General features: G+C 67.3%; 49 protein-coding genes. 31 read left to right on the plus strand and 18 right to left on the minus strand.

All coding sequences use genetic code 11. From position 1 onward, the window contains the following. The coding region (locus BUA29_RS05920; protein ID WP_143148826.1) for a transposase at window positions 1–273 on the minus strand (273 nt) is incomplete at its 3' end. Between the two features lie 413 nt (window positions 274–686). Between BUA29_RS05920 and BUA29_RS05925 the strand changes: the two genes are divergently transcribed. From BUA29_RS05925 to hslU, 9 genes are all read left to right on the plus strand, one after another. Continuing rightward, window positions 687–2,777: a prolyl oligopeptidase family serine peptidase gene (locus tag BUA29_RS05925; RefSeq protein ID WP_072755697.1), complete on the plus strand. Its 2,091-nt coding sequence runs from the start codon at window positions 687–689 to the stop codon at window positions 2,775–2,777. A gap of 71 nt (window positions 2,778–2,848) precedes the next feature. Beyond that, on the plus strand, window positions 2,849–4,969 hold the full coding sequence (locus BUA29_RS05930) for a S9 family peptidase (RefSeq protein WP_245770516.1): 2,121 nt from the start codon (window positions 2,849–2,851) through the stop codon (window positions 4,967–4,969). 35 nt (window positions 4,970–5,004) lie between these two features. Beyond that, on the plus strand, window positions 5,005–5,367 hold the full coding sequence (locus BUA29_RS05935) for a YbaN family protein (protein WP_072755698.1): 363 nt from the start codon (window positions 5,005–5,007) through the stop codon (window positions 5,365–5,367). Between the two features lie 25 nt (window positions 5,368–5,392). Next, window positions 5,393–5,521, plus strand: a complete 129-nt coding sequence (gene lptM / locus BUA29_RS11905; RefSeq protein WP_084602370.1) for an LPS translocon maturation chaperone LptM — start codon at window positions 5,393–5,395, stop codon at window positions 5,519–5,521. Between the two features lie 8 nt (window positions 5,522–5,529). Continuing rightward, window positions 5,530–6,369 carry a diaminopimelate epimerase gene (dapF, locus tag BUA29_RS05945; RefSeq protein WP_072755699.1) on the plus strand — a complete coding sequence of 280 codons (840 nt, stop codon included), beginning with the start codon at window positions 5,530–5,532 and terminating at the stop codon, window positions 6,367–6,369. Beyond that, window positions 6,366–7,049, plus strand: coding sequence for a DUF484 family protein (locus tag BUA29_RS05950; protein WP_245770517.1), 684 nt, complete (start codon window positions 6,366–6,368; stop codon window positions 7,047–7,049). Before dapF ends, BUA29_RS05950 begins: the two co-directional genes overlap by 4 nt. 13 nt (window positions 7,050–7,062) lie before the next feature. Next, complete coding sequence (xerC, locus tag BUA29_RS05955; RefSeq protein WP_072755701.1) at window positions 7,063–7,962, plus strand: tyrosine recombinase XerC; 900 nt, start codon at window positions 7,063–7,065, stop codon at window positions 7,960–7,962. Window positions 7,963–8,132: 170 nt separating this feature from the next. Continuing rightward, window positions 8,133–8,684: an ATP-dependent protease subunit HslV gene (gene hslV, locus BUA29_RS05960; RefSeq protein WP_072755702.1), complete on the plus strand. Its 552-nt coding sequence runs from the start codon at window positions 8,133–8,135 to the stop codon at window positions 8,682–8,684. 101 nt (window positions 8,685–8,785) lie between these two features. After that, on the plus strand, window positions 8,786–10,153 hold the full coding sequence (hslU, locus tag BUA29_RS05965; protein WP_072755703.1) for an ATP-dependent protease ATPase subunit HslU: 1,368 nt from the start codon (window positions 8,786–8,788) through the stop codon (window positions 10,151–10,153). Between the two features lie 38 nt (window positions 10,154–10,191). On the opposite strand, the gene BUA29_RS05970 is transcribed toward hslU, so the two are convergent. The 7 genes from BUA29_RS05970 to BUA29_RS06000 all read right to left on the minus strand — a co-directional run bounded on the left by BUA29_RS05970 (window position 10,192) and on the right by BUA29_RS06000 (window position 16,085). Beyond that, entirely contained in the window at window positions 10,192–10,794 is a 603-nt protein-coding gene (locus BUA29_RS05970; RefSeq protein WP_072755738.1) for a YbhB/YbcL family Raf kinase inhibitor-like protein, read from the minus strand. Then, a complete protein-coding gene (locus tag BUA29_RS05975) occupies window positions 10,781–11,824 on the minus strand; it encodes a YheT family hydrolase (RefSeq protein WP_143148827.1) in 1,044 nt (347 codons plus the stop codon). Before BUA29_RS05975 ends, BUA29_RS05970 begins: the two co-directional genes overlap by 14 nt. A gap of 11 nt (window positions 11,825–11,835) precedes the next feature. Next, window positions 11,836–12,633: a lysophospholipid acyltransferase family protein gene (locus BUA29_RS05980; protein WP_072755705.1), complete on the minus strand. Its 798-nt coding sequence runs from the start codon at window positions 12,631–12,633 to the stop codon at window positions 11,836–11,838. Beyond that, window positions 12,630–12,992 (minus strand): hypothetical protein, encoded by a 363-nt coding sequence (locus tag BUA29_RS05985; protein ID WP_072755706.1) that lies wholly within the window; start codon window positions 12,990–12,992, stop codon window positions 12,630–12,632. Before BUA29_RS05985 ends, BUA29_RS05980 begins: the two co-directional genes overlap by 4 nt. A 119-nt stretch (window positions 12,993–13,111) precedes the next feature. Further along, the gene (locus tag BUA29_RS05990; protein ID WP_072755707.1) at window positions 13,112–13,555 is read right to left on the minus strand and encodes a hotdog fold thioesterase; all 444 of its coding nucleotides are present in this window, start codon (window positions 13,553–13,555) and stop codon (window positions 13,112–13,114) included. Window positions 13,556–13,606: 51 nt separating this feature from the next. Continuing rightward, window positions 13,607–15,607, minus strand: a complete 2,001-nt coding sequence (locus BUA29_RS05995) for a phospholipase D family protein (protein WP_072755708.1) — start codon at window positions 15,605–15,607, stop codon at window positions 13,607–13,609. 4 nt (window positions 15,608–15,611) lie between these two features. Further along, on the minus strand, window positions 15,612–16,085 hold the full coding sequence (locus BUA29_RS06000) for a SixA phosphatase family protein (protein ID WP_072755709.1): 474 nt from the start codon (window positions 16,083–16,085) through the stop codon (window positions 15,612–15,614). Between the two features lie 118 nt (window positions 16,086–16,203). Between BUA29_RS06000 and nagA the strand changes: the two genes are divergently transcribed. Continuing rightward, window positions 16,204–17,364, plus strand: coding sequence for an N-acetylglucosamine-6-phosphate deacetylase (nagA, locus tag BUA29_RS06005; protein WP_072755710.1), 1,161 nt, complete (start codon window positions 16,204–16,206; stop codon window positions 17,362–17,364). 114 nt (window positions 17,365–17,478) lie between these two features. Beyond that, window positions 17,479–21,183, plus strand: a complete 3,705-nt coding sequence (locus tag BUA29_RS06010; RefSeq protein WP_425443769.1) for an indolepyruvate ferredoxin oxidoreductase family protein — start codon at window positions 17,479–17,481, stop codon at window positions 21,181–21,183. A 116-nt stretch (window positions 21,184–21,299) separates the two neighbouring features. On the opposite strand, the gene BUA29_RS06015 is transcribed toward BUA29_RS06010, so the two are convergent. The 5 genes from BUA29_RS06015 to BUA29_RS06035 form a co-directional block, all read right to left on the minus strand. After that, window positions 21,300–22,928 (minus strand): M4 family metallopeptidase, encoded by a 1,629-nt coding sequence (locus tag BUA29_RS06015; RefSeq protein ID WP_072755712.1) that lies wholly within the window; start codon window positions 22,926–22,928, stop codon window positions 21,300–21,302. Next, a complete protein-coding gene (locus BUA29_RS06020; RefSeq protein WP_072755713.1) occupies window positions 22,925–23,536 on the minus strand; it encodes a hypothetical protein in 612 nt (203 codons plus the stop codon). The genes BUA29_RS06015 and BUA29_RS06020 overlap by 4 nt, the downstream gene beginning before the upstream one ends. Beyond that, window positions 23,533–23,982 carry an EF-hand domain-containing protein gene (locus BUA29_RS06025; protein WP_072755714.1) on the minus strand — a complete coding sequence of 150 codons (450 nt, stop codon included), beginning with the start codon at window positions 23,980–23,982 and terminating at the stop codon, window positions 23,533–23,535. Before BUA29_RS06025 ends, BUA29_RS06020 begins: the two co-directional genes overlap by 4 nt. After that, window positions 23,979–25,208: a TIGR03032 family protein gene (locus tag BUA29_RS06030; RefSeq protein WP_240125671.1), complete on the minus strand. Its 1,230-nt coding sequence runs from the start codon at window positions 25,206–25,208 to the stop codon at window positions 23,979–23,981. The genes BUA29_RS06025 and BUA29_RS06030 overlap by 4 nt, the downstream gene beginning before the upstream one ends. Before the next feature lie 65 nt (window positions 25,209–25,273). After that, on the minus strand, window positions 25,274–32,602 hold the full coding sequence (locus BUA29_RS06035; protein ID WP_072755715.1) for a hypothetical protein: 7,329 nt from the start codon (window positions 32,600–32,602) through the stop codon (window positions 25,274–25,276). Between the two features lie 316 nt (window positions 32,603–32,918). Between BUA29_RS06035 and BUA29_RS06040 the strand changes: the two genes are divergently transcribed. From BUA29_RS06040 to BUA29_RS06070, 7 genes are all read left to right on the plus strand, one after another. Further along, complete coding sequence (locus BUA29_RS06040; protein WP_072755740.1) at window positions 32,919–33,443, plus strand: c-type cytochrome; 525 nt, start codon at window positions 32,919–32,921, stop codon at window positions 33,441–33,443. 100 nt (window positions 33,444–33,543) lie between these two features. Further along, complete coding sequence (locus BUA29_RS06045) at window positions 33,544–34,191, plus strand: alpha/beta hydrolase (protein ID WP_072755716.1); 648 nt, start codon at window positions 33,544–33,546, stop codon at window positions 34,189–34,191. Continuing rightward, entirely contained in the window at window positions 34,188–35,288 is a 1,101-nt protein-coding gene (gene zapE / locus BUA29_RS06050) for a cell division protein ZapE (protein ID WP_072755717.1), read from the plus strand. The genes BUA29_RS06045 and zapE overlap by 4 nt, the downstream gene beginning before the upstream one ends. Continuing rightward, the gene (queF, locus tag BUA29_RS06055; RefSeq protein ID WP_072755718.1) at window positions 35,285–36,106 is read left to right on the plus strand and encodes an NADPH-dependent 7-cyano-7-deazaguanine reductase QueF; all 822 of its coding nucleotides are present in this window, start codon (window positions 35,285–35,287) and stop codon (window positions 36,104–36,106) included. Before zapE ends, queF begins: the two co-directional genes overlap by 4 nt. Then, the gene (locus BUA29_RS06060; RefSeq protein ID WP_072755719.1) at window positions 36,103–36,600 is read left to right on the plus strand and encodes a hypothetical protein; all 498 of its coding nucleotides are present in this window, start codon (window positions 36,103–36,105) and stop codon (window positions 36,598–36,600) included. The genes queF and BUA29_RS06060 overlap by 4 nt, the downstream gene beginning before the upstream one ends. 26 nt (window positions 36,601–36,626) lie before the next feature. Next, the gene (locus BUA29_RS06065) at window positions 36,627–38,840 is read left to right on the plus strand and encodes an NADP-dependent isocitrate dehydrogenase (RefSeq protein WP_072755720.1); all 2,214 of its coding nucleotides are present in this window, start codon (window positions 36,627–36,629) and stop codon (window positions 38,838–38,840) included. A 25-nt stretch (window positions 38,841–38,865) separates the two neighbouring features. Beyond that, window positions 38,866–39,411 (plus strand): pseudouridine synthase, encoded by a 546-nt coding sequence (locus tag BUA29_RS06070; RefSeq protein WP_072755721.1) that lies wholly within the window; start codon window positions 38,866–38,868, stop codon window positions 39,409–39,411. A gap of 21 nt (window positions 39,412–39,432) precedes the next feature. Here BUA29_RS06070 and BUA29_RS06075 read toward each other — a convergent pair whose 3' ends face one another. Continuing rightward, window positions 39,433–39,759 carry a hypothetical protein gene (locus BUA29_RS06075; RefSeq protein ID WP_072755722.1) on the minus strand — a complete coding sequence of 109 codons (327 nt, stop codon included), beginning with the start codon at window positions 39,757–39,759 and terminating at the stop codon, window positions 39,433–39,435. A 136-nt stretch (window positions 39,760–39,895) separates the two neighbouring features. Here BUA29_RS06075 and BUA29_RS06080 point away from each other — a divergent pair, with 136 nt between their 5' ends. The 4 genes from BUA29_RS06080 to BUA29_RS06095 are packed head-to-tail and all read left to right on the plus strand — an operon-like array spanning window position 39,896 to window position 44,648. Then, window positions 39,896–40,441 (plus strand): MarR family winged helix-turn-helix transcriptional regulator, encoded by a 546-nt coding sequence (locus BUA29_RS06080; protein ID WP_072755723.1) that lies wholly within the window; start codon window positions 39,896–39,898, stop codon window positions 40,439–40,441. After that, window positions 40,438–41,895: an efflux transporter outer membrane subunit gene (locus tag BUA29_RS06085; RefSeq protein ID WP_072755724.1), complete on the plus strand. Its 1,458-nt coding sequence runs from the start codon at window positions 40,438–40,440 to the stop codon at window positions 41,893–41,895. The genes BUA29_RS06080 and BUA29_RS06085 overlap by 4 nt, the downstream gene beginning before the upstream one ends. Continuing rightward, entirely contained in the window at window positions 41,892–43,067 is a 1,176-nt protein-coding gene (locus BUA29_RS06090; RefSeq protein WP_072755725.1) for an HlyD/EmrA/EmrK family protein, read from the plus strand. The genes BUA29_RS06085 and BUA29_RS06090 overlap by 4 nt, the downstream gene beginning before the upstream one ends. A 9-nt stretch (window positions 43,068–43,076) precedes the next feature. After that, on the plus strand, window positions 43,077–44,648 hold the full coding sequence (locus BUA29_RS06095) for a DHA2 family efflux MFS transporter permease subunit (protein WP_072755726.1): 1,572 nt from the start codon (window positions 43,077–43,079) through the stop codon (window positions 44,646–44,648). 16 nt (window positions 44,649–44,664) lie between these two features. Here BUA29_RS06095 and hrpB read toward each other — a convergent pair whose 3' ends face one another. After that, a complete protein-coding gene (gene hrpB, locus BUA29_RS06100) occupies window positions 44,665–47,157 on the minus strand; it encodes an ATP-dependent helicase HrpB (RefSeq protein WP_072755741.1) in 2,493 nt (830 codons plus the stop codon). Window positions 47,158–47,287: 130 nt separating this feature from the next. Between hrpB and BUA29_RS06105 the strand changes: the two genes are divergently transcribed. Further along, a complete protein-coding gene (locus tag BUA29_RS06105) occupies window positions 47,288–48,079 on the plus strand; it encodes a TatD family hydrolase (protein WP_072755727.1) in 792 nt (263 codons plus the stop codon). On the opposite strand, the gene BUA29_RS06110 is transcribed toward BUA29_RS06105, so the two are convergent. Together BUA29_RS06110 and BUA29_RS06115 are read right to left on the minus strand one after the other, a co-directional pair. Then, window positions 48,080–48,862 (minus strand): ABC transporter permease, encoded by a 783-nt coding sequence (locus BUA29_RS06110; RefSeq protein ID WP_072755728.1) that lies wholly within the window; start codon window positions 48,860–48,862, stop codon window positions 48,080–48,082. Further along, window positions 48,859–49,800 (minus strand): ABC transporter ATP-binding protein, encoded by a 942-nt coding sequence (locus BUA29_RS06115; protein WP_072755729.1) that lies wholly within the window; start codon window positions 49,798–49,800, stop codon window positions 48,859–48,861. Before BUA29_RS06115 ends, BUA29_RS06110 begins: the two co-directional genes overlap by 4 nt. An 84-nt stretch (window positions 49,801–49,884) precedes the next feature. Here BUA29_RS06115 and BUA29_RS06120 point away from each other — a divergent pair, with 84 nt between their 5' ends. The 7 genes from BUA29_RS06120 to BUA29_RS06145 all read left to right on the plus strand — a co-directional run bounded on the left by BUA29_RS06120 (window position 49,885) and on the right by BUA29_RS06145 (window position 55,340). Further along, window positions 49,885–50,655, plus strand: coding sequence for an FAD-binding oxidoreductase (locus tag BUA29_RS06120; protein WP_072755730.1), 771 nt, complete (start codon window positions 49,885–49,887; stop codon window positions 50,653–50,655). 114 nt (window positions 50,656–50,769) lie between these two features. Further along, a complete protein-coding gene (locus tag BUA29_RS12220; protein WP_178137896.1) occupies window positions 50,770–50,940 on the plus strand; it encodes a hypothetical protein in 171 nt (56 codons plus the stop codon). 4 nt (window positions 50,941–50,944) lie between these two features. After that, the gene (locus BUA29_RS06125; protein WP_072755731.1) at window positions 50,945–51,541 is read left to right on the plus strand and encodes a hypothetical protein; all 597 of its coding nucleotides are present in this window, start codon (window positions 50,945–50,947) and stop codon (window positions 51,539–51,541) included. Between the two features lie 10 nt (window positions 51,542–51,551). Beyond that, the gene (locus BUA29_RS06130; protein ID WP_072755732.1) at window positions 51,552–51,749 is read left to right on the plus strand and encodes a helix-turn-helix transcriptional regulator; all 198 of its coding nucleotides are present in this window, start codon (window positions 51,552–51,554) and stop codon (window positions 51,747–51,749) included. A gap of 45 nt (window positions 51,750–51,794) precedes the next feature. Further along, window positions 51,795–53,345 (plus strand): alpha/beta hydrolase, encoded by a 1,551-nt coding sequence (locus tag BUA29_RS06135; protein WP_072755733.1) that lies wholly within the window; start codon window positions 51,795–51,797, stop codon window positions 53,343–53,345. Between the two features lie 49 nt (window positions 53,346–53,394). Beyond that, window positions 53,395–54,150, plus strand: coding sequence for an ABC transporter ATP-binding protein (locus BUA29_RS06140; protein WP_072755734.1), 756 nt, complete (start codon window positions 53,395–53,397; stop codon window positions 54,148–54,150). Continuing rightward, window positions 54,147–55,340 (plus strand): ABC transporter permease, encoded by a 1,194-nt coding sequence (locus tag BUA29_RS06145; RefSeq protein WP_072755735.1) that lies wholly within the window; start codon window positions 54,147–54,149, stop codon window positions 55,338–55,340. The genes BUA29_RS06140 and BUA29_RS06145 overlap by 4 nt, the downstream gene beginning before the upstream one ends. A gap of 108 nt (window positions 55,341–55,448) precedes the next feature. On the opposite strand, the gene BUA29_RS06150 is transcribed toward BUA29_RS06145, so the two are convergent. Beyond that, window positions 55,449–56,150: an energy transducer TonB gene (locus BUA29_RS06150; RefSeq protein WP_072755736.1), complete on the minus strand. Its 702-nt coding sequence runs from the start codon at window positions 56,148–56,150 to the stop codon at window positions 55,449–55,451. A 98-nt stretch (window positions 56,151–56,248) separates the two neighbouring features. Here BUA29_RS06150 and BUA29_RS06155 point away from each other — a divergent pair. Then, window positions 56,249–56,488 (plus strand): transposase family protein (locus BUA29_RS06155; RefSeq protein WP_143148759.1); only part of this gene is annotated, 240 nt, incomplete at its 3' end.

Genomic DNA, 56,488 nt, shown 5'->3' on the forward strand with positions numbered 1-56,488 from the left:
CAGCTGCGCGAATCGCCGCATCACCGGCGTGTCCACCAGCGCCTCTTCCATCGCCGGATCAGACAGCGCGTACCACTGCTGCAGGAAGTGGATGCGCAGCATCGTCGCCAAGGGGTAGGGCTGTCGGCCGGGACGGCCCATCTTCGGGTAGTGCGGCGCGATCAAGGCCAGCAGCGCCTGCCACGGCACCACCTGCTCCATCTCCGCCAGGAACACCTCACGCCGCGTGCGCTTGCGACCCATGCCTTCGGCATCACCGAACGATAGCTGCATCGAACTCACCCTTGAACCGATGACCCATTCTCGCTGAAAGTGGCGGAGTTGTTCAGACCTTCCCTAGCTCGACGACCCGTGCAGGGCAAACCGACGGAAGCGCCGAAGGCAGCAATGCCACCGGTGCCACGCACGACCACCACGACGCCAAGCCCGCTGCGGCTGGAGCCGACACGCCCAGCGCCTGAGCACGCTCTACATCTGCCGGAAATTTCCGCCGGCCACGGATGGCCGCACATTGCCACGGCTGACCTGCCGCGATGCATCGCGGCGGGTTGCTGTGCCCACATCCTCCGATGACCGCCCTCGCGGCATCACCCGCCACCGCCTTCATGGCCTAACCGGCACATGCCGGACGGGCGCTGGCCGTGCTAGCGTCGGCGCCCCATGTTCCACTGCCGTTGACTGCTGCCATGTCCCAGCTTACCCATGCCGCCCTTCTTGCCAGCCTGGCCCTTGCCGGCAATGCCAGCACTCCATCACCGGCCGGTGACGATCCCTATCTCTGGCTGGAAGAGGTGCAGGGCGAACGTGCCTTGACCTGGGTGAAAGCCCAGAACGCACGCACCGAAGCCGATATCGCGCAAAGCCCGGGGTTTGCGTCGCTGGAAGCCGATCTGCGTGCCATCCTCGATTCCACCGACAAGATTCCCGCGGTCGAGAAGATCGGCGAGTACTACTACAACTTCTGGAAGGACGCCCAGCATCCGCGCGGCGTCTGGCGGCGCACCACCCTGGCCGAATACCGCAAACCCAATCCCCAATGGGAAACCGTGCTCGACCTGGATGCCCTCAACGCCGCCGAAGGCACGCAGTGGGTGTGGCATGGCGCTGACTGCCTGCGTCCGAAATACCAGCGCTGCCTGATCGCGCTGTCCCCTGGCGGCTCCGATGCCGATGTGACGCGCGAGTTCGACCTGACCAGCAAGCAGTTCGTCAAGGACGGCTTCTACCGACCCGAGGCCAAGGGCGGTCTGGCCTGGATCGACGAAAACACGGTCTATGTGTACACCGATTTCGGTGCCGGCTCGCTGACCAGTTCCGGCTACCCGCGCATCGTCAAGGAATGGAAGCGCGGCACGCCGCTGTCGGACGCAAAGCTGGTCTATGAGGGCCGCCCGGACGATATGTATATCGCCGCCATGCGCGACCACACCCCAGGTTACGAGCGCGACTTCGTCAGCCGCACGCTGGCCTTCTACAACGACGAGCTTTACCTGCGCGACCGCGATGGCCGCCTGCACAAGATCGACGCGCCCAACTCGGCGCAGAAGAACGTGCACCGCAACTGGCTGCTGCTGGAACTGCGCGAGCCTTATTCCGCAGGCGGCAAGACCTATCCGGCCGGCGCGCTGATCGCCGCCGATTTCGACGCCTTCATGGCCGGCAAGCGCGATTTCAGCGTGCTGTTCATGCCGGATGAACACAGCTCGCTGGCGGGCTACACATGGACGCAGGATCACCTCGTCCTCAACGTGATGGAGGACGTCAAGAACCGGCTGATGGTGCTCACGCCCGGCAAGAACGGCTGGGCACGCGCCGACTTCACCGGCGCACCGGCCATGGGCACGCTGGCGGTCAGTGCGGTGGATCCGGATACCAGCAACGCGGTCTGGCTGACCGCCACCGACTTCCTCACCCCCACCACGCTGTCGTGGGCCGAGATCGGCAAGACGCCGGAAAAACTCAAGTCCAACCCGGTGTTTTTCGACGGCAGCCGGCATGTGATCGAGCAGCACTTCGCCACCAGCAAGGACGGCACCCGCGTGCCGTATTTCCTGGTGCGGCCCAAGAATCTTGCGTTCGATGGCCGCGCCCCGACCCTGCTGTACGGCTATGGCGGCTTCGAGATCGCACTCACGCCCAGCTATTCCGGCATCATCGGTAAAGCCTGGCTGGAAAAAGGCGGCGTCTATGTGCTGGCCAACATCCGCGGTGGCGGCGAGTACGGCCCGCGCTGGCATCAGGCGGCGCTGAAAGCCAACCGGCACAAGGCGTACGAAGACTTCGCCGCGATCGCCGATGATCTGGTGGCACGCAAGATCACCTCCCCGCGCCACCAGGGCGCGATGGGTGGCAGCAACGGTGGGCTGCTGATGGGCAACATGCTCACCCAGTACCCGGACAAGTTTGGTGCCATCGTGATCCAGGTGCCCTTGCTGGACATGAAGCGCTACAGCCACCTGCTGGCCGGTGCCTCGTGGATGGCCGAATACGGCGACCCCGACAGCGCCGACTGGGACTTCATCCGCACCTTCAGCCCCTATCACCTGTTTGACCCGGCCAAGACCTACCCGCCGGTGCTGCTGCTGACCTCCACCAAGGACGACCGCGTGCATCCAGGCCATGCCCGCAAGATGATGGCCAAGCTGGTCGCAGCAGGTAAGGACGCACACTATTACGAGAACATCGAGGGTGGCCACGGCGGCGCGGCGGACAATGCCCAGGCCGCGCATATGAGCGCACTCGCCTACACCTTCCTGTGGCAGCGGCTGGCCCAGTAAGCCTGATGACACTGCTTTCCGCCATGTTGCCCATGCAACGTTTTTTCTCTCTGTTTGCCTGTCTCGCCCTGATGAGTGCTCCCGCATATCCCCGCAACAACACCCCCACCCCTCCGGTCGCACCGCAGAAACCGCACGTGGTGAAGGCGCCGTTCGGCGCCGAACGCCAGGACGAGTACTACTGGCTGCGCGATGACAGCCGCAAAGATCCAGCCGTGCTGGGCGTGCTCAATGCCGAAAACGCCTATGCCGATGCCGTGTTGGCACCGCTGCGACCGCTGCAGGAACGGCTGTATCAGGAGATCGTTGCGCGCATCCAGCAGGACGACGCCAGCGTGCCTGCGCGTGAACGCGGTTGGTGGTACTACACCCGCTTCGTGACCGGCAAGGACTACCCCATCCATGCCCGCCGCCCGGATGCGCCCGGCCTGGATCCGCGCAGCATTCTGCAGGCCAATGCCGCCGGCGATTTCCGCGACGAGCAGGTGTTGCTGGATGTGAACCAGCTGGCCCAGGGCAAGGATTACTTCAGCGTCGATGCGTTCGATGTCAGCCCCGACAACACCCTGCTGGCCTGGGCGGAGGACAGCACCGGCCGCCGCCAGTACAGCATCCGGTTCCGCAACCTGGTCACCGGCGAGCTCTACCCCGAGACCATCTCAGGTGTGGCCCCCAATCTGGTCTGGGCGGATGACAACAAGACCCTGTTCTACATCGAAAATGACCCCGAAACCCTGCTGACCGTGCGGGTCAAGAAACACGTGCTGGGCACCGATCCCGCCCATGATCCGGTGGTCTATGAGGAGCCCGACGACAGTTTCTACCTGGGCATCGGCCGCAGCCGCGACGAGCGCTACATCCTGATCAACAGCCACAGCACGGTGTCCTCCGAGGTGCGCTACGCCCCAGCGGATGACCCGCGCAGCTTCAAGGTGCTCAGCCCGCGTGCGCGTGATCTCGAATACGACGCCGACCATTACGACGGCCGCTGGGTGATCCGCACCAATGCCGACGGCGCCCGCAACTTCAAGCTGGTCACCGCCGCTGACGACGCCACCACACGCGATCACTGGCAGGATCTGGTGCCACACCGGCAGGACGTATTGATCGAGGGTTTCGAACTGTTTGCCGGTTTCATCGCCATCAGCGAGCGCAGCGAGGGCCTGGAGCGTGTGCGCCTGCGCATGCACGATGGCCGCGAGCAGTATCTGCAGGCCGACGAGAGCGCCTATTCGATCAGTCTTGCCAACAACAGCGAGCCGAACACCGACTGGGTGCGCTACACCTACACCTCGCTGACCACGCCCGCCACCGTGTATGCACTGAACGTACACAGCGGGGAACGCATGCTGCTCAAGCGGCAGCCGGTGCCCGGCTATGACCCAGCCAACTACGTCACCGAACGGCTGTGGGCCACCGCCCGCGATGGCACCCGGATTCCGGTCTCGGTCGTTTACCGGAAGGGCTTTGTAAAGAATGGCAAGGCCGCACTGCTGCAATACGGCTATGGCAGTTACGGCCTTTCGATGGATCCGGCGTTCTCGCTGTCGGTGATCAGTCTGCTCGACCGCGGCATGGTCTATGCCATCGCTCACATCCGCGGCGGCCAGGAAATGGGCCGGGCCTGGTACGAGGATGGCAAGCTGCTGAAGAAGCAAAACACCTTCACTGATTTCATCGACGTCACCGACTTTCTGGTGCAGCAAGGCTATGCCGCGCCCGATCGCGTAGCCGCGTATGGCGGCAGCGCGGGCGGCCTGCTGATGGGTGCTATTGCCAACATGGCGCCCAGCAAATACCGGGTGATCCTCTCGCAGGTGCCGTTTGTCGATGTGGTCACCACCATGCTGGATCCTTCGATCCCGCTGACCACCAACGAATACGACGAATGGGGCAACCCCGAACAGCCCGAGTACTACCACTACATGCTTGGCTATTCGCCTTACGACAACCTGCGCGCGCAGGCGTATCCGGCCATGTTCGTCGGTACCGGGCTGTGGGATTCGCAGGTGCAGTACTGGGAACCGGCCAAATACGTGGCACGCCTGCGCAGGCTCAATACCGGCACCGCCCCCGTGGTATTCCGGATCAACATGGACGCCGGCCACGGCGGCAAATCCGGCCGCTTCCGCCGCTATCAGGAACAGGCCGAGATGTACGCCTTCCTGCTGTCGCAGCTGGGGGTTGAATGACCCCCGGCGCGCCACCGCATCGTGCCGGATGAGCCATGCAGCGTTGGCTGTGGGCGTTGCTGGCCTGGATCAGCCTGGGGCTGGGCATCCTGGGCGCACTGCTGCCGGTGATGCCGACCGTCCCGTTCATCCTGCTGTCGGCCTTTGCCGCCGCGCGCGGCTCCGAACGCCTGCGCGGCTGGCTGCTGCAGCACCCACAGTTTGGCCAGGCGATCCTGGACTGGGAACAGCACGGCACCGTGCACCGGCGCGCCAAATGGCTGGCCACGGTCATGATGGCGGCCTCCGGAACGGCGGTCTGGTTCACCGCGCCACGTCCATGGATGGCCGCCACGGTCGATCTGGTGATGGCGCTGACCCTGCTGTGGCTATGGCGACGGCCGGAGCCGCGACAGTGACCCGGTCGCTGGGTACACTGCCGGCATGACCAAACGCTTCCTCTTGCTGGCCCTGCTCATCACCCTGCTGTCTGCCTGCGGCAACAAGGGGCCGCTGGTGCTGCCGGACAAAACGCCGCCCGCGCCCGCCAGCCAGCCCTCGACCGACGGCTAAAGACCGGAATGGCGATGCATTTCACCAAGATGCATGGCGCCGGCAACGATTTCGTCGTGCTGGATCTGCGCGACGGGCGGCCGCCACCCTCCGCCGAGATGTGCGCACGCCTGGCCGATCGCCACTTTGGTGTTGGCTGCGACCAGCTGTTGACGATCGAACCGCCACGCACATCCGGTTCGGTTGCCGCCTATCGCATCTGGAACGCCGATGGCAGCAGCGCCGGTCAATGCGGCAACGGCGCCCGCTGCGTCGCCGCCTGGCTGGTGCGCGCCGGGGCGGCTCCGGCGGCGGGCGAGTTCGTCATCGACAGCCCCAGCGGCCGCCATCGGGTTCTGCGTGATGACGCAGGCCAGTTCATGATCGACATGGGCATCCCCCGGTTTGCGCCGGCCGACATCCCGCTGCATGGCTTCAGCGAACCGCAGGACCCCTACCTGGTGCCGCTGGGCGAAGGTCAGGTGGCGATCGGCGCGGTCTCGATGGGGAATCCACACGCGCTGCTCGAGGTGGAGGCACTGGATGACGCCGATCTCGCCGGCATCGCTGTGGCACTGCAACGGCATCCGGCCTTTCCCGAATCCGTCAATGTCGGCATGGCGCAGGTGCTGGCACCGGATCATCTGCGGCTGCGCGTGTACGAGCGCGGCGTCGGCGAAACCCTGGCCTGCGGCAGCGGTGCCTGCGCGGCGGTGGCGATCCTGGATCGGCGCGGCCGGGTGCAGGCCACCCATGGTGTCCGGGTGAGCCTGCCAGGCGGCATACTCACCGTGCGGCGGCATGCAGATGACGGGCATGTGTGGATGGCCGGCCCGGCCGTCTTCGTTTTCGAAGGAGCATGGTCGTGAACAAGGATCTCGACAGCGTGAAGGAATCCCTAGGCGCACATGAAGTGGCGGCCTGGCTGCGGCGCCACCCCACTTTCCTGCAGCAGTTCCCGGATCTGGCGCTGGCGCTGGTCGTTCCGCGTGAAAGCGGCCCGGCCGCCTCACTGGCCAGCTACCAGTTGGAGATCCTGCGCGACAAGAACCGCGAACTGAGCCGGCGCCTGCACGAGCTGCTGGCCAATGCCCAGGAAAACGAACGGCTGGCCGTGCGCACCCACCAGCTGACCCTGGCACTGATGCGCCAGCGTGATGCTGCTGGCACCTGGCGGGCGCTGGTGGCCAGCCTGCGCGAGGACTTCCAGAGCGATCTGGTGCGGGTGGTGGCCTTCCATCCAGTGCCAGAGCTGGACGGCGCCGACTGGTGGCAGGTGATGGCCGAAGACGACCCGCGTCTGGCCAGTTTCCAGATCCTGCTGGACGTCGGCGACCCGGTCTGCGGACGGCTGCATCCGGACAAGCAGGCCGTGCTGTACGGCCCCCGCGCCGACGAGGTGCAAAGCTCGGTCCTGCTGCCGTTGCGCGGCACCGGGCTGGTCGCAGTGGGCAGTTTCGACGCCCATCGCTTCTTCCCCGGGATGGGCACGCTGTTTTTGCGGATGATGGGCGAGTCGCTGGTCACCGCACTGCAGCGGTGCGCCTGAGCAAACCCCCGCCATGGACGCAACGGCCGCCCCGGTCGACGCCTTCCTGGAGCACCTACGGGTGGAAAAACAGGGCTCGGCGCATACCCTGGCCGCCTATCGCCGCGATCTCGACGCGCTGCTGCACTGGGCTGCAGGCCGTGATCTGTGCAGCCTGACGCCGGACGATCTACGCAGCTTCATCGCCGCCGAACATCGGCGCGGCCTGTCCCCCAAATCACTGCAACGCCGGCTGTCGGCCTGCCGCAGCCTGTACCGCTGGCTGCTGCGACAGGGCCGGATCGCCGCATCGCCCTGCGCCGGCGTGCGTGCGCCCAGAGCGCCGCGCAAACTGCCGCAGGTGCTGGACGTGGACGAGGCAGTGCACCTGGTGACACTGCCCGCGGACGGCCCGCTGGGCCTGCGCGACCGCGCCCTGCTGGAATTGTTGTATTCCTCCGGGCTGCGCCTGTCGGAAGTCTGCGCACTACGCTGGCGCGATCTGGACTTCGCCCAAGGGCTGGTCAGCGTTTTCGGTAAAGGCAGCAAGCAACGCATCGTGCCGGTCGGCTCACACGCCCGGCAGGCACTGTTGGCCTGGCGCCAGGCCAGCGCCGCCAGCGCAGACGGCTTTGTGTTTCCCGGCCGTGGCGGTGCACAGATCAGCGCCCGCGCCATCCAGTTGCGGCTCAAGCAGCTGGCGCAGCGGCAAGGCGTGTACAAGCGCATCCATCCGCACCTGCTGCGGCACAGCTTTGCCAGCCACCTGCTGGAATCCTCCGGCGACCTGCGCGCAGTGCAGGAACTGCTGGGCCATGCGGACATCAGCACCACCCAGATTTACACCCATCTGGACTTCCAGCATCTGGCGAAGGTGTACGACGCGGCGCATCCGCGCGCCAAGCGCAAGCGCCAAACCAGCCCGGAAGGTTGACGCCCACGCGGCTCGGCTGCGGTGACTGCCTTCAATACGACGCCTGCGCATTGCCGGATCGGGCAGCGAACGCTTTTCCCCGCAACCGCCCAACAACCAGCCGACGTCAGACCGGGGACTTGAACCACCACACCGCTGCCCCCACGTAGGCCGTTCTGACGGAGAAAACGATGGATCCCAGCCAGAACCCCTATGTGTTCCACGCCACCACCATCGTCTCGGTGCGCCGCAACGGGCAGGTGGTGATTGCCGGTGATGGTCAGGTCACACTCGGCCACACGGTGATGAAGGCCAACGCCCGCAAGGTGCGCCGGTTGGGCAAGGACGGCCGGGTGCTGGCCGGTTTTGCCGGCGCTGCGGCAGATGCGTTCACCCTGTTTGAGCTGTTCGAGGCCAAGCTGGAAAAGCATGGCCAGCTGACCCGTGCGGCGGTGGAAATGGCCAAGGACTGGCGCACCGAGCGCCGCTTCGGCAAGCTCGAAGCCCTGCTGGCGGTGGCCGATGCCGATACCTCGCTGGTGATTTCCGGCACCGGTGACGTGATCGAACCCGAAGACGGCCTGATCGCGATCGGCTCCGGCGGCATGTACGCGCTGGCCGCCGCCCGTGCGCTGCTGGCGCACACCCCGCTTGACGCCAAAGCCATCGCCACCGAGGCGCTGAACATCGCTGGCGACATCTGCATCTACACCAACCGCAATATCGTGGTCGAGCAGCTCTGACCCCGCCAGCGTCTTACCGAGGGCAGATCGATCAACCAAGCGAGTATCGGGGAGCGACTTGATCGGTCTGCCCTCGGTAAGACGCCTCCAGGACACCACACATGACTGATTCCTCCTCCATGACCCCGCGCGAGATCGTCGCCGAACTCGACCGCCACATCGTCGGCCAGCAGGCCGCCAAGCGGGCGGTGGCCATCGCCCTGCGTAACCGCTGGCGGCGTGCCCAGCTTCCACCTGAGCTGCGCAACGAGGTGATGCCAAAAAACATCCTGATGATCGGCCCCACCGGCGTCGGCAAGACCGAGATCGCGCGCCGGCTGGCGGCACTGGCCGATGCGCCGTTCGTGAAAGTGGAAGCCACCCGCTTCACCGAAGTCGGCTATGTCGGTAAGGATGTCGAGCAGATCATCCGTGATCTGGTCGATATCGCCGTCCAGCAGCAGCGCGCCCGGGCCAAGCAGCGGGTGCGGGCACAGGCCGAAGCGCGCGCCGAAGAACGCATCCTCGATGCCCTGCTGCCTCGGCGTGACCCCATGCCTGCGTTCGGGCTGGCGGCCAGTACCGAGGTGGATATCGGTGCAGAGCCGTCTGCGACCGAGTCGGCCACCCGCCAGAAACTGCGCCAGCAGCTGCGCGAAGGGGCGCTGGATCACCGCGAGATCGAGCTGGATTTGAGCAGCCAGATCGGTGTGGACATCCTCGCGCCGCCCGGCATGGAAGAAATGGGCCAACAGCTGCGTCAGTTGTTCGGCCAGCTGGCCGGCGGCAAGACCCAGCGCAAACGCATGACCATCCAGGCGGCGCGGCCACTGCTGATCGACGAAGAAGCCGCGCGGCTGATCAACGAGGACGAGGTGCGCGAGCGGGCAATCGAGGCCTGCGAGCAGCATGGCATCGTGTTCATCGACGAGATCGACAAGGTCGCCAAGCGCAGCGAAGGCTACGGCGCCGATGTCTCCCGCGAAGGCGTGCAGCGCGATCTGTTGCCGCTGGTGGAAGGCAGCACCGTCAGCACCAAGTACGGGCCGGTCAAAACCGATCACATCCTGTTCATCGCCTCCGGTGCCTTCCATCTGGCCAAACCGTCCGACCTGATCCCGGAACTGCAGGGGCGGTTTCCGATCCGGGTCGAGCTGACCGCACTCGGCAAGGAGGATTTCGTGCGCATCCTCACCGAGCCCAAAGCGGCACTGATCCGCCAGTACATCGCACTGATGGCGACCGAAGGTGTGCAGCTGTCATTCACCGATGCGGCCATTGACCGCATCGCCGAGATCGCCGCGCTGGTCAACGAACGGCAGGAAAACATCGGCGCACGGCGCCTGCACACCGTGCTGGAACGGCTGCTGGAAACACTCAGCTTCGAAGCACCCGACCGCAGCGGCACGGTCACCATCGACCGCAGCGACGTCGACAGCCAGCTGGGCACGCTGATTCAGGACCCAGACCTAAGCCGCTACATCCTGTGACGGTGGTGACGGGCCGCCCGGTGTGGCGGCCCGCATGGTCAGCGGTTGAGCGAGTAGGTGCCGTACAGAGCGGCTTCGGCCAGCACATGCCCCTGCATTGCCCGCAGCACGTCGGCTGCGGTGAACGGCGAGGGCAGCGCCAGCTGCGGCACGTCCAGCGCGAACAGGCGGAAGAAATAGCGGTGGATGCGCAGGTCGTGCGCGGGCGGGTAGGGGCCGTCGTAGCCGAAATACTGCCCGCCCATCTCGGCATCGCCATTGAACCAGCCGGTGTAGTCGTTCAGCCCGCGCACCCCGCCGGCGTCGTGACCGGCCGGCTTGCCACGGACGGTGACGCCATCGCTGCAGCTGCCAGCGGCAATCTCGCGCACCTCGGCCGGAATGTCGGCCACGACCCAGTGCACGAAGTCGCCGCGCGGATGTTCCACCGGGATCGGGGTGGCGGCATCCGCCACCAGCGCCGGGTCAGTGGGCGCGTCCGGGTCGATGCACAGCAGCGCAAACCCGCGCGTGCCGGCCGGCACGTCTTCCCACGCCAGATGCGGATTGCGGTTGCCACCAAAGCCGCCGCCGGGCGCGCCCATGGCGAACTCCGGCGCCAGCGGCTGGCCGTTCTGGAAACTGTCGCTACGCAAGCGCATGGTCATCCTCCTGCTCGGAATCCGCCCCGGATTCTACGGCGGAGGCCTCCAGCGCGGCGAGGCAACGCGCCGCCACCCAGCGTTCGGCATAGCCGTCCATGCTGGGGCGATCGATAAATCCGCAGTGGCCGCCGTGGCGGGCCAGTTCGAGATGGACATTGGCAAACCCGGCGATGTGCGGGAATGCCTCGGACGGCACCACCGGATCGTCAGCCGCCATCAGGATGTCGGCCGGCACCGTCAGTGCGCGCAGGCGATCCCCCGCCAGCGAATAGCCGTCGAAATAGGCGGCAAGATCCGGATAGTCGGTTGCATGCTGCACCATCCAGGCCGTCAGCGGCCGCATCGGCAGGCGCAGCACGGCGTCGTCGAAGGCATGGATCTGCGGAAACAGCGCCCGTTTGCGCGCCAGCGACTGCCGCCACTTGCGTTCGAAATAGCGCATGTACAGCGCCGGCCCCTGCTCCATGCAGTCCATGGTGTGGGCCGGATCCAGCAGCGGACAGACCGCCACCACCCGCCGCAGCGGCAGCCCCGCAGCCGGCGCCCGCAAGGCCAGACGCAGGGCGAAGTTGCCGCCAAGCGAAAATCCGGCCGCCAGCAGCGGCAGGCCAGGCCAGTGGGCGGCCACGGCCCGCGCCGCGTCCACCACTTCGTCCAACCGGTTGGAATGGAACAGCCCCTCGTTGAGGTGGTGGGTGCCGCCATGATCGCGGAAATTCAGGCGGAACACCGCAAACCCGCGCCGCAGCAGGCGGGCCGCGGTCAGACCCATGTAGCTGGAATGGATGCTGCCCTCCCAGCCGTGCAGCAACAGCACCGTCGCGCGCGGTGGCCGCGCACGCGGCGTGCTAGCCACGCCCTGCAGACGCACCCCGCCCGGCAGCGTCAGCAATGTCGGCGTGTGCTGCGCCGCCACCTGATGCAGCCGCTGACGGGCGCGGGCGGCACGCAGCGGGCTGGACGCCAGCACTGACTGCAGGTGCGGGTTCCGCAGCCAGTCCGGCGGACGAAACCGCGACGGACGGATACCGTGCGGCATCAGGCCTGCCCCATTGCCCGCAACACCTGCTGACGGGCGGTGTCGGCAATGGCGCGCCGGCCGTCGTACTGGCGCGGGTCGATCGGCGTGGTGAAGCACACCCGCACCGTTCGCGCCGGTTCACCCAACAGGCGTAAGAAGTTGCCCAGGAAGCTCTCGCCTGGTGCAAACGCGACCACGGTCTGCGCCTCGGCATGGGCGCCATAGCACAGCGCCACCGGCTGCACCGGTGCCTGGGCTTCGACGGCCGTGGCGAAAATGCGGGCATGAAACGGGCCAAGCGCACGCCCGTCGCGGGTCCCGCCTTCCGGAAAGGCCGCCACCGCACGACCGGCACGCAGCCGCCGCACCATTTCCTCCATCACCCGGCCCAGCGAATCGCCATTGCCGCGTTCCAGAAAAATGGTCTCGGCGTGGGTGGTGATCCAGCCCACCAGTGGCCAGCGACGAATCTCCGATTTGGCGATGAACCCCATCATGTGCTGGGAGTGCAGGGCCACAATATCGACCCAACTGACGTGGTTGGCCACGAACAGGGTGCCGCCCGGCAGCGGCTCGCCTTCCCGCTGCAGGCGCATGCCGAAAATGCGCAGCAGGCCCCCGGACCACCAGCGCACCATTGCATGCGACAGCGGCCCACCGCGGCCCAGCGCGATCAGCAGCAGGGTCAGCGGCAGGTCGATCAGCAAATGCCAAAGCAGCAGCGGGGTGCGGTAGAGATAGCGGAACGCGCGCATGGACACGGCAAGGGCCGTTGGACGACGGTCAACAGTGTACGGGCCGACGGCCTGGTTCATGGGGTTCCCTCCTCGTCATCATTGGCGCCTTCATGGATCGCCGCCAGGCAATCGTCGCAGATCAGCACCTCGCGCCGACCGCCGAGGACATCGTCGATGATCTGCGCGCTGACCAGATCATCGAGCGGCGCATTGCAGCCGCAATAGTGGCAAACCCAGTCCTCCTCTGGCGGGACCGGCTCGGGTGGTTCTGGCAGGACGATCAGATCGTCGCAGTACGGGCAGGGAGCACTGCACTCGAAAATGACCCCGCTGTCCACCCGCGCCAACACCCGCGCCGCGGCATTGCTGATGCCCTTGGTCTCACCGCAGCGTGTGCAGTAGCGGTCGGCCTGCGGCAGATAGATCACCTCGCCCACGACATCCTCCCTGTTCGGTCGTCCCCGGGCAGCTGACCACATTCGCACCGGGGCCACGTCCAGTATTGCGGGAGTTTGAGGTTTCACCAAATCCAATCGGCCCGACCGCAGGCCGATGTTCAGCTGCTGGCGGGCGGGGCCGGCAACACCGCCAGGGTGAGCCGGCTGATGCACACCAGCTGGCCGGTCTGGTCCTCGATGCGGATGTCCCACACCTGGGTGCTGCGGCCAAGGTGCAGTGGCCGCGCGGTGCCGGTCACCGTCCCCTGACGCATCGCACGCAGATGGTTGGCGTTGATCTCCAGCCCCACCACCGCGTTGCCACCCGCCAGCAGCGCACCGGCGCTGCTGCCCAATGTCTCCGCCAACGCCACCGAGGCGCCGCCGTGCAGCAGCCCGTAGGGCTGGCGGGTGCGCGCATCGACCGGCATGGTCGCGCGCAGGTAGCCCTCGCCCAGCTCGGTGAACTCGATTCCCAGCGCCTCCATCAAGGTGCCGCGGGAACGCGCATTGAGCGCCTCCAGGGTCACCTCAGAAGGCCAGGCAAAACGCAGTGCCTGCATCGCGATAGTCCGGTGGTTGATTGAACAGGCGCGATTGTAGCCACGGCGCCGTCACAGAATCGGCGCCAGCCCCGAACCGAACGCGGTGAACAGCCGCAGGCCCAGCCATTTCAGGCCAATATCGACTTCCGGAAAATCTCCCACCGGCTGATTGCAGCGGCGGAAATCGGGCGCGAACGGGGAGGGCGGCACGCGGGTGGGCGGGCAGTCCGGGCCGGGCACGTACTCGAAGCTGGTGGCATATTTGCGCGGCCAGAGATCGAAGATCGGCATTCGCTCGGACAGCTTGGTCAGGGTGTATTCGACACCGGGCAGGATGGGGGCCTCGTCACGGCGGCCGATGGTCCAGGCATTGGCCGGGGCCATATCCCCCAGGATGCTTTCGGCAAGCGCGCGGGCAAAGCCGGGGTCGGCAATCACCACCGCGCTTTCGGTATTGAGGGTGTCACCGCGCGGGTCGAAGTTGTGGGTTCCCACCACACCGACCTGCTCATCCACCACCAGCGACTTGGCATGCAGGCCGGTGCGCAGCCCCGCATGCTTGAGCCGCACCGGCAGGCCACCCGATGACGCCAGCGGTGATGGCCGCCTGGCCTCGCTGACCGGCACCTGGTCCAGCCCACGCGCCGCCAGCCGCCGCGCCCGCAGGTTGGTCTTGGCCGTATCTGGCACGGGAGTCGTCGCCGCGGCATCGGCCGATGGCACCTCACCTGCATCCTCGTCATCGTCCAGCCCCGCACCCGTCTGACCCAGCTCCAGCGGTGCCTCGGCGGGGAACGGTTTGAACTCGTGGATCTCGAACCCAAAGTCGCGCAGATAACGGCGTTTGTATTTGTACGAAATGGCATACGCCATGAACGCATCGGTGGCGGCCAGGCTGTTGGTGGAGACCAGCACCCGCGGCGGGGACGGGCGCGCATGCAGCTGGCGGAACACCGCCTGGGCCGCCGGCGACAGCACCAGATACGGGGTTTGCAGCAGCACCTGCTGGCGCGCCTCGGCCACCAGGTCGAGCAGGCGGCGGCTGGCCTCGCCCACGGTCGCGTTCTGGGCCACCTCTGCATCCGATTCGCGGCGATGCTTGCGTGGCAGGTCGGCAATGAAGGACACCGCGCCAACCGGCAGCGCCGGATCGACGAACCGCGCCTTCAGCAGCGCCGCATCGTCCACTTCCGCCAGCAGGGCGCGCACCCGCTGCGGCTGCCGGAACGGGTGATGCGGCGGCGGGGGCGGGCCATTGCGGCGCAGGTAATGGGCCACATCGCCCAGCCGTTCGGCCGGCACGCTGCGGGGGGAGGTCCAGAACGCCTCGAAGTTGGCCGCCATGTCGGCCACCACCGGGCCGGCCAAGAGCAGGTCGCGGTCGCGGAAGTTGTACCCCTGGCCCCAGTCGTAATAGACGTCCTGATAGTTGCGACCGCCGACGATGCCGACCAGACCATCCACGACCAGAAGCTTGTTGTGCATGCGCCGGTTGAGCTGACGCCAGCAGCACAGCGAGGCCACCGCATACATCGGCAGCGGCAGACGGGCGCGATCCAGTACCGGGTTGTACAGGCGCAGCTCCAGATTGGCATGCAGCGAGGCCAGCGCGGCCAGGGTTTCCACCTTGCGCAGCGCGGCCAGTTGGTCGATCAGGATGCGTACCTTGACGCCGCGATAGGCCGCCGCCTCCAGCTCGTCCATCACCAGCTGGGCCGAGTCGTCTTCATCGAAAATGTAGGTTTGCAGATCGATGCTGTGCCGGGCACTGCGGATCAGATGGATGCGCAGCAACAGGGCGTCCGGGGCATGATCGAGAATGAGTGCACGGTGGCGCGGTGCCTGCGGCGTGGATGCCGCCCAGGTCTCACGCGCCATTGCGAGCACCGGCGAAGGCGTGGCACAGGCGTCGTCGCGGCTGCAGTCCACCTGGGTGCTGCGTGCGGCGGCGGCGATGCGTGCCGCGGTCTCATGCCGGTGCGGGCCGACGCTGGCGCATCCCGCCAACAGCAGACCCAGCCACAGCACCAGCCCGCGGAATAGCACCGCCGTGTTCACCCGCCGCTGCATGACCTCATGGCCACCAGAAGTGCACCAGCCGGGCGGTCCCCGGCTCGATCGGCTGACCCGGCGCACATTCCAGCACCGCGATCCCGGCCGGCGGCATCCCGCGGTACTCACCGGACTGACCGCTGTGCAGCAGGGCAGCCAGCCGCTCCAGCCCCGGGTTGTGGCCGATGATCAGCAGCCGCACCACCTCGGCGTGGGCTTCTGCCAACGCCGCCAGCGTGCCGGCCGTGGCGTCGTAGATGGCCGGCACCTCACGCACCTCCGCCCCTCCCAGATCCCCCAGACCGGCCAGGGTCTCGCGGGTGCGCCGGGCAGGCGAACACAGGATCCGCTGCGGCAGCCGCCCGTGCGCACGCAGCCAGTCCCCGGCCGCCGCCGCCTCGGCCCGCCCGATCGCCGACAGCGGGCGGTCGCGATCGTCCTGCCCGGGCGTGGCCGGCTCGGCGTGGGCGTGACGGAGCAGGATGAGTTCGCGCATGCAGCCTCCAGAGTCGGCGCTTCAAAGCCGCAGCCTACCGCAGGCGCTCCAGCGATGGGGAGACTGACATCGGCCGGCTGGAGTAGGCTAGCCATGCCCTGTTGCCGGCCTGCGGTGTATGTCCACGCTGATTTTTCACAACGGTTTCATCCTCACCGATCGCGGTTTCGAACCCGATACCTGCGTCGTGGTCGAAGACGGCCACATCGTCGCCGTCCTGCATGGCGATCCTCCGTCTGGCCCGCCCCGGATCGATCTTGCCGGCGGCTGGCTGGCGCCCGGCTTCATCGATGTCCAGGTCAATGGCGGCGGCGGTGTGCTGTTCAATGACGACCCCAGCGTCGCCACGATTGCCACCATCGGCCGGGCACACCGTCGCTTTGGCACCACCGGCTTTCTGCCCACACTGATCAGCGATACCACTGAAACGATGCAGCGGGCGATTGCCGCCACCCGTGCCGCCATCGCGGCTGGCGTCCCCGGGGTGCTCGGCATTCACCTGGAAGGCCCATACCTGGCGCCAGCTCGCCGCGGCGTCCACGATGCCCGCCACGTCCGGGTGCCGGATGCCGACGAACTCCAGCACATCACCGCGCTGGACACGGGCAAGACCCTGATCACCCTGGCACCAGAACAGGTGCCACTGACCACGCTGCACGCACTGCGCGCGCGCGGCGCCATCCTCAGTGCCGGGCACAGCGCGGCTACGTTGACGCAGGCGCAGGTAGCCTTTGCCGCCGGCATCCGCGGTGTCACCCATCTGTTCAACGCAATGCCACCCCTGCAGGGGCGCGAGCCTGGGCTGCTGGGCGCGGCGCTGGACGACGATGCGGTCTGGTGCGGGATCATCGTCGATGGCGTGCACGTGCATCCGGCCAGCCTGCGCGTGGCGGTGAAGGCCAAGCCACGCGGGAAGGTGCTTCTGGTCACCGATGCGATGCCGGTGGTGGGCAGCGACCACCCCGACTTCACCCTGTACGGCCAACCCATCACCGTCCGCGACGGCGCGCTGCGCACTGCCGACGGCACGTTGGCCGGCAGCGCCCTGGACATGGCGCACGCCGTCCGCAACACAGTGCACCTGCTGGGGCTGCCGCTGGACGAAGCCTGCCGGATGGCGGCGCAGTATCCGGCCGAGTTCCTCGGCCTCGGCGACCAGTATGGCCGCATCGCACCCGGCTACCGCGCCAATCTGGTCTGGCTGGATTCGGCATTGCAGGTGCGCGGTACCTGGATCGGCGGCGAGGGCGATCCGGACGCACCCTGCGCACGCTGCTGACCACAGCCATCCCGGCCAACCATGGGCGCTTGGTAGAATGCCGCCCTTCCCGGACGCCGCCCCGTGCGGCGTTTTTGCCATCTGCGGACCTCTGCCATGACCAGCACCGCCGAACTGTCCTCGCCCGAATCCGCCAAGTCGCTGCTGACCCACGACCTGCTGGACACCGACTACACCCTGGAAGACAAATACCGGCGGCGCACGGGCCGGGTGTATCTGTCCGGCGTGCAGGCGCTGGTGCGGCTGCCGCTGGTGCAGAAACTGCGCGACGAACGCGCAGGTCTCAACACGGCCGGTTTCATCAGCGGCTACCGTGGCAGCCCGCTGGGCGGATTCGATCTGGAACTGTGGCGCGCCCGGAAATACCTGGATGCCGCGTCGGTCCGGTTCACCCCCGGCCTCAACGAAGACCTCGGCGCCACCATGGTGTGGGGCACCCAGCAGGTCAATCTGTTCCCGGGTGCCAAGCACGACGGCGTGTTCGGCATGTGGTACGGCAAGGGCCCCGGCGTGGACCGCTGCGGCGACGTGTTCAAGCACGCCAATGCGGCCGGCACCTCGCGCTATGGCGGCGTGCTGGCGCTGGCCGCCGATGACCATGCCTGCCGCAGCTCCACCCTGCCGCACGGCAGCGAGGACGAGTTCGTCAGCGCGATGATGCCGATCCTCAACCCGGCCGGGGTGCAGGACATTCTCGACATGGGGGTGCTGGGCTGGGCGATGAGCCGCTACACCGGCCGCTGGGTGGGCTTCAAGACGATTGCCGAAACGGTGGAATCCTCCGCCTCGGTGGAAGTCGATCCGTTCGCGCTGGAGATCGTGCTGCCGGGCGATGACGAGTTCGCCATGCCGCCGGGCGGGCTCAACATCCGCTGGCCGGACCCGCCGATGGAGCAGGAGATGCGCCTGCACCGCTACGCGGTGAAGGCGGCGCAGGCGTTCGCGCGGGTCAATCGCATCGACCGCGTGGTGCTGGATTCTCCGCGCGCCCGCCTGGGCATCGTCACCACCGGCAAGAGCTACCTCGACGTGCTGCAGGCGCTGGAATACCTCGGGCTGGACGAGACCGCCTGCCGCGACATCGGCATCCGCGTGTACAAGGTCGGCATGACCTGGCCGCTGGAACCGCAGGGCATCGCCCGCTTCGCGCAGGGCCTCTCCGACATCGTGGTGGTCGAGGAGAAGAAGGCCTTCATCGAGCGCCAGATGAAGGAGCAGTTCTACAACTGGCCAGCCGCCTGGGGCGCGCGGCCATCCATCGTCGGCAAGTACGACGAAGCCGGCGAGTGGATCCTGCCCTCGACCGGCGAGCTGACACCGGCGACGATTGCCGGGGTGATCGGCCGCCGCATGCTGCGGCTGGGGCTGGTCGAGGGCGGCCAGGCTGAGCGCATTCAACAGGTCCTGCAGTGGATGGCGCAGAAGGAGGGCGAGCTGGCGCTGCCGCGCGCCAACTTCCCGCGCGTGCCGCACTACTGCTCCGGCTGCCCGCACAACACCAGCACCCAGGTGCCGGAAGGCAGCCGGGCGATGGCGGGCATCGGCTGCCACTACATGGTCACCTGGATGGACCGCCGCACCGACACCTTCACCCACATGGGCGGCGAGGGCGTCACCTGGGCCGGGCAGGCGCCGTTCACCGACACGCCGCACGTATTCCAGAACCTGGGCGACGGCACCTATTTCCACAGCGGCTCGCTGGCGATCCGCCAGGCGATCGCCGCCGGCGTGAATATCACCTACAAGATCCTCTACAACGACGCGGTGGCGATGACCGGCGGCCAGCCGGTGGACGGCGTCCTGACCGTGCCGCAGATCGCCCACCAGATGCGCGCCGAGGGCGTGCAGACGATCGCGGTGGTGTCCGACGACATCGACAAGTGGACGGACCCGTCGATTTTCCCGGCCGGCGTCACCTTCCACGACCGCCGCGACCTCGATGCCGTGCAGCGGCGGCTACGCGAGGTCAAGGGAGTGAGCATCCTGATCTATGACCAGGTCTGCGCCACCGAGAAGCGCCGTCGCCGCAAGCGCGGCAAACTGCCCGACCCGCAAAAGCGGATCGTCGTGAATTCGCTGGTGTGCGAGGGCTGCGGTGACTGCGGCGCCAAGAGCTTCTGCGTCAGCGTGCTGCCGAAGGAAACCGAATACGGCCGCAAGCGCGAGATCGACCAGAGCAACTGCAACAAGGACTACAGCTGCGTGGAGGGCTTCTGCCCCAGCTTCGTCAGCGTACACGGCGGCCAGCTGCGCAAAGGCAAGAAGGCGAGCGCGGCCGAACGCCTGGCCACTCTGCCGCTGCCGAACGTACGCACCGATCTTGCGCGTCCGTGGAACATCCTGATCACCGGCGTCGGCGGCACCGGGGTGGTGACCATCGGCGCGCTGCTGGGCATGGCCGGCCATCTGGAAGGCAAGGGCGCCACCGTGCTCGATCAGACCGGTCTGGCGCAGAAGGGCGGCGCGGTGACCACGCACGTGCGCATCGCCCGCTGCCCGGACGACATCCACGCCGTGCGTATCGCCGCTGGCGAGGCCGACCTGGTGCTGGGCTGCGACATGGTCGTGGTCAATGATTACTGGGCGCTGTCCAAGATCCGCGCCGGACGCAGCACGGTGGTACTCAACACTTACGAGGCGATGCCGGGCACCTTCACCACCCGCCCGGACCTGCAGTTCCCCGCCGCCGACATCGTGCAGGCCGTGCGCACTGCACTCGCCGGGCAGGAGCCGCTCATGGTGGACGCCACCCGGCTGGCGACCGCCCTGCTGGGTGACGCCATCGCCAGCAACCTGTTCATGCTGGGCTATGCCTGGCAGCAGGGGCTGGTGCCGATCTCGCTGAATGCGCTGATGCGCGCCATCGAACTCAATGGCGCCGCGGTGGAAATGAACAAGACCGCGTTCGCCTGGGGCCGACTGGCGGCGGTGGATCTGGAGGCCGTCGTCGCGGCCGCCGGCATCGTGCGCAATGTGCCGACCGCCGCGGAAGCCACGCCGCATACGCTGCCGCTGCTGGGCGCCACCAACAACGATGCCGGCGAATCCGGCCTGACCCCGCAGACCGCCGACCTGCGCGACGGCGACGCCCTGCGCCATGTGCCGGCCAGTCATCACGGCGAGGCGGGCATCTTCCCGGCCCTCGAGGATGCGCGCCTGTCGCGCTCGCTGGACGAGGTGATCGCGCGCCGCGCCGCTTTCCTCACCGACTACCAGAATGCCCGCTACGCGCGGCGCTATACGGATTTCGTGGCCCGCGTCCGCGCCGCGGAAACCGCGCGCGCGCCGGGTTCGACCGCATTGACGGAAGCCGTGGCCCGCTACTTCTTCAAGCTGATGGCCTATAAGGACGAGTACGAAGTGGCCCGCCTGTACACCAGCGGCGAGTTCATGCGCCGGATCGAGCAGCAGTTCGAAGGCGACTACACCCTGCGCTTTCACCTCGCTCCGCCGCTGCTGGCCAGGAAGAACGCGCAGGGCCAGCTGCAGAAGCGCGAATACGGCCCGTGGATGTTCACCGCATTCCGCGTGCTGGCCAAGCTGCGCTTCCTGCGCGGCACCCCGCTGGACGTGTTCGGCTACACCGCGGAGCGTCGCACCGAGCGCGCCCTGATCGACGATTACGCGCAGACCATCGGCGGCCTGCTGGAGACGCTCGATGCCGGCAACGTGGATCTGGCGGCCGAGATCGCCAGCATCCCCGAGCACATCCGCGGCTACGGCCACGTCAAGGAAGCGCACCTGCGCAAGGCGATGGCCCGCCAGGCCGAGCTGCTGAAGGAGTGGAACAACCCGCTGCGGATCGTGCAGGCGGCCTGACCCAGGCAGCGTCCGGGCGGTGTCCCAGGCGGCGCCGGCCGACATCGCAGGGTCCACCCCAAAGGAAACGGCCCGCTGACGCGGGCCGTTTCCATCTGCGCAACGCCGTCTGCCGGTCAGTTCACGTTGACCGCGCTCCACGCCGCGGCCACCGCGTTGTACTCGGGCGAACCATTGCCATACAGGGCGGCAGCGGCATTCAACGTCGCGGCGCGGGCGCCGGCGTAGTTGGTGCTGCTGGTCATGTAGGTGGTGATCGCCTTGTACCAGATCGCGGCGGCCTTGGCGCGACCAATCCCGACCAGCGAAGTATTGCCGTTGCACACCAGCGCGGCCGGGGTCAGGTTGGCCCAGGTGCCAGGACCGAAGCCCGCCGGCACCACCGCGCCTTCCGCCAGCAGGTAGAAGAAGTGGTTGGCCGGGCCGGAGCTGTAGTGCACGTCGATGCTGCCGATGCCGTTGTAGTAGCAGTCCTTGGAAACGCCATCCAGGCTCGGCTTGAACATCCAGCGGATCGCCTTGCTCAGGTTGGCGTTGTTCGGGAACAGCTCCTCGCCGATCACGTAATCCGGCGTGTCCTCCGGATTGTTGGCGTAGAACTCGACCATGGCACCGAAGATGTCGGAGTTGGCCTCGTTCAGGCCGCCGGACTCGCCGCTATAGGTGAGGTTGGCAGTGCGGCTCATCACGCCGTGGCTCATCTCGTGGGCGGCCACGTCCAGCGCCACCAGCGGATAGATGCTCGCGCCATTGTCGCCGTCGCCGAAGGTCATGCAGAAGCAGGAATCGCTCCAGAACGCATTGGCGTAGTTGCGCCCGTAGTGGACGCGGCTGATGGCACCCTTGCCGTCATTGGCAATGCCGTCGCGGCCAAAGGTGTTCTTGTAGTAATCCCAGGTAGTGGCCACGCCGTAGTGGGCGTCCGCGGCCACGGTCTGGGAATTGGAGAGCAGGTTGTTGCCCCAGACGTTGGTGCTGCTGGTGAACACCGTGCCCATGCCGGAGGTCTTCATCGCCATGTTGTGGGTGGCGCCGCCGCCGCGGGTGGTGTCCACCATCTGGTAGCTACTACCGCTGCACTGCGCGGTGTTGATCACGACGTTGGCCAGGGTCAGGGTCTTGCCGGTGCCCACGGCCGGCGTGGTGCAGGTGCTGCTGCCGCCCGGGCCCGGCTTGGCGGTCTGGATGCCGTCCCATTGGTTGAGGATGCGGCCGCTGTTGGCGTCCACGATGTAGTGCATCTCGGTCGGGGTCTGGTCGGCCTTGATCCCGTTGAACACCACTTCATGCGCCAGCACCGGGGCGATGCCCGCGGCGTAGACCACGGTGCGCGCGCTCGGCGCGCCGAGGAAATGGGTGCCGAAGTGGGCGCCGGCTTCGACGATCGCCTGGTCGCGGCTGATGCGAGCAGTCAGGCCTGGACGCGCCGCACTGGACAGGGTCTGGCTGATTCCGCTCAGGCGGCCATTGCGCGAATGCACGACCATATCGCCACCGATCACCGGCAGGCCGTTGTAGGTGCGGTCATAGCGCACGTGCTCGGTGCCGTCGGCATCGACGATCACATCGCGCACGACGAGGGCATCGCCTGCCGCCTTGCGGGCAAGGGTGGCGTGGCTGCCGACCAGAGCATTGGCGCGGGCGACCACCGCGGATTTCTGGAGCGCCGCCGCATCGGCCGGGGCCGCGGTCACGGCGAGGGTGGAGGCGATGGCGAGGCACAACAGACTTGCTTGGACTTTCATGACGCATTCTCCGTGGTGATCGAACCCGCCGCGACCCCCGCGGCGGGAAGGGGTGTATTGCGCTTGTGAGGGGCGACGTCCCTGCCACTCGCCGCGGCCGCCGGCGCCCTCAGGCGGACCGGCGGTTGCAGGACGGCGTCGTCGAAGTACGACACGCGCAGCGGCAGGCCGCGTGGTGAATATCCGATGAACACGGCATCGAAACCGTGCTCTACCGCACGTTTATAGGCTGCGGCGATCTTCGGATTTTCGATTTCCAGCAGGATGCCCAGGCTTTCCGGCGTCTTCAGGCCGGCGTTGTAGTCGTGCAGCACCTGCTTGCAGCGCAGGAAGAAGTCGCGGATGTATCCCCGCCCGCGCAGCTGCGGGGCGAAGAACTGGCGGTAGTAGTACGTGGGCTGGCGCAGCCGCGGCAGCACCTTCAGCACCGCGGTGCCGACCCCGCACACCGCGCCCGCCTCGTCGCGCGCGATGCAGACCAGCTGCTGTGCGCGTGCCCGCGCGACCGCCTCGTCAGCGATCGCCTTGTGCTCGCGCCAGAACGCGACCACCTCCTCGGTCAGCGCCGGGGTCACCTGCTTCCAGACCGGGATGATCTCGACCTTCACTTCTTGCCGCCCTTGCTCACGTCCTGCTGCGGCGCCAGCGCCTGCACCAGCTTCACGTATTCGGAGAAGTCGAGCTTGCCATCGCCATTGGCATCGAAGCGGGCCAGCGGCGGCGCGGCCTTGCCGGCCTGCTTGATCAGCACCAGGTTGCCGTATTCGCTGGCATCGATGGCGCCGTCGTGGTTGGCATCGAGCGTCGCGAACTGCCGGCGCAGCGCCTGCTCCACCCGCAGCGCGGCCTGCATCTGCTCCCAGCCGGCGCGGAACTCGACCAGCGACAGCTGGCCATCCCCGTTCTTGTCCCAGGCCTTGAAGGTCGCAGCCACCGGATCGGGCTTGGCGGCAGTGGCAGCCGGCGCGGGCGCGGCCGGCTTGGTCTGCGCCTGCAGCAGCGCCGCCGGCAGCAGGCCGGCCAGCAGCAGGGCGAGGGAACGCACTCGGCTCATGCGACGGCCGCCTCCACGGGGATTTCGGATTCGAAGGTGATGAGGTCGCGGATCTCGTTGGTGCGCAGGCCGATCATCATCGGGTGCTTCACGTTGGGCAGGAAGCTGATGTCGAAGATCTCGGTGATGTCGCCGTCGAACCGGATCCAGTTGGTGACGTCGCCATTGGCCAGCGACACGATCTGCACCCCGCACCACGGTTCGGCGTCGCGCTTCTTCAGCTCTTCGTCCAGCTGCAGGCCCTCGAAGCGCTGGTTGCGCGGCTTCGACAACCCCACCGCGGCGACGTTGCCGATGATCGACAGCCCGCGCGCGAAGCCTGGCACGAAAGCATGCGGCACGAACGCCTTCTTTTCGAAATCGACCCAGCCCAGATAGCCGGTGCCGGCGTTGAGCAACCACAGCCGGCCGTTGTGCCAGCGTGGCGAATGCGGCATCGACAAGCCTTCGCACACGATCTCGTCGGTCTGCACGTCGATCACCACACCGCCGTCGCGACGGCGCTCGCGCCAGCCGTCCACGCTGTCGCTGCGGCTCACGGCGGTGACGTACCTGGGCTCGCCGTCCACCATCGCCAGGCCGTTGAGGTGGCAGCGGTCTTCCGGGGCCAGCTTGCTGATGAACTTCGGCTTCCAGATCGCCTTGAAGCTGTGGGTCGGGCTGAGCTCGGCCAGGCAGGAATACTTGGTGTTGACGAACACCACCCGGCCGTCCTTGCGGATGCCCAGCTCGTGGATGTCGAGATCGCCGATGGTCTGCGCGTTGCGCGGCACGTAGCACTTGTCGAACTGGCCGTGGATGACCTCGTTCGGGCGCAGCACGTTCTCGAACCGCCACAGCTGGTACAGGCCGCCCAGGTAGATGCGCTGGGCGTTGCCGACCACGCCCATCGCGCGCTCGAAGATGCGCTCGAAGAACGATACGCGGCCTTGCCGGTCGCTGCCCACCAGATAGATGCGGCCGGTCTGGTAGGAGGTGATCGCCAGCGACAGCCGGTGCTGGCCGAGCCAGCCGGCAAGGCCGCGCGAGCAGCTCTTCTCGACTCGCAGCTGGGTGAGATCGCGCGGGGTCTGCACCTGCGGCGCCGGCGCGGCGCTTGCCGATGGCGCGGCCGGGGCGGGCGCAGAAGATTCACGGACAAGAGCGTCCAGACCGGTTTCGAGCTCGGGCTTGTCCTGGTTGGACTGGATCTGGGAGTCGTTCTGCGGGTTGTTTTCGTTGGACACGTGTTTTCCAGACTGCAAGGGCCCGGCCCGGGCCCGGCGTCATGCCAGGCCCGGTGCCGCGGCGATTACCAGGAGTAGCGCAGGTTGGCCTGGGCGCCGACCACGCGCTTGTACGGGCCGCCATCGTTCCAGCTGGCGCTGAAGGTCATGCCAAAGCCGCCCTTCTGCATCCCCACGCCGAGTTCGGCCATCGCGCTGGTGCCCTTCACGCTGGTGCTGCCGCTGAACACATTGGCCACCGTGTAGGTGCTGGTGCCGCTGAAATCATGCACTGCGCTGAGGGTGGCGTATGGCATCCAGCGCACGTCGCCGGAGAGGAAGGTCTTGTTCAGCTCCAGGCCGAGGCGGCCGCGCTCGAAGGTACCGCCATGCATGACCAGGGTGTCCAGCGCGCCCGTGTAGGTGGCGTCCTCGACCTTGGTGCGGGTGTACTGCGCCTGCGGCACCAGGTTGAAGCTTCCCATGTTCCACTCGTATCCGGCTTCCAGGCTCATCGCATTGACATGGGTGCGGCTGGACATGGTGCCGGCCGAGGTGGACAGGTGGATGTCCGGGGCCATCTGGCGGGCGCTGAAGTCCACATACCAGCCGTTCGGCACGTACCAGGTCAGGTAGCCACCCACCGTCATCGCATGCATGCGGCTCTGGCCGACTCCGCCGCCGGTCAGACGCTGACGGCCATCGGCGCTGCCCAGCACCAGGCCCGCGTGGAAGTTGCCGTACAGGTTGGCGTTGATGCCGACCTCGCGACCCCAGCTGGCGGTATCGAAGTCGAAATAGCCGCCATTGCCGAAGTTGCTGGCGTGCTTCTGCGACACATCGCCCTGGTCGGCATACACGCGGACGAAGGCGCTCATCACCTTGCCGGCATCACCGTACGGATTCACGCCCAAGCGCTGGCGGAACGTGCCCACCTGCGCGTTCATGAAGCCGGCCATGCCGGAGGCGGTGGACGCACCCAGCGAACCGCTGTCGCTCAGACCAGTGACCGCCATGCTGATCGAGAGCACGTCATTGCTGGTGTTGGCGCTGTTGATGGCGCTCTTGACGCCCAGGCCCAGGGTCAGGAAGTTGGCGTTCGCGTTGTAGCCGATGAACTGGCCGGCCACGAAATTGCCCGCCGCCGAGGTGCCAGTGACGTTGGTGAACGGGATGTCGGTGATCGCTGCGCTCGGCAGCCCGGCGAACTTCACGTTCACCGTCTGCTTGGCCGTGCTGGCGACGTTTCCGTTCACCACCAGCTGGTCGGCGGTATTGGTGTTGAGATCGACGTCGATGTTCATCGTGCCGACCCCGGCCAGGGTGCCGTCCAGGGTCAGGCTGTCGGTGGTGACGCCGTTCTGGAAGTCCACCAGGCCGGTGTTGCTGAAGGTGCCAGCGTAGGTGTCGATGCTGTTGCTGCCGATCACCTGCAGGGTGCCGGTGTTGTTGAACACATTGATCTCACTGGCCAGCGGAACCAGCGGCACCACCCCCATGGTGATGCTGCTGCCGTTGCGCAGCTGGATCAACCCGGCGTTGTTGATCGTGTCATCGCCGGCGCCGAAGCGAATGCGACCGCCGTTGAGCAGGATCTTGCCGCCTGCGGCGTTGTTGAGCACGTCGTTGCCATCCCCGAACGAGGTGTACGTCGTGCTGCCGACATCCCACACGCCGCCGGATGTGTTGTTGAACACGTCGTTGCCGCCGTGTAGGGAGATCGCGCCCAGGATCCGCCCGCTGTTGTTGATGGTCTCGACCGCATCGCTGCCGACCACCGCGAACGCATAGCCGTCTGGCCCATCCGCGCTGATCACGCCGCCCGTCAGGTTGTTCAGCGTGTTGCTGCCGTTCACGTTTTCCAGCAACACGCCGGCGTTGTAGATGCCACCGCTGGCATGGATGATGCCGGCATTGTTGACCACCACATTGCCATCGTGACCGGCGGCATGCACCCCGATCGCCGCGCTACCGCCGGAGGCCTCGACATGGCCGGTGGCGGAATTGCTGACGGTCGCCGTGCCGGACGCGCTGTAGGCCAGCACGCCTTGTGCCTGGGTGTTGCTGCCGCCTGTCGTCGCCGTGATGTTGCTGCTGTTGCTGACGGTGACATTGCCGTACATCGCGCTGGCATTGATGCCCGTGGCCATCCCGGTCGCCGTCGCAGTGATGCTGCCGCCGGTATTGCTGACCAGGGTGCCATTCATCGAGACCGCCTCGATGCCGGTCGCGGCGTAGTTGCCCTCCACGCTGATGTTGCCGCTGTTGCCCGCCTGCGCGATGTCGCCGCGCACGAACATGCCGTACGCCGAATAGCCGGTGTAGTTGCCGCCCGGGAAATCGGTGGCGTGGATGCTGCCACTGTTGACCGCGGTGGCGGTGCCGTTGTCGGCGCGCGCGAACACGCCCACCGCGACGTTGCCGCCGGTGGCCACATCGATGCTGCCGCTGTTGCTGACGCTGGCATCGCCCTGCAGCGCGACCGCGAACACGCCGGCGGACTGGCCGTAGGCATAGCCTTCGATGCTGCCGGCGTTGTTGACCATCACGTCGCCCTGGCTGGACACGGCCAGGATGCCGAAACCACGGCCCAGGTAGGAGTAGAACCCGATGTCCGCGCCGGCCTGGTTGCTGACCATCGCATCGCCGGTGCCCGCTGCGGCGTACACGCCGAACGCGTACTTCTGGCCATTGGCATACAGCGAACCGCCGTTGACCACGGTGACGTCACCCAGTGCGCGCGCATCGACGGCGGTCGCCTGATACTTGCCGGTGACGTTGACCGCACCGTAGTTGCCCACCGCGGCATTGCCGTTGGCGGAGAACGCCGTAATGCCGTTTGCGGGATCCATCAGAGAGGTGTTGACGACCTCCAGATCGCCATGGTTGACGATGGTGGCATCGCCTGCGAACGACAGCGCCGCAAGGCCGGTCGCCGCACCTTTCGAATCGACACTGACGACACCGTCATTGCGGATGAAGGCATCGCCATCGGCCGAGGCAAACACGCCGTAGGCGCCGTACCCGTACTTGTTGGCCTGACTGACCGTCAGATTGCCATCGTTGTATACCCCCACCATACCGCCGGTGCCACTGGCCACGGCGGTGATGCCATTGGCGCCGAATGCCCCGCTGGCGGTGATGTTGCCGCTATTGTCCACCACCACGACCGCACCGGCGCCATTGCTGCTGACGTTGATGCCGTTTGCGAGCTGGGTGCCGTAGTAGTAGGTGTTGCCGCTGTAGCTATCGTAGTAGCTGGCCAGCCCGCTGCCGGAGACGATATCGCCGCTGTTGACCACCACCGCGTTGCCGGCCGACTGCACGAAGATGCCGTCGGTGTAGCCGCCTTCCACCGAGATTGCGCCGCTGTTGGTCACGCGCACGCCGTAGCTGCCGCCGGTGGCATAGATGCCGAAGGCCTGGCCGCCATTGGCATAGCCCAACGAATTGCCGTAGTAATCCACCGCCTGCTGGAACGGCATCGTGTAGGCGGTGATGTCGCCGCTGTTGGTGACGCGTGCGTACGCGGTGCCCTGCGCCTCGATGCCCGCGCCCCAGGCATAGCCGCCCGCGGTCAGCGCACCGGAATTGTCCACGTCCACCACGTAGCCGGAGGCGAAGATGGCGTCGGCGATGCCGCTCCCCGAATAGGCGGTAATGGCGCCGGTGTTGTGCACGCTGGCCATGCCGTAGACGCTGTAGGCGTACAGGCCGATCGCAGCGGAATAGCCATCCGCCGACACCGTGCCGCTGTTGTTCACCGCCGCGTCCATGCCGCGCGCGATCACGCCATAAGCCACGCCGCTGTTCGAGTAGGCCTGGACGCTGCCGCTGTTGTCGACGCTGGCCATGCCATTGTCGGCGCGCGCGAACACGCCGACCGCCGCGCTGCTTCCGCTGTAGGCGGTGATGCTGCCGCTGTTGTCGACGCTAACGTCGCCATAGCTGGACACCCCGAACACGCCCACCGACTGCCCGCCGACGTAGGTCACGATCTCGCCGCTATTGTCGATCGCGACATTGCCGTTGGTGCTGACGCCGAGGATGCCGAACGCGGTGCCGCCATATCCGCCGCTGTAGGTGGCATAGATCGTGCCACTGTTGTCCACGACCACGTCGCCATTGCCCGACTGGGCGCGAATGCCATAGGCGCGCCAGGCATCGACCATGATGTCGCCACTGTTGTCGGCGGTCGCACCGGTCAGGCCGCCCACGTCCATGCCGACGCCGATGTACTTGGTGGTGACATCGATGCTGCCGCTGTTGCTGGCCATCGCGCCGCCGTTGCCGGAGAACGCGACCACGCCGTAGGCGTTGTAGCCCAGGAACGCCGTCGAATCGACCGAGATGTCGCCCGAGTTCACGACGCTGGCATCACCGGCGAAGGACAGCGCAACCGCGCCCGCAGCCGCACCCGCCGAGTTCACCGTGATCGAGCCGGAGTTGGTGATCAGCGCATCGCCGTCCGCCGACACGAAGATGCCATTGGCGCCATAGCCGTACTTGCTGCCCTGAGCAACCGTCAGGTTGCCGCTGTTGTCCACGCTGGCGGTGCCGCCGAGGCCGCTGGACACCACCGAGATGCCGGTGGCGCCGTAGTAGCCGAACGCGGAAATATCGCCGCTGTTGGTGATGTCGACCGCCGCGCCGACCCCGCCGCTCATCGCATCGATGCCGGTCGCAAGCGCGCTGTAGTAGCTGCCGGCATACACGTAGCCGGCGGTGATGTTGCCGCTATTGCCCAGCGTGATGCTGCCGCCGGCGGAGCTGGCGTAGATGCCGGTGGCGTAGTAGCCCTGGGCCTGGATATTGCCGGTGTTGGCGATGCTCACCCCGGCATCGCCGGTGGTATAGATGCCGAACGCATGCGCGCCGCCAGCGCGCGCATACGCCGTGATATCGCCGTCGTTCTGCACGCTGGTGGCGCCGGTGCCCTGCGCCTCGATGCCCGCCGCCCAGGTATTGCCGTTGGCAACCAGCACGCCGCTATTGACGATGCCGACATCCGCGCCCGAGGCGAAGATGGCGTCGGCCAGGCCATTGACCGAGATCGCGGTGAGATCGCCGCTGTTGGTGATGCTGGTGTTGCCGTACAGCGAATAGCCGTACAGGCCGATGGCGTTGCCATAGACGGTGTAGGCAAACACCGGGCCGGCGTTGCTGATGGTGACGTCTCCGGCCCCGCTCAGCGCGTTGACGCCGAATGCACCGAAGCGTCCCACAGCCGTGATATTACCCGTGTTGTCGATGCTGACGCCCGTCTTGCCGTTGGTGCTGATGCCGAAGGCAACGCCCTGCCGGCTGACCGCAGTGATGTCGCTGGCGCTATCCACGATGACATTCCCGGCAGACGCCGCGGCGTTGATGCCCATCGCGGTCCCGTTGGCGTAGGCAGCGATGCGGCCGCCTGCGTTGTATACCGAGGCGACGCCGGCGGGGGCGGTGACTTGCGCCAACTCGCCGACGGCGGCCGTATCGCCGCGGGCGACGATATTGCCGTTGTTGGACACCTCGGCATGCGCGCCCGAGGCGACCACACCAAAAGCCGCACCGGACGCGAGGCTGGTGGCGTAGATGTCGCCGGTGTTGTCGATGCTCGCGGTGCCGCTGCTGGCGATTGCAAACACGCCGCGGGCAGTGCTGTTGGCGGAGGTGACATTGATCGTTCCGCCATTGCTGACGTCGATGTCGCCCTGCGGCGCCTGCGCCAGGACGCCATACGCCTGCGCCGAGGCCAGGCCGCCGATGTAGCCCTGGTTGTCGACCACGATGCTGCCATCGGCGGCATAGGTCCACACGCCCCAACCGCGGCCGGCGGCGGAGAAGAACTCGATGGCGCCATTGGCATCGTTGTTGACCGTGATGTCGCCACCGTTGGCCAGCGCGTACACGCCCATCGCCAGGGTGCGGCCGCGTGCGTAGATGCCGCCGCTGTTGCTGATGGTGATATCACCGCCGCCGGACACCGCCTTGATGCCGTTGGCGCGTCCGCTCAGGCCGGAACCCGCATTGGCGATGGCGCCGATGTAACCGCTGTTGTCGACGGTCAGGTCGCCATAGCCGCTGATGTCCACGCCGCTGGCCACGCGCGCGCCGGTGGCCTTCACGAACCCGGAGTTGTCCACCGTGGCGCTGCCGTAGCCGCCGGCGGCGAGGATGCCGGTCGGCGTCACTGAGGTACTGTTGATGTTGCTGGAAACGATGACGCTGCCAGAATTGGAGACCGATGCTTCGCCGGTGGTGGACAGCGCGGCAAGGCCGAACGCCGGACCGCGCGAGGTGACCGTGATGTCGCCGGAGTTGTTGATTTCCGCGAGCGCGTCACCGGCGGCCAGGATGCCGTAGCCGCCGTAACTGGTGATGGTGCGGTTCTGCTGGACCACGATGTCGCCATCGTTGTTCACCACCGCGCTGCCGCCGACCCCGGACGCCACCGCGGAAATGCCGGTGGCACCGTACACCGCCGCCGCGTGGATGTAGGCGCTGTTGTCGACCTGCACCACCGCGCCGCCGCCATTCGAGGAGGCGTAGATGCCCCACGCCAGCGCGCTGCCGGTGATGGTGCCGGCATCGATGCTGCCGCCGGCGTAATTGGTGATGGCGACATCGCCACCGGATTCGGCGTGGATGCCGGTCGCGTAGTAGCCGCGCGCGGTGATGTTGCCCGCGTTGACCACGCTGGCGCTGGCATCGCCCGTGGCATAAATGCCGTAGGCCAGACCACCGTAGCCCGCCGTCGCGGTGATGCTGCCGGTATTGGTGACGGCCACGCCGTTGCCGGCCTGCGCCTCGATGCCCGCCGCCCAGTTGTCGCCAGTGGCGGTGATGGCACCGGTATTGATCACCGTCACGTCATTGCCGGAGGCGAAGATACCGTCGGCCAGGCCGTATGGCGCATCGGCCACGATGCTGGCCGCGTTGGTGATGGCCACATTGCCGGCCAGCGCGTAGCCATAGATGCCGATCGCGTTGCCGTAGTCAGAGTGGACGCTGATCGCACCCAGGGCCGCGTTGAGGATATTGACGTTGCCGGTGTCGCTATAGCCGCTGATGCCGTAGACATCGCCAGCCTGGTTTTCGATGATCGGAGCGTTGTTGACGATGTTGACGTCGCCGACGTAGTGCTGGCTGATCAGCGTGGCCACCGGCCCGCCCATACCGCCCGGCGCAAGCAGCGGCACCACGGTGAGATCGTGTACCGGCGCCACATCGAGGATCGAACGCTCGATCCGCAGCGTGTGTGCGGTGCTGGCCACATGCCCGGCGGCAGCAGCATTGCCGCCCAGGCCGATCGCCAAGGTCAGCGCCGACGCTGCCAGCGCCGAACGCACGGCCCGTGTCACCGGCGCCAGCTTGATGCGGCGCTGGCCGCACACCTTGCCCATCTTCCCGGCACTGCGAATCTTGCTCATGGTCAATCCCCATTCCTTGCGTGACTGTTGCGGGCAATGCGCACAGCGGCAGGCCGTGGCACCCCTTTTAAACCCCTACGGCATGCCCCGCGACCCCGGCGGGCGCATGTCTGAGGGTGCCTTATCGCCGCTTCACGGGTGTTCTGTCAACCCGATCACGGTTCGATATGACGTTCGGCCTAGCAATTAATAAAACTGAATGGGGAATGCCGGCCTCCCGACGCCACCTGCACTGCTCCCTCTCACCTCGTCCGGGCGGTTTCTGGAATAATCCAGCCCTGATATGGCCAACATGGTCATGACCTGTGGGGGCAATGTGCGCGCTTACGACCTGGCTTTCCTGAAACGGTTTTCGATGGTGATTGCGTTCCTGGTGCTGGTGGCACTGGTGCTGGCGCTGTTCGCCCATCATCTGAACAGCAAGGTGCAGTACCCGGCCGATCCAGTGGCCAAACAGAAGACGCTGGAACGGATCGCCCCGGTGGGTGCGGTCTATGCCGGCGCGACCGGGGCCGCCGAACAGGCTGCGGCCGCGGCCGCCGCAGTGGCCGCCGCCGCCGCCAACGTCCCGTTTGGCGGTCGCACCGACGGCGCCGAGATCTTCAACAACGGCCCCTGCACCGGCTGCCACACCAACGGCGTCGGTGGGGCGCCCAAGCTCGATGCCGCGGGCATCGGTGCACGGGTGGCGCAGCAGGGCATCGACGAGCTGGTGAAGAAGGCCATCTCCGGCTTCACCGGGACGGCCGGGGTGATGCCGCCCAAGGGTGGCAACCCGGCACTGACCGACGAGCAAATCCGCGCGGCGGTCGAGTACATGGTGGCCCAGAGCAAGAAGTAAGCCGCCCGGCGGTTGCCATTGAACGCCGCCTGCGGGCGGCGTTTGCATCTTGGGCTGGCACCTTCTTGCTTTACTGCAGCCACGTCAGCAGCCTGTCCGCATGAACGCATTCCCTGACAGCCTCCCCGGTCCGGCCGGGCGGATCGAGATCGCCTTCGAAGCGGCTGAACCGCCGGCACGCCCGGCGCTGGCGATCGTCTGCCATCCACTGCCCACCGAAGGCGGCAGCATGCATAACAAGGTGGTGACGATGACCGCGCGCGCCCTGCGCGAGTGCGGGCTGGCCACCCTGCGCTTCAACTTTCGCGGGGTGGGGGCGTCCACCGGCACGTTCGACCACGGCCGCGGCGAGCTGGATGACCTGCGCGCAGTGGCGGCATGGGTACGCCAGCGCTTCCCCGACCACGACCTTTGGCTGGCCGGGTTCAGTTTCGGCGCATGGATATCGCTGCGCGCGGCGGAGGAACTGCGCGCAGCGGCCCTGATCAGCATCGCCCCGCCAGTGGGTCGACGCTGGGATTTCCAGACCATCGCGCCCCCCACCATGCCGTGGCTGGTCATCCAGGGGCTGGCCGACGAGATCGTGTCGGCCGCGGCGGTGCGCGCCTGGGTGCTTTCGCTGCCGCAGCCACCGCGTCTGGTGGAGATGCCCGACACCAGTCACTTCTTCCATCGCAAGCTGATGGATCTACGCGCGGTCATCAAGCACGAAATCCGCGACTGGCTGCCAGCGCCAGCCACGCCATGACCCTCTCCCCGCTTCCCTCGCAGCGCTATGCCGAAGGCGTCGCCCGCGGCGACTGGCAGGACGATCCGGCACAGCATCGCGCCCTGGCCGCGCTGGATCGCCTGCATCGCGAGCTGACGGCGCCAGCGCCCGCATCGCATCGGGTTGCGCGCCTGCTCGGCCGGGCTCGCCCGCCGCACGTGCGCGGCCTGTACCTGTGGGGTGGGGTCGGGCGTGGCAAGACCTTTCTGATCGATCTGTTCTTCGCCGGCCTGCCGCTGGCACAAAAACGCCGCACCCATTTCCACCGTTTCATGCGCAGCGTGCACGAGGCGCTACGCGCCCATGCCGGTGAACGCGACCCGCTGGCAGTGATCGCCCGCGACTGGCGCCACACCCTGCGGGTGCTGGTGCTGGACGAGTTTTTCGTCAGCGACATCGGCGACGCCATGCTGCTTGGTCGCCTGCTCGACCGGCTGTTTGCCGAAGGCGTGGTGCTGGTCACCACCTCCAATACAGTGCCCGGCGAGCTGTACAAGGACGGCCTGCAACGCGCCCGCTTTCTGCCGGCGATCGACCTGATCGAACGCGAGTGCGAGGTGGTCGAACTGGTCAGCGCCACCGACTACCGGTTGCGCGCACTGACCCGTTCTCCGGTGTATCGCACGCCCCTGGACGCAGGCGCCGACGCCTGGCTGGAAGAACGCTGGCAGGCACTGGGCGGCGCGGATGCGCAGCGCGAAACGCAGCTTCTCATCGACGACCGGCCGATCCCGGTGCGTGCGCTTGGCCACAACATGGCCTGGTTCGATTTTGCGGCCCTGTGCGAAGGCCCACGCGGCACCACCGACTACATCGAAATCGCACGCGAGTTCCACACCGTGCTGCTCGGCGGCATCCCTCGCTTCGATGCGTTGCAGGACGATGCCGCACGGCGTTTCGTCAATCTGATCGACGAGCTGTACGATCGCCACGTCAACCTGGTCTGCACCGCTGCCGCCGAGCCGATGGCGCTGTATGCGGGTGATGCGCTCTCGGGCGCGTTCGAACGCACCGCCTCGCGTCTGATCGAGATGCAGTCCACCGACTACCTGGCCCATCCCCACCACAGCGAATGACGACACACGCCCCCACCGACTCCCCGCTTGGCCGGCACACCCACTACCCGGATCGCTACGACCCTGGCCTGCTGTATCCGGTGCCGCGGGCACCGGCGCGGGCGGCACTGGGGATCGACGCGGCCGCTCTGCCGTTCATCGGCCATGACCGCTGGCAGGCGTTTGAACTGTCGTGGCTGGATCTGCGCGGTAAACCCTGCGTGGCCTGTGCCACCCTGTGGGTGCCGGCGACATCACCGGCGCTGATCGAATCCAAATCGCTGAAGCTGTATCTGAACTCGCTCAATGCCCATCGCTTCCCCGATGCCGAGGCCGTGCGCGCCTGCATCGAAGCCGACCTGAGCGGCGCGGCGGGCGCGCCGGTGCAGCTGATGTTTTCGTTGCCGCCATTCGAGACCGCAGCGCCGGGCGAGTCCATCGACGTCCTGGACGTCACCATCACCTCCTATGGGCCACCGGACGCATCGCTTTTGCAGGCGGATCCAGACACCATCGTCGAGGAAACCCTGACCAGCGCGCTGTTGAAGTCCAACTGCCCGGTGACCGGCCAGCCGGACTGGGCGGATGTCTGCATCCGCTATCGCGGCCCGCGCATCGACCGCGCCAGCCTGCTGCGCTATCTGGTCAGCTTCCGCGAACACGCCGGCTTTCACGAACAGTGCGTGGAGCAGGTCTTCGTCGATCTCATGGCCCGCTGTGCACCCCAGCGGCTGTCGGTGGAAGCGCGCTACACCCGGCGCGGCGGATTGGACATCAACCCCTGGCGTGCCACCCCCGGCGATACGCCGCCGCCGCCACGCCGCACCTTGCGGCAATGAACCCGGCGCGCGCGCGACCGCTGCTGCTGGCCGCGCTGCTGGCGGCCTGCCAGCAGCGCCCGGCACCGGCCGTGCCGCCGCCACCCGTCGCACCGCCGCCCCTGCCGGCACCCAATGGCTTGCACGTGGCCGCGCTGACCCTGGGCAATGCACTGGACGCGCAGGGCCGGGTGGCGACCCCGCAGGTGCGCTTTGCGGCGGGCGATACCTTTCATGTCAGCGTCGATCTGGCCGGCACGGATGCCGCCGAGCACGTGCTCGACCTGCGCTGGCACTACCTCGACACCCGCCAGCAAATCCTGGAAGAACGCAAGCGCATCAATGGTCACAACGAGCGGCATGTGCATTTCCAGCTCGCCAAACCGGATGGTTGGCCGCCCGGCCAGTACCGGCTGGAGCTGCGGCTGGACGGCCAGCTCGTGCAGGCGCGGCAGTTCGACGTGGTGCCGCCAGCGGCCCCACATTCCGGCACCTTGCGCAATGCGCGACAATGACGGCTTTCCCGCGTCCGTGAGCCGCCATGTCCACCATCGTCTATACCCTGACCGACGAGGCACCGTTTCTTGCCACTGCCAGTTTTCTTCCCATCGTGCAGGCCTATGCCGGGACTGCCGGCGTGACCGTGGAAACGCGCGACATTTCTCTGGCGGGGCGCATCCTCGCCCAGTTCCCCGAACGGCTGGGTGACCGCGCGGTGCCTGATGACCTGCGCGAACTGGGTGCGCTGGCCAAGACGCCACAGGCCAACATCATCAAGCTGCCCAATATCAGCGCCTCGATCCCACAGCTGAAGGCCGCCATCCGCGAGTTGCAGGCGCAGGGCTATGACCTGCCCGACTATCCGGACACGCCGCAGAACGACGCCGAAAAAGACATCAAAGCACGCTACGACCGGGTCAAGGGCAGTGCCGTCAACCCGGTGCTGCGCGAAGGCAACTCCGACCGGCGCGCTCCCAAGGCGGTCAAGGCCTATGCCCGCACGCATCCGCACCGGCTGGCCGCGTGGACGCCGGACAACCAGGCCCATGTGGCGCACATGCAGGAGGGTGATTTTTACGGCAGCGAACAGTCCTGCGTGATGCCTGCCGCCGGTCAGGTGCGCATCGAGTTCGTCAGCCACACCGGCAGCCGTTTCCCGCTGCGGGCACCGGTGGCGGTGCAGGCCGGCGAAGTCATCGACGCCAGCACCATGCAGGCCGACCGCCTGGCGGCGTTCATCGATGCCCAGATCGAAGATGCCCGCGCCCGCGGCGTGCTGTTTTCGCTGCACCTGAAGGCGACCATGATGAAGGTCTCCGACCCGATCATGTTCGGGGTCGTGGTCCGCCGCTTCTACGCGCCGGTGCTGGAGAAGCACGCGGCCACGCTGGCCGCCATCGGCTTCGACCCGAACAACGGCATCGGTGATCTGTATGCCCGCCTGCCACAGCTGGACGACGCCACCCGCGCCAGCATCGAGCACGACATTGCCGCGCTTTACCGCCAGCGTCCGGCGCTGGCCATGGTCAACTCTGATCAGGGCATCACCAACCTGCACGTGCCGTCGGACGTGATCGTGGACGCCTCGATGCCGGCGATGATCCGCGACGGCGGTTGCATGTGGAATGCACAGGGCCAGCTGCAACAAGCCAAGGCGGTGATCCCTGACCGCTGCTATGCCGGTATCTATCAGGCAGTCATCGACGACTGCCGCCAGCATGGCGCGTTTGATCCGGCCACCATGGGCAGCGTGCCCAACGTCGGCCTGATGGCACAGGCCGCCGAGGAATACGGCAGCCACGACAAGACCTTCCAGATCGACAGCGACGGCGTGGTGCAGGTGCTTGATGAGGCCGGCAAGGTGTTGATGGAACACCCGGTCAAGGCCGGCGACATCTGGCGCATGTGCCAGACCAAAGACGCCGCCATCCGCGACTGGGTCAAGCTGGCGGTGACCCGCAGCCGGCTGTCGGCCACGCCAGCCGTGTTCTGGCTGGATCCGCAGCGCGCCCACGACCGCCAACTGATCGCCAAGGTCGAGCAGTACCTGAAAGAGCACGACCTGACCGGCCTGGACATCCGCATCATGGATCCGGTGGCGGCGATGCGGCACTCGCTGGCGCGCATCCGCCGTGGCGAGGACACCATCAGTGTCACCGGCAACGTGCTGCGTGACTACCTGACCGACCTGTTCCCGATCCTGGAGCTGGGCACCAGCGCCAAGATGCTCTCCATCGTGCCGCTGATGAACGGCGGCGGCCTGTTCGAAACCGGCGCCGGCGGCAGCGCCCCCAAGCATGTCCAGCAGTTCCTCGCGGAAAACTATCTGCGCTGGGATTCGCTGGGCGAGTTCCTGGCGCTGGCGGCGTCGTTCGAGCATCTGGCCAATGTCACCAGCAACACCCGCGCCCGGGTGCTGGCCGAAACCCTGGATGCCGCCACCGGCACGTTCCTCGACAACGACCGTTCACCGGGCCGCAAGCTGGGCACCATCGATAATCGCGGCAGTCATTTCTATCTGGCGCTGTACTGGGCGCAGGCACTGGCTGCGCAGACTGCCGATCCTGCGCTGGCGGCCCGCTTCGCCCCGCTGGCCAAGGCCCTGGCCGATCAGGAAGCGCAGATCGTTGAGGAGCTGATCGCGGTGCAGGGCAAGCCGGTGGACATCGGCGGCTACTACCACCCGGACCTGGCCCGGCTGGCGGCGGCGATGCGGCCCAGCGCCACCTTCAACGCGGCGCTGGCGGCACTGTGAGCCGTCTGCGCCATGCGGCGCGGCCATGCTGATTGCGTTCAACAAACCGTACGGGGTGCTGTGCCAGTTCACCGACCGCAGCACCCCGCCGCGGCCCACCCTGGCAGGCTTCGGCCTGCCGCCGGGCGTGTATCCGGCCGGTCGGCTGGATTTCGATTCCGAAGGGCTGCTGCTGCTCACCGATGACGGGCGTCTGGCACATCGCCTGACCGACCCGCGGCACAAGCAACCCAAGACGTACTGGGTTCAGGTCGAAGGCCTGCCCACTCCGGCCCAGCTGGCCCAGTTGCGCACTGGCGTGCAGCTCAATGACGGCCCCACCCGACCAGCCCGGGTGGCACTGCTGCAACCACCGCCGATCCTGTGGCCGCGCACACCGCCGGTGCGCGTCCGCAAAACCGTCCCGGATGCCTGGCTGTCGCTCACTCTCACCGAAGGCCGCAACCGGCAGGTGCGGCGGATGACCGCCGCTGTCGGCCTGCCCACCCTGCGCCTGGTGCGGGTGGCGATCGGCCGCTACCGGCTCGACGATCTGGCCCCGGGTCAGTGGCGGGTGCTGGACGGCGGCTGACCGCAGCGACTGTCAAGCCGGTCAGACGCCGTACTCGTCGCGCTCGTATTCGTCCCGCCGCAACGCACGCACCTGCCGGGACTGACCTTCCAGCACCGCCTGCTGCCGTGCCCGCTGGCGCACGGCGTACCACAGCACGCCAGCACCGACCACCGCCGCTCCCACCAGCCAGGGATTGCGACGCACGACCTGACCCGCCACACGGGCGCCGGTGCGCAGTGCGGCCAGCGTGGCGCCCGCACTCAGCCAGTGCAGGGCCTGCTCGCCAAGCCCGGCACTGGCCCGCCGGGACGCCGGCTGCCGAACCGGGGGCGGGGAGGCGGGTGAGGTGTCATCGTGTGAAGACATGGTTGACCTCCGGAACTTGTTGTCGTGGAGCGATGCTGTTGATCTTGCGGCATGGCGGTGGATTGCGCATCGTGCACCTGCCGCATATAGTTCACAACTGAACTATCCATTTCTGCAAAACGGCCCCTGCCACCGCATGTCCCGCCCCAGCCCGTCCGACAGCAACGCAACACTTGCCCTGATCGAAGGCGGGGTGGCACGCACGGCGGCCCGGCTGCCCGGACTGCCGGCCGAGCAGGTGGTGCTGCTCAAGTTGATCCGTCACGTGGCCGGCCGCATTCACGCCCGCCTTACCGAACGCTTGCGCGCCCATGGCCTCAACGAATCCGATTTCCAGACCCTGATGGCGCTGTTCAGCAGCCCGTCCGGGGTGGCCACACCGGGCGCACTGTGTCAGTCCGCCCACGAGACGCGCACCAACATGACCCGGATCACCGATGGCCTGGTCGCGCGCGGCCTGTTGCTGCGCACGCCCTGTCCGCAGGATCGCCGGCGCGTCGAACTGCGCTTGAGCCCGCAAGGGGAAGCGCTGGTGGGCCAACTGCTGCCGGAGATGTTCCCCACCCTGCACGCGCTGTTTGCCCCGCTGTCCGCGCGCGACCGCACCACCCTGCGCCGGCTGCTTGCCCGGCTGGTGCAGCAGCTCGACCACATGGACGCTTCCGAGGCCCTGCCCGCATGATCCGACGTCGTTTCCCGGCCGCACAGCGCGCCTTGCTGGGCGCCGCCATCGCGCTGACGCTGGCCGCCTGTGCCGCGCCGCCCCGTCTGGCCCCTCCCACCCTGACCGAGCGTGCGCCGATGTCGGCACCCCCCGGCCAGACCGCCGCCTGGCCGGCGGCCGACTGGTGGCAGCGGTATCAGGACCCGACATTGGACACGCTGATCCGCCGCGCCTTGGCGGACGCCCCGGCACTGGCGCAGGCCCAGGCCCGGCTGGCGCTGGCCCAGGCCGCGGTTGCCGCCCAGGCCGCCGATGCCGGCGTGCTGGTCGCTGCCAGTGCGTCCGTACAACGCCAGCGGATCAGCGAACACGGCCTGTTCCCGGTGCGGTTCCTGGGCTTTACCTGGTACAGCCAGGCCGATCTCGGCGCACAGTTGCAATACGACCTCGACTGGTGGGGCAAGCATCGCGCCGCCATCGCCGCCGCCGCAGGCCAGGCCCGGGCTGCCGCCGCCGAGGCCGAGCAGGCGCGACTGACGATTGCCACCGCAGTGGCGCAGCTGTATTTCGGCTGGCAGGCGGATCAGGCCCGGCTGGCGTTGGCCGATCAGGCCGTGCAGGCACAGCAACGCCTGCTGACGCTGGCACGCGCCCGCGCAGCCCAGGGCCTGGACGGGAGCGACGCCGTGCATGGCGCCGAGGCGGCGCTGGCCGCAGCAGAGCGCGCCCGGCGCGGCTTGGCCGCCAGCGCCGATGGTCGTCGCATCGCCCTGGCCGCCCTGCTCGGGGTCGCTCCGGATGCGCTGCCGCCACTACAGCCACGCCCGCTGCCCACGCCCGCCGCCGGGGTGCCGGAGGATGCCTCGCTGGGCCTGCTCGCACGCCGCCCGGATATCCTCGCCAGCCGCTGGCGCGTGGAGGCGGCGGTGCAGGACGTGGCCGCCGCGCGTGCCGCATTCTTTCCCGATCTCAGCCTGAAGGCGCTGGTCGGTCTGTCCAGTATCGACCTGGGCCGTCTGCTCACGGCCGGCAGCCGGGTTGCCCTGCTGCAGCCGGCGCTGTCGCTGCCCCTGTTCGATGCTGGCCGGCTGCGCGCCGCCTATGGCATCCGCCGGGCCCAGCTGGACGCCGCGGTGGCCGATTACCACGCCAGTGTGGTGCAGGCGGCCCGCGAGGTGCAGCAGCAGGCACTGACGGTGGCACAGCTCGCCGACGAAGCCGCCCAGCAGGCCGCCGCACTGGCCGCCGCCCAGGCATTGCAGGCCAATGCCGAGGCCCGGGCACGCGCTGGCCTGGGCGATGACCGCAGCCGGGCGCAGGCCGCGCTTGCGCTGCTGCAGGCGCAGGATGCCGCCACCGTGCTGGCCGCCGCCCGCCTCACTGCCGACATTGCGCTGATCCAGAGCCTGGGCGGCGGCGATGTCGATGCTTCCCCCCGTTCCTCCGCACCTCAGGACGCCACCTCGCCATGAGCATGCCCACCGACTCCACCGCCAGCGCTGCCAGCCCCGGCAATGGCCGCCGCAAGCGCCTGCTGCTGATCATCACCACCGTGTTCGCCCTGGCCGGCCTGACCTGGCTGCTGCTGTGGCTGCTGGTGTTCTCGCAGCGGCAGACCACTGATAACGCCTATGTCGGCGGCAACCAGGTCGGCGTCAATGCGCGGGTGGCCGGCACGGTGACGGCCATCTTTGCCGACGACAGCGACCGCGTGCAGGCCGGCCAGGTGCTGGTGCAACTCGACCCCACCGACACCCGGCTCGCCCTCGACCGCGCCCGTGCCACACTGGCGCAGGCGGTTCGGCAGGTTCGTCAGGCCGACAGCGGGGCATCCGCCGCCCGTGCCGCCGAAGCCCAGGCGCAGCTGGCACTGGCGCAAGCCGAAGCGGATTACCGCCGACGTCTGCCGCTGCTGGCGGAAAAAGCGGTGCCACCGGAAGACGTGGCCCACGCCCGCGAGGCGGTGGAACGCGCCCGTGCCGCACTGGCGCAGGCACGCGGGCAGGCGCAGGCGCAGCAGGCGCTGGTCGAAGGTGTGCCGGTCGCGCGCAACCCGATCGTGCAGCAGGCCCGCACCGCCTTCATCGAAGCCTGGGTGGCGCACCACCGCACCACCATCGTGGCGCCGGTGGATGGCATCGTCGCCGGCCGCAGCGTGCAGGTCGGCCAGCTGGTTTCGCCGGGGCAGCCGCTGTTGAAGATCCTGCCGCTGGATCAGGTGTGGGTGGACGCCAACTTCAAGGAAAGCCAGCTGGCCAAGATCCGGCTCGGCCAGCCGGCCACCTTGACCAGCGATCTGTACGGCAGCGGCGTGGTGTTCCACGGCAAGGTGGCTGGCATCGCCGCCGGCACCGGCAGCGTGTTTGCCCTGCTGCCGGCGCAGAACGCCAGTGGCAACTGGATCAAGGTGGTGCAACGGGTGCCGGTGCGGATCGCGCTGACCCGTGACGACACCCTGCGCGCACACCCGCTGCGGCTGGGCCTGTCCATGGAGGTGGAGGTCGATACCCGCGACCAGTCCGGGCCGCGCCTGCCGACGCAGCCGCACACCGCCGCCGTCGCCCGCACGGACGTGTACGCGCACGACCTGCAGGATGCCGAGCGCGAAGCCGATGCCATCATCGCCGCCAACGGCGGCCGCTGACGCCTCACCATGGCCACGCCCGCCGCCGATGCCGCACCTGCCGCGGCCGCGTCACCCAAGCCGCCACTGACCGGCGGCGCGCTGGCGCTGTTGACCCTGGCGATTGCGCTGTCCACCTTCATGGAAGTGCTGGACATCACCATCGTCAACGTCTCGGTGCCGACCATCGCCGGCAGTCTCAGCGTCGGCGTGTCGGAAGGCACCTGGGCGATCAGCTCCTACTCGCTGGCCAGCGCCATCGTGCAGCCGCTGACCGGCTGGCTGGCGCGCCGGTTTGGCGAGGTGCGCACCTTCACCGCCTCGGTCACCCTGTTCGTCGTGTTTTCCGTGCTCTGCGGCTTTGCCACCAGCATGCCGATGCTGGTGGTGGCGCGCCTGCTGCAAGGACTGGTCTCGGGGCCGATGGTGGCCCTGTCGATGACCCTGCTGCTGGCCAACTACCCGCAGGAAAAGAAGGGCATGGCGCTGGCGCTGTGGGCGATGACGGTGATCGTGGCGCCGATCTTCGGCCCGATCCTGGGCGGCTGGATCACCGACAACTATTCCTGGCACTGGATCTTTTTCATCAACGCGCCGGTGGGCCTGCTCGCCGCGCTGGTGGTGTGGACCCTGCTGCGCGACCGCGAGACCCCGATCCGCAAGGTGCCGATCGACCGGGTCGGGCTGGCGCTGCTGGTGATCGGCGTGGGCGCCTTGCAGTTCATGCTCGACAACGGCAATGACAAGGACTGGTTCAACTCTCCGTTGATCACCACCCTGTTCATCATCGCCATCGTCTGCCTGACCTTCTTCGTGGCCTGGGAGCTGACCGATGACCACCCGGTGGTCGATCTGACCCTGTTCCGGCAACGCAATTTCCGGGTCGGGGTGATCGCGCTGTCGATCGGCATGTTCGGGTTCTTCGGCATCAACGTGGTGTATCCGCTGTGGCTGCAGACCACCCTGGGCTATACCGCCGAATGGGCCGGGCTGGCCACCGCGCCGGTCGGCATCCTGGCCGTGCTGTTTTCACCGCTGGTGGGGCGCCTGATTGCCCGGGCCGATCTGCGCATCATGGTCAGCTTCGCCTTCCTGGTGTTTGCCTTCACCACCCACTGGTTCTCCACCTTCACCGCCCAGGCCAGCTTCGATCAGCTGATCTGGCCGCGCCTGCTGCAGGGCCTGGGCGTGGCGTTCTTCTTCATTCCGCTCAACCAGATCATCCTGTCCGGCCTGCCGCCCAGTGAGATCGCCAGCGCCTCGGGGCTGTCCAACTTCTTCCGCACCATCGCCGGCAGCATTTCCACCGCGGTTAGCGTGACCCTGTGGCAGCATCGCGCCGACTACCACCACGCGGTGCTGGCCGAAAGCGTCAACGCCGCACGCCCGGCCGCCGAACACTGGTTGGGGACTCTGCAAGGTAGCGGGCTGGCCTCGGGTCAGGCGCTGGCCGTGACCGACCAGACCATCAACCTGCAGGCCTTCACCCTGGCGGTCAACGATGTGTTCATGCTGTTCTCGGCGATGTTCGTGGCGATGATCGTGCTGGTGTGGTGGGCGCGACCGCCGTTTGGCAGCACCGGCGGCGCGGCAGCGCACTAAAAAACCCTGTCTTGACTTACGTGCCGCGCGGCTTGGCGCGGTGGGTGGCGGTGGCGCTCCAGGGGTCGTCCGGCCACGGGTGGCGCGGGTAGCGGCCTTTCATTTCCTTTTTCACGTCCGGATAGGTGCGCTCCCAGAACCCGCGCAGGTCTTGGGTCACCTGCAGCGGGCGACCAGCCGGCGACAGCAGGTGCAGGGTGAGCGGCACGCGGCCATCGGCAATGCGCGGGGTATCGGCCAGCCCGAACAGCTCCTGCAGCTTCACCGCCAGCACCGGCGCGGCCGGCGTACCGTCGGCGTCGAGCGCATAGGTGATAGCGCGTTGCATGCCAGAGGGCACCGCGATGCGGGTCGGCGCAAGCGTGTCGAGGCGCTGCCGCAGCGGCCAGTCCAGCCGGCCCTGCACGGCCTCGGCCAGTTCCTCGGCCGACAGCGCATCCAACCGAGTCTTGCCGGCCAATGCCGGCAGCAGCCAGTCGTCCAGGGTGGCCAGCAGCGCGGCATCGGACAGGTCGGGCAGGCCCAGCTCGGGCAGCCAGACTCGCAGACACTGCACGCGGATGCGCCATTGCGTCAGCGCCTCCGACCACGGCAACACGGCCAGACCCAAATCGCGCACGGCGTCGGTCAGCGCCCGCGCCGCCAGCGCCGGATCGACACGGCCTGCAGGCTTTGCTGCCAGCACGATTCCATCGAAGCGAGCAACGCGCTCGCTCACCAGCGCGCGCCGCTCGGCATCCCAACGCACCTCGTCGGCATCGGAAAAGTGCGCGGCGAACTCGGCGCGCAACACGGCCTCGTCCACCGGCGCACCGCGCAGCAGCAGCGCGTCCTTGGCCTCGAAGCGCAGTTCGCTGGCCACCAGCCACGGCTCGCCGTACAGCGCAGAGTCGTCGAACAGCCGCGCCATCCGGCCATTGGCCAGCAGGTAGCGACGCGGGTCCTGCGGATGCTGGCGGCCGATGCGGTCGGGAAACGCATGTGCCAGCAAGTCGCCCAGCGCATGCGCCGGGGCTGTGGCGGGCGGCGCGGCGTCGCAGCGCAGACGCCGCCGCCACTGCGTCGCCGCCGCATCAATCGCCGCCAGGCCCGAACGGCTGGCATCGCTTGCCACGCGGCCGGCGCGCCATGCGGCCAGTGCCTGCCAGCGCGCCGCCAGTGCATCGGTGCGGGTGCGCAGCGGGTCGCGCGCTTCCAGCAGGGCGGCCAGATCGCAGGCCAGGGCCAGCCGCGCCGGGTCGTTTGCCGCCGCCAGCAGCATCGCGGCCAGCCGTGGGTGCGTGCCCAATGCCAGCATCTGCCGCCCGCGTTCGGTCAGCGTGCCGGTGGCGGTCAACGCGTCCAGCCGGCGCAGCAGGTCCCGTCCGGCCGCCAGCGCGCCGGGCGGTGGCGAATCCAGCCAGCGCAGCCCGTCGCTGCCCCAGGCCGCCAGCTCCAGCGCCAGCGGTGCCAGATCGACCTGGACCAGCTCCGGCCGCCGCTGCGGCTCCAGCCGTTGCGAGGCCGGCCACAGCCGGTACGCCCAACCCTCCGCCACGCGCCCGGCACGGCCGGCACGCTGGTCGGCGCTGGCCTGGGAAATCGCCACCGTCTCCAGCCGCGAGAACCCGCTGTTGGGATCAAACCGCGGCTCGCGCGCCAGCCCGCTGTCGATCACCACCCGCACGCCGGGCAGGGTGACACTGGATTCGGCCACGTTGGTCGCCAGCACCACCCGGCGACGGCCGTCGGGCGCCGGTTGCAGCACACGCGCCTGCTGCTCGATCGGCAGCTCGCCGTGCAGCGGCAGCACCTCGACCGCGTGGTCGTCCAGCTCCAGCAGCGCCGCCACCTTGGCGATCTCGCGCTGGCCCGGCAGAAACACCAGCACATCGCCCGGGTGCGTCGCCAGTGCATGTTCGATTGCCCGCCGCGTCTGGTGTTCCAGCGCCTCATCCCGCCGCGCCGGAAAATGCGCGATCGTGACCGGGAAACTGCGCCCGGCACTGGACAGGCGCGGGGCATCGAGAAAATCGGCCAGGCGTGCGCCGTCCAGCGTGGCCGACATCACCACGATGCGCAGGTCCTCGCGCACGCCGGCCTGCACGTCCAGCGCCAGCGCCAGCCCCAGATCGCCGGCCAGATGCCGCTCGTGGAATTCGTCGAACACCAGCGCGCCGACGCCCTCAAGTAATGGGTCGTCCTGCAACATGCGGGTGAGGATGCCCTCGGTGACCACCTCGATGCGGGTGGTCGGGCCAACCTTGTTCTCGAAGCGGATGCGGTAGCCCACCGTCGCGCCGACGCGCTCGCCCAACTGCCGGGCCATGAACCCGGCCGCCGCCCGCGCGGCGACCCGTCGTGGCTCCAGCATCACCACCTTACGGCCCTGCAGCCACGGCGCGTGCAACAGTGCCAGCGGCACCTGGGTGGTCTTGCCGGCGCCCGGCGGCGCTTCCAACACTAGCCGCGAATGCGTGGCCAGTGCGTCGAGAAGATCCGGCAACAACGGGGTGATGGGGAACTGCATGGCCGCGATTGTAGGTGCCGGGGCACCCATGACGTCGGCTTGGCTGCGCAATCGCCCATCAACGCGGGAGGCGAAACCCGCCGCGACGCAAAGGCAAAGGTCTCAAGGTGCAGGCAGATACAATCTCGGCATGCAGCTCATCGACATCGGCCTCAACCTATCCCACGACAGCTTCGACCACGACCGCGATGCGGTCTGGCAACGCGCGCGCGCTGCCGGCGTGACTCGCGCCATCCTCACCGGCGCCAGCCGTGCGCACAATCCCAAGGTGCTGGACCTTGCGCGCAGTCGGCCCGGCGAATGGTTTGCCACCGCTGGCGTGCATCCACACCACGCCAGCGAATACAGCACGGAGTACGATGCCGAGTTGCGCGCACTGCATGCCCATCCCGAAGTGGTGGCGGTGGGCGAATGCGGGCTGGACTACTTCCGCGATTTTTCCCCGCGCCCGGCGCAACGGCGCGCCTTTGAATGGCAGCTGCAGATCGCCGCCGACACCGGCAAGCCGCTGTTTTTGCACCAGCGCGACGCCCATGCCGATTTCATGGCGATCCTGCGCCAGTTCGATGGCCGGCTGGGCCCGGTGGTGGTGCACTGCTTTACCGGCACCCGCGAGGAGCTGTTTGACTATCTCGACCAGGACTGGCACATCGGCATCACCGGCTGGTTGTGCGACGAACGCCGCGGCCAGCACCTGCGCGAGCTGGTCAAGCACATCCCCGGCAACCGCCTGATGGTGGAAACCGACGCGCCCTACCTGCTGCCGCGCACGCTCAGGCCGATGCCGAAAGACCGCCGCAACGAACCGGCCTTCCTGCCACATATCGTGGAAGAACTGGCGCGCGACCGCGGCGAGGCTGTCGAGGCGACCGCGGCAGCGACCACCGCCACGGCAACCGCGTTCTTCCGCCTGCCGGGCTGATCAGCTCCGCAGGCCAACGCCCTTGTGGAGCAGATACAGGGCCAGCGCACCCAGCACCAGCACGAAGCCCAGCATCAGCGCATAGGCCACCCACAGCGGCACGTCGGACACGCCCAGCAGGCCGTAGCGGAAGGCATTGACCATGTAGAAGATCGGGTTGGCATGGGTGCCGGCCTGGGCCCAGTCCGGCAGCAGCTTGATCGAATAGAACACACCGCCAAGATAGGTCAGCGGGGTCAGGATGAAGGTCGGGACGATGGCGATGTCGTCGAACTTTTTGGCGTAAATCGCGTTGACGAACCCGGCCAGCGAGAAAATGGTGGCGCCCAGCAGCACCGAGCTCAGCATCACCAGCGGGTGCGGCACCCGCACGCGGGTAAACAGCATCGCAATCGCCAGCACGATGGCACCCACCATCAGCCCGCGCAGGACGGCACCGGCCACGTAACCGCACAGGATCACCCAGTTCGGCATCGGGCTGACCAGCAACTCTTCGACGTGGCGGCCGAACTTGGCGCCAAAAAACGAGCTGGAAATGTTGCCGTAGCTGTTCTGGATCACGCTCATCATCACCAGCCCCGGGACGATGAAATCCATGTAGCGGATCCCGTCCATGGTCCCGACACGGGAGCCGATCAGGCCACCGAAGATGAGGAAGTACAGCGTCATGGTGATTGCCGGCGGCATCAGGGTCTGGCCCCAGATGCGCAGGATGCGATGCACTTCGCGGCGGGTGATGGTCAACAGCGCGACCAGGTTGGGATGGGGGGCGACTTCGCTCATTCCTGCACCTCCCGTGTGGTCATGCGCACGAACAGTTCCTCGAGCCGGTTGCTCTTGGTGCGCATCGAGCGCACCCGGATCCCGGCTGCATCAAAGGCCGCAAACACGCGATTGAGATCCATCGCCCGCGGCATCTCCAGGTCCAGCGTGTGGGCATCGGCCACCTGCAGCGTTGCTCCCGGAATCTGCGGCAGCAACTCAGGCAGTTCGCCCTCGATATCGAACAGGAAGCCCTCCACATCCAGCTTGGCCAGCAGCGACTTCATCGGGCCCTGCTCGACGATACGGCCATGGTCGATGATGGCGAGGTTGCGGCACAGGCTCTCCGCTTCCTCCAGGTAGTGCGTGGTCAGGATGATGGTGGTGCCGGCGGCGTTGATCTCCTTCAGCGTCTTCCACATGCCGCGCCGGATTTCGATGTCCACGCCGGCGGTGGGCTCGTCCAGGATCAACAGCTTCGGCGCGGTCATCATGGCGCGGGCGATCATCAGCCGCCGCTTCATGCCGCCCGACAGCGTGCGGCTCATCTTGTCCGCCTTGTCCCACAGCTGCGCCTCTTTCAGCACCTGCTCGGCGCGCGCCAGCGCCTGCCGGCGTGGGATGCCGTAGAAGCCCGCGTAGTTCACGCAGATGTCCAGCGGCTTTTCGAACATGTTGAAGTTGATTTCCTGCGGCACCAGACCGAGCTGGCGCATCGCCAGGCTGCGCTGGCGCACCAGATCGATGCCAAAGATCTCCACCGTGCCGCTGGTCTTGTTGACCAGCGAGCTGACGATGCCGATCAGGGTGCTCTTGCCGGCGCCGTTGGGGCCCAGCAGGGCGTAAAAATCGCCCGCCTGCACCTCCAGGCTGACGCCTTTGAGCGCCTCAACGCCATTGCCATAGGTTTTATGCAGCTCGCGCACGCGCAGGGCAGGGGCTGCGGATTGGTCGGTCATCGGAAAGCCTCGGGCGCAAAGTCATGCGCACTGAGCCGGTAGTATAGGCAGCCCCGTGGCGCGCCTGATGCCACGCACTGTTGCATGCCCGTGGCCATTTCTCATTTCCCACTCAAGCTCGTCGCCCGGCGCATGATCGCGCCCACCGTGGCGCATCTGTCGTTCGAACGCGACGACGGCCAGCCGCTGGCCTGCATCCCCGGCCAGTTCATCCAGATCCATTTCCACTACGCCGACGGCAGCCCGGCACGTCGCAGCTACTCAATCGCCGTCGGCCGCGCCCCCGACGCAGCACCCGACGCGCGGGTGGAGATCGCGGTCAGCTACGTGCCCGGCGGCGCGGCCACCGCCCTGTTCGAGGCCATGCCGATCGGCGCCACGATCGATGCCAGCGGCCCGTTCGGGCGCTTCTGCCTGTATCCCAACGACACCAACCGCCGCTATCTGCTGATCGGCACCGGCACCGGCATCACCCCATACCGAGCGATGCTGCCGCAGCTTGCGCAACTGATGTCTTCCCGCGGCGTGGACGTGGTGCTGCTGCAGGGCGCACGGACGCCGGCCGAACTGCTGTACGGCGACGAGTTCCGCGCCTTTGCCGAGGCCCATCCGCGCTTCCGCTACCTGCCCTGCTTCTCACGGCAACTGCCCGAACCGGGCTCCGTGCACGCTCATCCCGACGTGCGCCACGGCTACGTGCAAAACGTGCTGCCGGAGCTGGCACCCGACCCGGCCGGCGACATCGCCTACCTGTGCGGCAACCCGAACATGGTCGATGCCTGCTTCGAGGCGCTGAAAACCATGGGCCTGCCGGTGCCGATGATCCGGCGCGAGAAATACGTCAGCAACAAGTGACCCGGGCGCGTGCCTGCCGGTGAACATTTCTGCATCACGCGCTGTCAAGGATGCTTGACATCGTGATTGATTGCACCTAGTGTCTTGTCAAGCAAACTTGACACGAGGTGGAGTATGAAACCGCAGAACCCCAAGCAATTGCGGGGCGCGGGCATCGCGTTCCTCGGCGCCGGCGTGGCGTTTTCGGCCGCCGCGCTGGCCGCGGGGCAGGCCGCCTTCATTGGCGTCGCCACCTCGTTCATCGCGCTGGGTGTGGTATTCCTCGCCCGCGCACGCCGGGGTTGAACCGATGACCCTGCGCCGCTGGATGTGGATCTTCATCGCGATCGGCCTGGCCGCACTGGCCCTGGCCGCTGCTGGCCGCTGGCTGCTGCATTGGCCAGACGATGCGGTGGGCATGTGGGTGGGGATTGGTGCCGGTTATCTGCTCGGCGCGGCGCTGTTTTTGTTGGTGCCGCGCTGGTGGCGCCAGCACTGCGACGAGATGTACGCGCAGCCGGCCAGCCAGCGCTATCTGCGCACGCTGTGGCCGATCATGCTCGGCTACGCCCTGACTTTGTTCGTATCGCTCTGGCTGGTGAAACGCGGGATCGACTCGGTCCCGCTGCGTGCGCTGGTGGCGGTGTTGCCGGTGCTGCCGATCGCCCTGCTGATGCGCGCGGCGCTGCGCTACCTGCGCGAGATCGACGAGCTGCAACGACGCATCGAAACCGAGGCGATCGGCATCAGTAGCCTGCTGGTGGCCCTGCTGTACTTCGCCGGTGGGCTGCTGCAGAAGGCCAAGGTCATCGACATCGATGCCGCCGCCGCGATGATCTGGGTGTTCCCATTGCTGTGCTTCACCTACGGCATCGCCAAGATGGCCCTGACCCGGCGCTATCTGTGAGGCGCGTCCGGTGAAAAACCGCCTGCGCGAACTACGGGAAGCCCAGGGCTGGTCGCAGGCCGAACTGGCACTGCGGCTTCAGGTATCACGGCAGACCGTCAATGCAGTGGAGACGGGCAAGTACGATCCCTCGCTGCCGCTGGCGTTTCGTATCGCCCGTCTGTTCGACTGCCGGATCGAAGACGTATTCCTGCCCGACGACGCCTGACACGCCCCCTGACCCACCACAACCATCCCAACGAGGTTGTTTTCGATGAACTCCCGCAAGATCAGGCAACTTATTGCCATCGCGCTCGCCATCGCGATCTTCGGCTACCGGACATTGCATCCATCCGGCACGGATGCCGCCAAGGCGGCCTCTGGCAAACAGGACGCAACACCCGTCGCACCGGTCAAACCGGTGATGCTGGGCAAGATTGCGTTCACCCCATGCACGCTCAGCGCCGCGATGAGCAAGGACAGCCTGGAGGCGCAGTGCGCGCACTTCGAGGTCCCCGAGGATCGCCGCCATCCCGATGGCCGCAAGATCGCGCTGAACATCGCCTGGCTCCAGTCCACCGGCAATGGCGACAGCGCCCCCGACCCGGTGTTCTTTCTCGCTGGCGGCCCTGGGCAATCGGCAGTCGACAGCTACCCGTTGCTGGATCCAGCGTTCCGCGATGTCCGCAAACGCCGCAGCGTGATCCTGGTGGATCAGCGCGGCACCGGCGATTCCAATCTGCTGGCCTGCAAGGCACCGCAAGACGAAGACGACGCTGCCGACACATCGCCCGAAGCGATGCGGGCCCAGGCCAGCGCCTGCGCGGCCGACCTATCGAAGAAGGCCGACCTGCGCTTCTACACCACCACCGACGCAGTGGCCGACCTTGATGCCGTGCGTCAGGCCATCGGCGCACAACAGATCAATCTGGTCGGCGTCAGCTACGGCACCCGCGTGGCGCAGCAGTACGCCATGCGCCACCCGCAGGCGACGCGCAGCATCGTGCTGGACTCACCGGTTCCCAATACGATGGGGCTGGGCAACATCTTTGCGCGCAATCTGGATGATGCACTGGCATTGCAGTTTGGCCTGTGCACCCAAGATCCTGCCTGCAAGGACACGCTCGGCGACCCGCGCGCCGAGCTCGACGCGCTGCTGACAAGACTGCGCAAGCAGCCAGTGCAGGTGCAGTACCGCGATGCGACCAGCGGCGAGATGAAACAGGGTGTCTTGCGCGCGCAGACGGTGGCCGGCCTGGTACGCATGTATGCCTACATGCCGCTGGCGGCCAGCCTGCTGCCCAAGCTGATTCATGACGCCAACGCCGGCCACTACGAGAACCTGATGGCGTTGGCAAAGATGATGTCGGGCGACCTCGAAAACGCACTGGCGATGGGCATGCAGCTGTCGGTGGTCTGCAGTGAGGATGCCGACAGCATGGTGACGCGCCCGGATGATGCCAAGACCGTGCTCGGCAACGACATGACGGCGGCGATGGCGGCCATGTGCACGGTCTGGCCGACAGGCCAGGTGCCGGCCGATTTCCACCAGCCCTTGCGCACGCCGGTGCCGGCACTGGTGCTGGCGGGCGAGTTCGACCCGGTGACGCCGCCCCGCTACGGCAAGGAGATCGTCGAGCACCTGCCGAATGGCCGCCTGTTCGTCCTCAAAGGCCAGGGCCATGGCGTTCTGGCCGTCGGCTGCATGCCCAAGCTGTTTGCCAGGTTCATCGAGAACGCCAATGCCCGGACGCTGGATGGCACCTGTCTGGACACACTGAGCTACAGCGCGCCTTTCATCAACTTCAACGGTGCCGGGCCATGAGTCCGCTGCGCCTGCCAGCACACGCCCGGACACGACAGGACCTACGCCCATGATCGTTGCAGAACATCTTCGCAAGACCTTCCCCGGCCGGGGCAAGGACAACACCCCGGTGATCGCGGTGGACGACGTCAGCTTCATCGCCCGTGACGGCGAGATCACCGGCCTGCTGGGCCCCAACGGCGCCGGCAAGACCACCACGCTGCGCATGCTCTACACCCTGATGACGCCGGATGCTGGTCGGGTGCTGGTGGACGGCATCGACGTGGCCAGCGACGCCGAGCGGGTGCGCCGCAGCCTGGGTGTGCTGCCCGATGCGCGCGGCGTGTACAAGCGGCTGACCGCGCGCGAGAACATCGCCTACTTCGGCGCACTGCACGGAATGACGCCAGCGGAGATTGCCGCCCGCACCGCCACACTGGCGCAGGCGCTGCAGATGGAGGATTTTCTCGACCGCGCCACCGAAGGCTTCAGCCAGGGCCAGCGCACCAAGACCGCGATTGCGCGGGCGCTGATCCACGACCCGAAGAACGTGATCCTGGACGAACCCACTAACGGCCTCGACGTGATGACCACCCGCGGCCTGCGTGGCTTTCTCAAGACCCTGCGCGCGGAAGGCCGCTGTGTGATTTTCTCCAGCCACATCATGCAGGAAGTGGCCGCGCTGTGTGACCGCATCGTGATCATCGCGAGCGGCCGAGTCACCGCCCAGGGCACACCGGACGAGCTACGCGCACTCACCGGTGCCGCCAACCTGGAAGACGCTTTCGTGCAACTGATCGGCAGCGAAGAGGGCCTGCACGCATGAACGGACATCGCTTTTTCGCCACCCTGTTCACGGTGCTGGGCAAGGAATGGCGCGACTTTTCCCGCGACCGCCGCACCTTTTTCCTCAGCTTACTGGTCGCACCGCTGCTGTATCCGCTGATCTTCCTGGGGATCGGTGCACTCACCCAGCTACGCACCGAAACCCAGCTGGAAAAACGGATCAGCGTGCCCGTGGTCGGCATGGAGCGGGCACCGAACCTGATGAAGTTCCTGGCCAGCTACGGCATCGACACCAGACCAGCCCCAGCCGACATCGAAGCGCGGGTGCGCGCCCAGCAGGAGGATCTGGCGCTGGCGATCGACGCCGATTTCGCCAGCCACTGGGCGGCCGGTAAACCCGCCAAGATCGACATCATCACCGACACCACCCGCCGCAACAGCGATGTCCTGGTGGCGCGGGTCAACAAGGTGCTGGAGCACTACAGCAACGGTGTCGGCGCCCTACGCCTGCTGGTGCGCGGCATCAACCCGGCCATCGCCACCCCCTTGCAGGTGGGCACCCGCGACATGGCCACACCGGAAGCCAAAAACAGCCAGTTCATGACGGTACTGCTGCCGATGATCCTGACCATCTTTGCTTTCATCGGCGGCGCCCATTTGGCCATGGACACCACCGCCGGCGAACGCGAACGGCAGTCGCTGGAGCCGCTGCTGGCCACCCCGGCCCCACGGGCGGCGCTGGTGGCCGGCAAGATGCTGGCAGCGGCGCTGCTGGGCCTGGCCTCAATGCTTTTGATCCTGGTGTCGTTCAAGCTGACCGCAACCCTGGCCAGCGGCATGGCCAGGCAAATGGACGTGAGCTTCCTGGCGATGGGTAAGCTGCTGCTGACGCTGGTGCCGCTGGTGCTGATTGGCACGGCCCTGATCACCACCCTGGCCGCCGGTGCCAAAAGCATGAAGGAAGCGCAGAGCCACATCATGTGGCTGATGCTGCTGCCAATGCTGCCGGGGTACGCGCTGATGGCCTATCCGCTCAAGGACACCGCGGTGTGGCAGTACGCCGTGCCGTTCCTGGCGCAGAACCAGTTGATCCAGAAGATCACCCGCGGTGAAGCGGCCTCCATGACCCAGTGGGCGCTGTACCTGACCAGTTCGCTGGCACTGGCGGCACTGCTGTGGGCGCTGGCGGTGTGGCGCTACCGTCAGGAGAAGCTGGCGATCTCAAGCTGAAGCAGATGATGGCCTCTGGCGTGGGCGTCCCACGCCGGCCATTGGGCGCTCCACACAACAACGCCCGGACCAGGCCGGGCGTTGTGGGGCAAGAAGAACCTTTCCGGATTACATCGCAAACTCGATCGTGCGTCGGCTGGTGACCGGCTGGGCCACCGGCTGGAACCGCCAGCGCTTCACGGCCGCCAACGCCTCCCGCTCGAAGTCGCGCTGGAACTGGCGCGGCGCATCCGACGACACCACCCGCGCGCTGATCACGCTGCCATCGGTGCCGACGGTGTATTCCACCTGCACCGATCCCCCCGCCCCGGCGCGCTGTGCAGCAGGCGGATATTTGGGGCCGGGCTGGCTGATCGGTCGCAACTCGGTTGTTGCGGCCGCAGGCCGCGGCGCCGGCGCGGCAGTCTGCTGTTGCGCCGCCTGTTGCGTGGCCTGCTGTTGGCGCTGCCGTTCTGCTTCCGCGGCCGCTGCCTGCTGTTGCCGCAGCCGCTCGGCCTCGGCTTCGGCCGCTGCCTGCTGCTGGCGCTGTTGTTCGGCCTGCGCCTGCTGCTGGCGCTGCTGCTCCTGCAGTTTCTTCTGATCTTCCTCACGCTGCTTGGCCAGTTCGGCCTTGCGCTTGGCCTCATCCTCAGCCGGCATGGACTCGGCGCGTTTCTTGGCCGCCGCTTCACTGCTGGCAAGGCTGGTCTTGAGCCGACCCAGCGCCGGATGGTTGGGATCGGCTTTGCCGATCAACCGGATCAACCGCTTGGCTTCTTCGAAATCTTCACGCGCCAGCGCCTGGTCGGCGGCGATCACCGCCATCGGCATCAGATCGGCCAGGGCACTGGTTGCGCTGGCATTGCCCGGCTGCTGGCTCCATCGCGTCTGGTGTGGAACGGGCCGCCGGATGATGTCAGCCTTGGCGGATGCAAGAACAACTCTTCACCCAGGCTTTGGGGCTGACGCCGCCGTGGGCGGTAGACAGCGTGTCGTTTCGTCCGGATGAGGGGGCGATCCACTTCGAGGTGTCGTGCGATACGGCCCGGCTGGCCTGTCCGGTCTGCGGGGCGGCGGACCAGCCGGTGCACGACCGGGTGGAGCGCACCTGGCAGCATCTGCACTTCTTCCAGTTCAAGGCCTTCATCCACTGCCGGGTGCCGCGCGTG

Origin of the sequence: Thermomonas hydrothermalis (genome assembly GCF_900129205.1) — a bacterium.
Classification (GTDB): domain Bacteria; phylum Pseudomonadota; class Gammaproteobacteria; order Xanthomonadales; family Xanthomonadaceae; genus Thermomonas; species Thermomonas hydrothermalis.

Bases quoted from the DNA above. Each gene is read 5' to 3' on its own strand.
- queF (WP_072755718.1), top strand. From the start codon at position 35,285: ATGACGACACACGCCCCCACCGACTCCCCGCTTGGCCGGCACACCCAC.
- BUA29_RS05930 (WP_245770516.1), top strand. From the start codon at position 2,849: ATGAGTGCTCCCGCATATCCCCGCAACAACACCCCCACCCCTCCGGTC.
- BUA29_RS06110 (WP_072755728.1), bottom strand. From the start codon at position 48,862: ATGAGCGAAGTCGCCCCCCATCCCAACCTGGTCGCGCTGTTGACCATC.
- lptM (WP_084602370.1), top strand. From the start codon at position 5,393: ATGACCAAACGCTTCCTCTTGCTGGCCCTGCTCATCACCCTGCTGTCT.
- BUA29_RS06125 (WP_072755731.1), top strand. From the start codon at position 50,945: ATGACCCTGCGCCGCTGGATGTGGATCTTCATCGCGATCGGCCTGGCC.
- BUA29_RS05935 (WP_072755698.1), top strand. From the start codon at position 5,005: ATGCAGCGTTGGCTGTGGGCGTTGCTGGCCTGGATCAGCCTGGGGCTG.
- BUA29_RS06060 (WP_072755719.1), top strand. From the start codon at position 36,103: ATGAACCCGGCGCGCGCGCGACCGCTGCTGCTGGCCGCGCTGCTGGCG.
- BUA29_RS06095 (WP_072755726.1), top strand. From the start codon at position 43,077: ATGGCCACGCCCGCCGCCGATGCCGCACCTGCCGCGGCCGCGTCACCC.
- hslV (WP_072755702.1), top strand. From the start codon at position 8,133: ATGGATCCCAGCCAGAACCCCTATGTGTTCCACGCCACCACCATCGTC.
- BUA29_RS06120 (WP_072755730.1), top strand. From the start codon at position 49,885: ATGCCCGTGGCCATTTCTCATTTCCCACTCAAGCTCGTCGCCCGGCGC.
- BUA29_RS06080 (WP_072755723.1), top strand. From the start codon at position 39,896: ATGTCCCGCCCCAGCCCGTCCGACAGCAACGCAACACTTGCCCTGATC.
- zapE (WP_072755717.1), top strand. From the start codon at position 34,188: ATGACCCTCTCCCCGCTTCCCTCGCAGCGCTATGCCGAAGGCGTCGCC.
- BUA29_RS05970 (WP_072755738.1), bottom strand. From the start codon at position 10,794: ATGCGCTTGCGTAGCGACAGTTTCCAGAACGGCCAGCCGCTGGCGCCG.
- hrpB (WP_072755741.1), bottom strand. From the start codon at position 47,157: ATGCAGTTCCCCATCACCCCGTTGTTGCCGGATCTTCTCGACGCACTG.
- BUA29_RS06025 (WP_072755714.1), bottom strand. From the start codon at position 23,982: ATGAGCCGAGTGCGTTCCCTCGCCCTGCTGCTGGCCGGCCTGCTGCCG.
- BUA29_RS06070 (WP_072755721.1), top strand. From the start codon at position 38,866: ATGCTGATTGCGTTCAACAAACCGTACGGGGTGCTGTGCCAGTTCACC.
- dapF (WP_072755699.1), top strand. From the start codon at position 5,530: ATGGCGATGCATTTCACCAAGATGCATGGCGCCGGCAACGATTTCGTC.
- BUA29_RS06140 (WP_072755734.1), top strand. From the start codon at position 53,395: ATGATCGTTGCAGAACATCTTCGCAAGACCTTCCCCGGCCGGGGCAAG.
- xerC (WP_072755701.1), top strand. From the start codon at position 7,063: ATGGACGCAACGGCCGCCCCGGTCGACGCCTTCCTGGAGCACCTACGG.
- BUA29_RS05990 (WP_072755707.1), bottom strand. From the start codon at position 13,555: ATGCAGGCACTGCGTTTTGCCTGGCCTTCTGAGGTGACCCTGGAGGCG.
- BUA29_RS06090 (WP_072755725.1), top strand. From the start codon at position 41,892: ATGAGCATGCCCACCGACTCCACCGCCAGCGCTGCCAGCCCCGGCAAT.
- BUA29_RS06105 (WP_072755727.1), top strand. From the start codon at position 47,288: ATGCAGCTCATCGACATCGGCCTCAACCTATCCCACGACAGCTTCGAC.
- BUA29_RS05995 (WP_072755708.1), bottom strand. From the start codon at position 15,607: ATGCAGCGGCGGGTGAACACGGCGGTGCTATTCCGCGGGCTGGTGCTG.
- BUA29_RS05980 (WP_072755705.1), bottom strand. From the start codon at position 12,633: ATGAACCAGGCCGTCGGCCCGTACACTGTTGACCGTCGTCCAACGGCC.
- nagA (WP_072755710.1), top strand. From the start codon at position 16,204: ATGTCCACGCTGATTTTTCACAACGGTTTCATCCTCACCGATCGCGGT.
- BUA29_RS06015 (WP_072755712.1), bottom strand. From the start codon at position 22,928: ATGAAAGTCCAAGCAAGTCTGTTGTGCCTCGCCATCGCCTCCACCCTC.
- BUA29_RS12220 (WP_178137896.1), top strand. From the start codon at position 50,770: ATGAAACCGCAGAACCCCAAGCAATTGCGGGGCGCGGGCATCGCGTTC.
- BUA29_RS06150 (WP_072755736.1), bottom strand. From the start codon at position 56,150: ATGCCGATGGCGGTGATCGCCGCCGACCAGGCGCTGGCGCGTGAAGAT.
- hslU (WP_072755703.1), top strand. From the start codon at position 8,786: ATGACTGATTCCTCCTCCATGACCCCGCGCGAGATCGTCGCCGAACTC.
- BUA29_RS06035 (WP_072755715.1), bottom strand. From the start codon at position 32,602: ATGAGCAAGATTCGCAGTGCCGGGAAGATGGGCAAGGTGTGCGGCCAG.
- BUA29_RS06145 (WP_072755735.1), top strand. From the start codon at position 54,147: ATGAACGGACATCGCTTTTTCGCCACCCTGTTCACGGTGCTGGGCAAG.
- BUA29_RS05925 (WP_072755697.1), top strand. From the start codon at position 687: ATGTCCCAGCTTACCCATGCCGCCCTTCTTGCCAGCCTGGCCCTTGCC.
- BUA29_RS06135 (WP_072755733.1), top strand. From the start codon at position 51,795: ATGAACTCCCGCAAGATCAGGCAACTTATTGCCATCGCGCTCGCCATC.
- BUA29_RS06085 (WP_072755724.1), top strand. From the start codon at position 40,438: ATGATCCGACGTCGTTTCCCGGCCGCACAGCGCGCCTTGCTGGGCGCC.
- BUA29_RS06000 (WP_072755709.1), bottom strand. From the start codon at position 16,085: ATGCGCGAACTCATCCTGCTCCGTCACGCCCACGCCGAGCCGGCCACG.
- BUA29_RS06045 (WP_072755716.1), top strand. From the start codon at position 33,544: ATGAACGCATTCCCTGACAGCCTCCCCGGTCCGGCCGGGCGGATCGAG.
- BUA29_RS06075 (WP_072755722.1), bottom strand. From the start codon at position 39,759: ATGTCTTCACACGATGACACCTCACCCGCCTCCCCGCCCCCGGTTCGG.
- BUA29_RS06065 (WP_072755720.1), top strand. From the start codon at position 36,627: ATGTCCACCATCGTCTATACCCTGACCGACGAGGCACCGTTTCTTGCC.
- BUA29_RS06115 (WP_072755729.1), bottom strand. From the start codon at position 49,800: ATGACCGACCAATCCGCAGCCCCTGCCCTGCGCGTGCGCGAGCTGCAT.